This is a genomic window from Nocardia sp. NPDC056541 (assembly GCF_042794235.1).
In the GTDB taxonomy this organism is placed as follows: Bacteria; Actinomycetota; Actinomycetes; order Mycobacteriales; family Mycobacteriaceae; genus Nocardia.
Genome location: NZ_JBHTUD010000025.1, coordinates 4,561 through 60,087, shown reverse-complemented (window position 1 = coordinate 60,087; position 55,527 = coordinate 4,561). Strand labels below are relative to the sequence as shown.

Annotated in this window: 58 protein-coding genes and 1 tRNA gene (1 of these 59 only partly in view); 35 read left to right on the top strand and 24 right to left on the bottom strand. The window is 68.6% G+C overall.

Annotated features, from left to right (window positions below):
• Positions 1-655: the 3' portion of a carboxylating nicotinate-nucleotide diphosphorylase gene (gene nadC / locus ACFQ9R_RS31130; RefSeq protein ID WP_378995760.1), read on the top strand. Its footprint begins 206 nt before the window's first position; only the last 655 of its 861 coding nucleotides appear in the window; its start codon lies beyond the left edge, outside the window; its stop codon occupies positions 653-655.
• A 55-nt stretch (positions 656-710) separates the two neighbouring features.
• On the opposite strand, the gene ACFQ9R_RS31125 is transcribed toward nadC, so the two are convergent.
• The 6 genes from ACFQ9R_RS31125 to ACFQ9R_RS31100 all read right to left on the bottom strand — a co-directional run bounded on the left by ACFQ9R_RS31125 (position 711) and on the right by ACFQ9R_RS31100 (position 3,698).
• Complete coding sequence (locus ACFQ9R_RS31125; RefSeq protein WP_378995758.1) at positions 711-923, bottom strand: hypothetical protein; 213 nt, start codon at positions 921-923, stop codon at positions 711-713.
• A 24-nt stretch (positions 924-947) separates the two neighbouring features.
• Positions 948-1,271 carry a hypothetical protein gene (locus ACFQ9R_RS31120; protein WP_378995757.1) on the bottom strand — a complete coding sequence of 108 codons (324 nt, stop codon included), beginning with the start codon at positions 1,269-1,271 and terminating at the stop codon, positions 948-950.
• Complete coding sequence (locus ACFQ9R_RS31115) at positions 1,268-1,468, bottom strand: helix-turn-helix domain-containing protein (protein WP_378995756.1); 201 nt, start codon at positions 1,466-1,468, stop codon at positions 1,268-1,270. The genes ACFQ9R_RS31120 and ACFQ9R_RS31115 overlap by 4 nt, the downstream gene beginning before the upstream one ends.
• 43 nt (positions 1,469-1,511) lie before the next feature.
• Complete coding sequence (locus ACFQ9R_RS31110; protein WP_378995754.1) at positions 1,512-2,690, bottom strand: winged helix DNA-binding domain-containing protein; 1,179 nt, start codon at positions 2,688-2,690, stop codon at positions 1,512-1,514.
• A gap of 93 nt (positions 2,691-2,783) precedes the next feature.
• Complete coding sequence (locus tag ACFQ9R_RS31105) at positions 2,784-3,317, bottom strand: hypothetical protein (protein WP_378995752.1); 534 nt, start codon at positions 3,315-3,317, stop codon at positions 2,784-2,786.
• A 48-nt stretch (positions 3,318-3,365) separates the two neighbouring features.
• Positions 3,366-3,698 carry an ArsR/SmtB family transcription factor gene (locus ACFQ9R_RS31100; RefSeq protein WP_378995750.1) on the bottom strand — a complete coding sequence of 111 codons (333 nt, stop codon included), beginning with the start codon at positions 3,696-3,698 and terminating at the stop codon, positions 3,366-3,368.
• A 98-nt stretch (positions 3,699-3,796) separates the two neighbouring features.
• On the opposite strand from ACFQ9R_RS31100, the gene ACFQ9R_RS31095 reads away from it, so the two are divergent.
• The 12 genes from ACFQ9R_RS31095 (at position 3,797) to hisH (ending at position 19,865) form a co-directional block, all read left to right on the top strand.
• Positions 3,797-5,005, top strand: coding sequence for an MFS transporter (locus ACFQ9R_RS31095; protein ID WP_378995748.1), 1,209 nt, complete (start codon positions 3,797-3,799; stop codon positions 5,003-5,005).
• Positions 5,006-5,092: 87 nt separating this feature from the next.
• Positions 5,093-7,252, top strand: coding sequence for a TRAP transporter permease (locus tag ACFQ9R_RS31090; protein ID WP_378995746.1), 2,160 nt, complete (start codon positions 5,093-5,095; stop codon positions 7,250-7,252).
• Between the two features lie 47 nt (positions 7,253-7,299).
• Complete coding sequence (locus ACFQ9R_RS31085) at positions 7,300-8,280, top strand: TAXI family TRAP transporter solute-binding subunit (protein WP_378995744.1); 981 nt, start codon at positions 7,300-7,302, stop codon at positions 8,278-8,280.
• A gap of 93 nt (positions 8,281-8,373) precedes the next feature.
• Positions 8,374-9,423: an alpha/beta hydrolase family protein gene (locus ACFQ9R_RS31080; protein WP_378995742.1), complete on the top strand. Its 1,050-nt coding sequence runs from the start codon at positions 8,374-8,376 to the stop codon at positions 9,421-9,423.
• 67 nt (positions 9,424-9,490) lie between these two features.
• Positions 9,491-10,351, top strand: coding sequence for an arylamine N-acetyltransferase (locus tag ACFQ9R_RS31075; protein WP_378995740.1), 861 nt, complete (start codon positions 9,491-9,493; stop codon positions 10,349-10,351).
• Positions 10,352-10,462: 111 nt separating this feature from the next.
• Entirely contained in the window at positions 10,463-12,511 is a 2,049-nt protein-coding gene (locus tag ACFQ9R_RS31070; RefSeq protein WP_378995738.1) for an acyltransferase family protein, read from the top strand.
• Between the two features lie 67 nt (positions 12,512-12,578).
• Positions 12,579-14,321, top strand: a complete 1,743-nt coding sequence (locus ACFQ9R_RS31065; protein ID WP_378995736.1) for a penicillin-binding transpeptidase domain-containing protein — start codon at positions 12,579-12,581, stop codon at positions 14,319-14,321.
• An 88-nt stretch (positions 14,322-14,409) separates the two neighbouring features.
• On the top strand, positions 14,410-16,008 hold the full coding sequence (locus tag ACFQ9R_RS31060) for a protein kinase (RefSeq protein ID WP_378995734.1): 1,599 nt from the start codon (positions 14,410-14,412) through the stop codon (positions 16,006-16,008).
• Positions 16,009-16,138: 130 nt separating this feature from the next.
• A complete protein-coding gene (hisD, locus tag ACFQ9R_RS31055) occupies positions 16,139-17,476 on the top strand; it encodes a histidinol dehydrogenase (protein ID WP_378995732.1) in 1,338 nt (445 codons plus the stop codon).
• Positions 17,473-18,600 (top strand): histidinol-phosphate transaminase, encoded by a 1,128-nt coding sequence (locus ACFQ9R_RS31050; protein ID WP_378995730.1) that lies wholly within the window; start codon positions 17,473-17,475, stop codon positions 18,598-18,600. Before hisD ends, ACFQ9R_RS31050 begins: the two co-directional genes overlap by 4 nt.
• Positions 18,601-18,624: 24 nt before the next feature.
• Positions 18,625-19,239 (top strand): imidazoleglycerol-phosphate dehydratase HisB, encoded by a 615-nt coding sequence (hisB, locus tag ACFQ9R_RS31045; RefSeq protein WP_328661055.1) that lies wholly within the window; start codon positions 18,625-18,627, stop codon positions 19,237-19,239.
• A complete protein-coding gene (gene hisH, locus ACFQ9R_RS31040) occupies positions 19,236-19,865 on the top strand; it encodes an imidazole glycerol phosphate synthase subunit HisH (RefSeq protein ID WP_378995727.1) in 630 nt (209 codons plus the stop codon). The genes hisB and hisH overlap by 4 nt, the downstream gene beginning before the upstream one ends.
• Before the next feature lie 38 nt (positions 19,866-19,903).
• On the opposite strand, the gene ACFQ9R_RS31035 is transcribed toward hisH, so the two are convergent.
• Genes ACFQ9R_RS31035 through ACFQ9R_RS31025 form a run of 3 tightly spaced genes read right to left on the bottom strand, consistent with a single transcriptional unit; the run spans position 19,904 to position 23,012 of the window.
• Positions 19,904-20,878: an alpha/beta fold hydrolase gene (locus ACFQ9R_RS31035; RefSeq protein ID WP_378995725.1), complete on the bottom strand. Its 975-nt coding sequence runs from the start codon at positions 20,876-20,878 to the stop codon at positions 19,904-19,906.
• Between the two features lie 54 nt (positions 20,879-20,932).
• Entirely contained in the window at positions 20,933-21,724 is a 792-nt protein-coding gene (locus ACFQ9R_RS31030; RefSeq protein WP_378995722.1) for a helix-turn-helix domain-containing protein, read from the bottom strand.
• A 46-nt stretch (positions 21,725-21,770) separates the two neighbouring features.
• Positions 21,771-23,012, bottom strand: a complete 1,242-nt coding sequence (locus tag ACFQ9R_RS31025; protein ID WP_378995720.1) for a DUF2786 domain-containing protein — start codon at positions 23,010-23,012, stop codon at positions 21,771-21,773.
• Between the two features lie 234 nt (positions 23,013-23,246).
• Here ACFQ9R_RS31025 and ACFQ9R_RS31020 point away from each other — a divergent pair, with 234 nt between their 5' ends.
• Positions 23,247-23,849 (top strand): maleylpyruvate isomerase family mycothiol-dependent enzyme, encoded by a 603-nt coding sequence (locus tag ACFQ9R_RS31020; protein WP_378995718.1) that lies wholly within the window; start codon positions 23,247-23,249, stop codon positions 23,847-23,849.
• A gap of 80 nt (positions 23,850-23,929) precedes the next feature.
• On the opposite strand, the gene ACFQ9R_RS31015 is transcribed toward ACFQ9R_RS31020, so the two are convergent.
• A complete protein-coding gene (locus ACFQ9R_RS31015) occupies positions 23,930-24,835 on the bottom strand; it encodes an RNA polymerase sigma-70 factor (protein WP_378995716.1) in 906 nt (301 codons plus the stop codon).
• 166 nt (positions 24,836-25,001) lie between these two features.
• On the opposite strand from ACFQ9R_RS31015, the gene ACFQ9R_RS31010 reads away from it, so the two are divergent.
• The 5 genes from ACFQ9R_RS31010 to ACFQ9R_RS30990 all read left to right on the top strand — a co-directional run bounded on the left by ACFQ9R_RS31010 (position 25,002) and on the right by ACFQ9R_RS30990 (position 29,124).
• The gene (locus ACFQ9R_RS31010) at positions 25,002-25,487 is read left to right on the top strand and encodes a carboxymuconolactone decarboxylase family protein (RefSeq protein WP_378995714.1); all 486 of its coding nucleotides are present in this window, start codon (positions 25,002-25,004) and stop codon (positions 25,485-25,487) included.
• Between the two features lie 143 nt (positions 25,488-25,630).
• Entirely contained in the window at positions 25,631-26,362 is a 732-nt protein-coding gene (priA, locus tag ACFQ9R_RS31005; RefSeq protein WP_378637223.1) for a bifunctional 1-(5-phosphoribosyl)-5-((5-phosphoribosylamino)methylideneamino)imidazole-4-carboxamide isomerase/phosphoribosylanthranilate isomerase PriA, read from the top strand.
• Between the two features lie 8 nt (positions 26,363-26,370).
• A complete protein-coding gene (locus ACFQ9R_RS31000; RefSeq protein WP_378995711.1) occupies positions 26,371-27,192 on the top strand; it encodes an inositol monophosphatase family protein in 822 nt (273 codons plus the stop codon).
• Between the two features lie 5 nt (positions 27,193-27,197).
• Positions 27,198-28,013, top strand: a complete 816-nt coding sequence (hisF, locus tag ACFQ9R_RS30995; RefSeq protein ID WP_378995708.1) for an imidazole glycerol phosphate synthase subunit HisF — start codon at positions 27,198-27,200, stop codon at positions 28,011-28,013.
• A gap of 172 nt (positions 28,014-28,185) precedes the next feature.
• On the top strand, positions 28,186-29,124 hold the full coding sequence (locus ACFQ9R_RS30990) for a TIGR03564 family F420-dependent LLM class oxidoreductase (protein ID WP_378995706.1): 939 nt from the start codon (positions 28,186-28,188) through the stop codon (positions 29,122-29,124).
• Between the two features lie 7 nt (positions 29,125-29,131).
• Here the strand turns inward: ACFQ9R_RS30990 and ACFQ9R_RS30985 are convergent, their stop codons facing one another.
• The 7 genes from ACFQ9R_RS30985 to ACFQ9R_RS30955 form a co-directional block, all read right to left on the bottom strand.
• Entirely contained in the window at positions 29,132-30,289 is a 1,158-nt protein-coding gene (locus ACFQ9R_RS30985) for an acyl-CoA dehydrogenase family protein (protein ID WP_378995704.1), read from the bottom strand.
• Positions 30,290-30,373: 84 nt separating this feature from the next.
• Entirely contained in the window at positions 30,374-31,120 is a 747-nt protein-coding gene (locus tag ACFQ9R_RS30980) for a hypothetical protein (RefSeq protein WP_378995702.1), read from the bottom strand.
• A 77-nt stretch (positions 31,121-31,197) separates the two neighbouring features.
• Positions 31,198-32,454, bottom strand: coding sequence for an ABC transporter substrate-binding protein (locus tag ACFQ9R_RS30975; protein WP_378995700.1), 1,257 nt, complete (start codon positions 32,452-32,454; stop codon positions 31,198-31,200).
• Positions 32,444-33,496 carry a branched-chain amino acid ABC transporter permease gene (locus tag ACFQ9R_RS30970; RefSeq protein ID WP_378995697.1) on the bottom strand — a complete coding sequence of 351 codons (1,053 nt, stop codon included), beginning with the start codon at positions 33,494-33,496 and terminating at the stop codon, positions 32,444-32,446. Before ACFQ9R_RS30970 ends, ACFQ9R_RS30975 begins: the two co-directional genes overlap by 11 nt.
• A complete protein-coding gene (locus tag ACFQ9R_RS30965) occupies positions 33,493-34,371 on the bottom strand; it encodes a branched-chain amino acid ABC transporter permease (protein WP_378995695.1) in 879 nt (292 codons plus the stop codon). Before ACFQ9R_RS30965 ends, ACFQ9R_RS30970 begins: the two co-directional genes overlap by 4 nt.
• Positions 34,368-35,117 (bottom strand): ABC transporter ATP-binding protein, encoded by a 750-nt coding sequence (locus tag ACFQ9R_RS30960; protein WP_378995693.1) that lies wholly within the window; start codon positions 35,115-35,117, stop codon positions 34,368-34,370. The genes ACFQ9R_RS30965 and ACFQ9R_RS30960 overlap by 4 nt, the downstream gene beginning before the upstream one ends.
• Positions 35,114-35,872, bottom strand: coding sequence for an ABC transporter ATP-binding protein (locus ACFQ9R_RS30955; RefSeq protein WP_378995689.1), 759 nt, complete (start codon positions 35,870-35,872; stop codon positions 35,114-35,116). The genes ACFQ9R_RS30960 and ACFQ9R_RS30955 overlap by 4 nt, the downstream gene beginning before the upstream one ends.
• Before the next feature lie 177 nt (positions 35,873-36,049).
• Here ACFQ9R_RS30955 and ACFQ9R_RS30950 point away from each other — a divergent pair, with 177 nt between their 5' ends.
• Together ACFQ9R_RS30950 and hisI are read left to right on the top strand one after the other, a co-directional pair.
• Positions 36,050-37,303: a PucR family transcriptional regulator gene (locus ACFQ9R_RS30950; protein WP_378995687.1), complete on the top strand. Its 1,254-nt coding sequence runs from the start codon at positions 36,050-36,052 to the stop codon at positions 37,301-37,303.
• A complete protein-coding gene (gene hisI, locus ACFQ9R_RS30945) occupies positions 37,300-37,644 on the top strand; it encodes a phosphoribosyl-AMP cyclohydrolase (RefSeq protein ID WP_378995685.1) in 345 nt (114 codons plus the stop codon). Before ACFQ9R_RS30950 ends, hisI begins: the two co-directional genes overlap by 4 nt.
• Here the strand turns inward: hisI and ACFQ9R_RS30940 are convergent.
• From ACFQ9R_RS30940 to ACFQ9R_RS30925, 4 genes are all read right to left on the bottom strand, one after another.
• Positions 37,641-38,108 carry a MarR family winged helix-turn-helix transcriptional regulator gene (locus ACFQ9R_RS30940; protein ID WP_378995683.1) on the bottom strand — a complete coding sequence of 156 codons (468 nt, stop codon included), beginning with the start codon at positions 38,106-38,108 and terminating at the stop codon, positions 37,641-37,643. The two genes, hisI and ACFQ9R_RS30940, sit on opposite strands and share 4 nt — an antisense overlap.
• 144 nt (positions 38,109-38,252) lie before the next feature.
• Positions 38,253-38,825 (bottom strand): permease, encoded by a 573-nt coding sequence (locus ACFQ9R_RS30935; protein ID WP_378995681.1) that lies wholly within the window; start codon positions 38,823-38,825, stop codon positions 38,253-38,255.
• A gap of 67 nt (positions 38,826-38,892) precedes the next feature.
• Entirely contained in the window at positions 38,893-39,363 is a 471-nt protein-coding gene (locus tag ACFQ9R_RS30930; RefSeq protein ID WP_378995679.1) for a peroxiredoxin, read from the bottom strand.
• Positions 39,364-39,435: 72 nt separating this feature from the next.
• A complete protein-coding gene (locus ACFQ9R_RS30925) occupies positions 39,436-39,714 on the bottom strand; it encodes a hypothetical protein (RefSeq protein ID WP_378995677.1) in 279 nt (92 codons plus the stop codon).
• Positions 39,715-39,847: 133 nt separating this feature from the next.
• Between ACFQ9R_RS30925 and ACFQ9R_RS30920 the strand changes: the two genes are divergently transcribed.
• The 11 genes from ACFQ9R_RS30920 to ACFQ9R_RS30870 all read left to right on the top strand — a co-directional run bounded on the left by ACFQ9R_RS30920 (position 39,848) and on the right by ACFQ9R_RS30870 (position 51,197).
• Positions 39,848-41,386: an anthranilate synthase component I gene (locus ACFQ9R_RS30920; RefSeq protein ID WP_378995675.1), complete on the top strand. Its 1,539-nt coding sequence runs from the start codon at positions 39,848-39,850 to the stop codon at positions 41,384-41,386.
• A complete protein-coding gene (locus tag ACFQ9R_RS30915) occupies positions 41,383-42,180 on the top strand; it encodes a TIGR02234 family membrane protein (protein WP_378995673.1) in 798 nt (265 codons plus the stop codon). The genes ACFQ9R_RS30920 and ACFQ9R_RS30915 overlap by 4 nt, the downstream gene beginning before the upstream one ends.
• Positions 42,181-42,304: 124 nt before the next feature.
• Entirely contained in the window at positions 42,305-43,126 is an 822-nt protein-coding gene (gene trpC, locus ACFQ9R_RS30910) for an indole-3-glycerol phosphate synthase TrpC (protein ID WP_056824640.1), read from the top strand.
• The gene (gene trpB, locus ACFQ9R_RS30905) at positions 43,123-44,388 is read left to right on the top strand and encodes a tryptophan synthase subunit beta (RefSeq protein ID WP_378637181.1); all 1,266 of its coding nucleotides are present in this window, start codon (positions 43,123-43,125) and stop codon (positions 44,386-44,388) included. The genes trpC and trpB overlap by 4 nt, the downstream gene beginning before the upstream one ends.
• The gene (gene trpA / locus ACFQ9R_RS30900; RefSeq protein ID WP_378637179.1) at positions 44,385-45,185 is read left to right on the top strand and encodes a tryptophan synthase subunit alpha; all 801 of its coding nucleotides are present in this window, start codon (positions 44,385-44,387) and stop codon (positions 45,183-45,185) included. The genes trpB and trpA overlap by 4 nt, the downstream gene beginning before the upstream one ends.
• A 121-nt stretch (positions 45,186-45,306) precedes the next feature.
• Positions 45,307-46,380: a prolipoprotein diacylglyceryl transferase gene (lgt, locus tag ACFQ9R_RS30895; RefSeq protein WP_378995671.1), complete on the top strand. Its 1,074-nt coding sequence runs from the start codon at positions 45,307-45,309 to the stop codon at positions 46,378-46,380.
• A gap of 224 nt (positions 46,381-46,604) precedes the next feature.
• The gene (locus tag ACFQ9R_RS30890) at positions 46,605-47,135 is read left to right on the top strand and encodes an NINE protein (protein ID WP_378995669.1); all 531 of its coding nucleotides are present in this window, start codon (positions 46,605-46,607) and stop codon (positions 47,133-47,135) included.
• A gap of 172 nt (positions 47,136-47,307) precedes the next feature.
• Positions 47,308-48,060, top strand: coding sequence for an amino acid ABC transporter substrate-binding protein (locus ACFQ9R_RS30885; RefSeq protein WP_378995804.1), 753 nt, complete (start codon positions 47,308-47,310; stop codon positions 48,058-48,060).
• A gap of 3 nt (positions 48,061-48,063) precedes the next feature.
• Positions 48,064-48,735 carry an amino acid ABC transporter permease gene (locus ACFQ9R_RS30880; protein WP_378995666.1) on the top strand — a complete coding sequence of 224 codons (672 nt, stop codon included), beginning with the start codon at positions 48,064-48,066 and terminating at the stop codon, positions 48,733-48,735.
• A 144-nt stretch (positions 48,736-48,879) separates the two neighbouring features.
• Positions 48,880-50,298 carry a pyruvate kinase gene (gene pyk / locus ACFQ9R_RS30875; RefSeq protein ID WP_378995802.1) on the top strand — a complete coding sequence of 473 codons (1,419 nt, stop codon included), beginning with the start codon at positions 48,880-48,882 and terminating at the stop codon, positions 50,296-50,298.
• 2 nt (positions 50,299-50,300) lie between these two features.
• Positions 50,301-51,197, top strand: coding sequence for an acyl-CoA thioesterase (locus ACFQ9R_RS30870; RefSeq protein ID WP_378995663.1), 897 nt, complete (start codon positions 50,301-50,303; stop codon positions 51,195-51,197).
• Between the two features lie 42 nt (positions 51,198-51,239).
• Here the strand turns inward: ACFQ9R_RS30870 and ACFQ9R_RS30865 are convergent, their stop codons facing one another.
• The 3 genes from ACFQ9R_RS30865 to ACFQ9R_RS30855 form a co-directional block, all read right to left on the bottom strand.
• Entirely contained in the window at positions 51,240-51,623 is a 384-nt protein-coding gene (locus ACFQ9R_RS30865) for a hypothetical protein (RefSeq protein WP_378995661.1), read from the bottom strand.
• 134 nt (positions 51,624-51,757) lie between these two features.
• The gene (locus tag ACFQ9R_RS30860; protein WP_378995659.1) at positions 51,758-52,381 is read right to left on the bottom strand and encodes a low molecular weight phosphatase family protein; all 624 of its coding nucleotides are present in this window, start codon (positions 52,379-52,381) and stop codon (positions 51,758-51,760) included.
• A gap of 185 nt (positions 52,382-52,566) precedes the next feature.
• Entirely contained in the window at positions 52,567-53,076 is a 510-nt protein-coding gene (locus ACFQ9R_RS30855; protein ID WP_378995656.1) for a monooxygenase family protein, read from the bottom strand.
• 111 nt (positions 53,077-53,187) lie between these two features.
• Here ACFQ9R_RS30855 and ACFQ9R_RS30850 point away from each other — a divergent pair.
• From ACFQ9R_RS30850 to ACFQ9R_RS30840, 3 genes are all read left to right on the top strand, one after another.
• Positions 53,188-53,274 (top strand) — tRNA-Leu (locus ACFQ9R_RS30850).
• Positions 53,275-53,439: 165 nt separating this feature from the next.
• Positions 53,440-54,051 carry an ANTAR domain-containing response regulator gene (locus tag ACFQ9R_RS30845; protein WP_056824610.1) on the top strand — a complete coding sequence of 204 codons (612 nt, stop codon included), beginning with the start codon at positions 53,440-53,442 and terminating at the stop codon, positions 54,049-54,051.
• A 272-nt stretch (positions 54,052-54,323) separates the two neighbouring features.
• Complete coding sequence (locus tag ACFQ9R_RS30840) at positions 54,324-55,481, top strand: branched-chain amino acid ABC transporter substrate-binding protein (protein WP_378995653.1); 1,158 nt, start codon at positions 54,324-54,326, stop codon at positions 55,479-55,481.
• Positions 55,482-55,527 lie beyond the last annotated feature (46 nt).

The following is a 55,527-nucleotide window of genomic DNA, read 5'->3' as shown; positions in this document are numbered from 1 at the left end:
CGCGGGCACCTACGAGATCACCGCGCGGGTCGCCGACGGCACCCGGGTGGAGCCCGGCACCTCGGTGCTGAGCATCGTCGCCCCCACTCGCGGCCTGCTCACCGCCGAACGAACCATGCTCAACCTGGTGTGCCACCTGTCGGGCATCGCCACCGCCACCGCCGCCTGGGTCGACGCCGTCGACGGCACCGGATGCGAGATCCGCGACAGCCGCAAGACGCTGCCCGGCCTGCGCGCTCTGCAGAAGTACGCGGTCCGCGTCGGCGGCGGCGTCAACCACCGCATGGGGCTGGGCGATGCCGCCCTCATCAAGGACAACCACGTGGTGGCCGCCGGTTCGGTCGTCAACGCCCTGCGCGCGGTCCGCGCACTGGCACCCGACATCGCGTGCGAGGTAGAGGTCGACAGCCTCGAACAACTCGACGCTGTCCTCGCCGAAAACGTCGAACTCGTCCTGCTGGACAACTTTCCCCTCTGGCAGACCCAGGCCGCCGTCCAGCGCCGCGATGCCGCGGCCCCCGCGACGAAACTCGAGTCCTCCGGCGGACTTTCACTCGACCAAGCCGCCGAATACGCGGGCACCGGCGTCGACTACCTCGCCATCGGCGCCCTCACCCACTCGGTCCGCGTACTCGATCTCGGCCTGGACATGTGAGGTCATCTCGAAGCGACGCAGACCTGCGGACCGGCTCTCGTGGTCGGTCGACAGCTCAGGTCTGTGCCCAGGGGCTGCGGTCGGCAGCCGTATGCCACCAAGCCGGTGGTGACGGGTGTGTCGGCTGCGCATCCGGTTGGTCGGGATGCAGGCCCAGGGGGCGCAGGGCCGCGCTACGGATGGCGATACCGACCGCGCAACCGACGCGACCGTCGGCATGCCGGGCTCGCATGAGGTCGACGCGGATGTCGTCGTCGGCGAAGGGCATCCAGTCGATTCCGCGGTCGCGCAGTCAACCGCGCATGGCGCTGATCGGTCGCGGCGCGCTCTCGGTGGCCTCGTAGGTCATCAGCCGAATCCATTCGGGCTCTTCAGCATTCACCTGACCATTGTGACGGACTCGCCGGGCGAAATGTGGCGGCGGGACAGACCCAGATCCGCCGGTGATCGGTTCGGTGCCGAGTGGCAATGTCGAAGCGATGGGATCACCAGAATATTCAGGCACGTAACGAAATTCGGTGCCACCATCGGCGGTCCTGCCGAGCGCGGCAGCGAGACGACCGGACTTGTAGACGTCCGCGCTGCTGACCCTGCGCAACGCGCCGAAATCCGTCACGGCGTCACCGTCAGCGTTAGTCCCAGTGCGCCGGCCACTGCTGTGACCGTTCCGATGCTGGTCGAACCCCGACCGTGTTCGATGTCGCGAATCGTGCGCGTGGACGTAGCCGCCACTTCGGCAAGCTCCTCCTGAGTCAGGTGGTGGCGGCGGCGCTCCGTTCGGATCTTTCCGCCGATGTCTTTCAGTACATCCATGAACACACCTCCGATCGGCAGAATATTGCCGAAATTGTTGCCGTTAGGCGGTGAGTTCGCGTTGTAAGGGGGTCCGGAAGCGGGGGATGGCGCGGATGTCGCCGAACCAGGTTGTGGTGCGGTCTGTTTCGGCGTCGATCAGCTTCTGGGTGTGGGGGTCCACGTCTTCGAGGAGGCGGGTGACCACTTCGCCGTCGGGGCGTTGGGCCCAGCCGCCTACTATGCGGCCGTCGGCCCAGATGGAGGGGCCGATATTGCCGTTGGTGTCGAAGAGGGCGGGGGCGTGGGGGCCGAGGAACCAGTCCCGGGATTGCCAGCCCATGGGGGTGGGGTCCAGGGCGGGGAGCAGGGCTGCCCAGGGTTCGGGGGTGGGGACGGGGGTGAGGTCGTCGGCGAGGATCAGGCCGGGGGTGCCGTCGAGGTCTACATCGACTGTGTCGACTTCGGCCAGGGCCTTCCGGACTTCACCGAGGGTCCAGCCGGTCCACCATTTCAGGTCGGTGATCGGGGCCGGGCCGAAGGCGTACAACCACTGCCGTACCAGTTCGACGCGAGCCTCGGCGGCGGACAGCGGTGAAAACCCCTGGGGTAGCCAGGTTTCCACGGGGGCCCAGGTGTACTGGCTGCTGGTCCAGCTGCCGTTCGGGCGGCCGCGCACTATCCGGCCCTCCGCGCCGAGCACCACCAGTACCCAGGTGGTGATGCTCGTCGGTTTGGAATAGGACTTTCCGGGGGCGGTGTCGATCTGGGTGCGCAGCCGTGGCACATCTTTGCTCAGCTGGACACCGGTCGCCGCGCCACGGGTCAGCAGCGCCGCGTGCGTCTCGGCTTCGACCTCGGCCAGCCACGTCGAGATGTCACCGTCGACGACGCCCGCCTGCTCGATGAAGCGGCCGTAGGTGCGGCGTTGCTTGTGGGCCAGCGCATCGCAGGTGGATGCCTGCAGAACCGGGAGCAACTCGGTCGGCGCGACGAACATCGTGCGGCGCATGGCCAGCATGCGAAGCAGGGCCCGGTCGTCGTAGAGCGCCTTCTCGACATCGGCGGGAGTGAGATCGATGCCCCGAGCACCGACCGACAGGTACACCGTCGCCGGATCGGTGGCATGCAGAACCACCATCGAACGGGCGATGTCCACGGGGTCGGTCGAACGCGCCGACGGCGCGAGGCGATGCCTGGTGGCCACTCGGGCGCGACGCTGCGCGGTATCGATCGAGAGCATGAGCGGATCGTAGGCGGGGGCACCGACAATCGCGGGGCAAGCCCGGTTCCGTGGGGCAGTGACAGCCGAAGCGGGTTACGTCGGCGGTGGTGCTCAGGCGAGACCGTCGAGGAACGCCGCGGCCTCGCGCCGGGAACCCAGCCGGACGAAGGTGAGATCCCGGAATGCCGGATCATGCTGTGCCGCAAGGTAGCTCGCCCGGTTCTTCGCATGGGTCGTCCAGGCCCACATGATCACCGATCGTGCCGGGTCGAGCGAGATCATCTCGCGCCAGCGCTCCCGGTTGCCGTTCCACAGCTCGCGCCCGGTCAGCGCCCGGCCCACCGTCCGGCCGACGATCTGGCGCATGACCAGCGACCGGGGCAGATCGAACCAGGCCACCGTATCGGCACGTCGCCACACCAGATCGCCGAGTTTGCCCCGGTAGTTGCCGTCGACCACCCAGGCATCCCCGGCGATCCGCTCGGCGACCGCGGCCTGGAATTCGGGCGCGGCCATCGGTGTCCAGTTCGGCTGATGGTGGATCGAGTCGAGCTCGATGTGCGGGATGTCGAGCCGGTGCGAGATCTGGCGGGCCAGCGTGCTCTTGCCCGATCCCGAAGTCCCCACCACCACGATTCGTCGCATCACGGCCACCACGACATTATCCACGCCGGTTCGGCCTGGAACCACGGGTTATTCGGCCCGCCACGCGCGGACGAGGTCGAGGAGGCCGGGGAATCGGGCGTCGAGGTCGGCTACCCGGACCTGGCTGCGGCGTTCGAGGCCGTAGCGGTGCTGACGGGTGATGCCCGCTTCGCGGAGGGCGCGGAAGTGGTGGGTGAGGGTCGACTTGGGGCGGTCGATGCCGAACCAGCCGCAGGGGCGGTCGAGGTCGGGGGATTCGGTGAGCAGCTTCTGCACGATGCCGAGGCGGAGCGGATCGCTGAGTGCGCCGAGGACGACATCGAGGCGCAGGTCGGCGCGCGGTGGCTCGGGAAGTCGTTCGGCTTCGGTCGTTGCCTGCATGGGACACCTTCAGGTCGGGGCTTGTACGAATCTTATCGTACTGAGTATGTTCGACTCCTGTCGTACTGGTACGAGATAAGTCGAACTAAGGAGTGGGCATGACGATCCGGGCAGCGGCGCCACGGGTGCGCGATGGGGCGATCTGGGCGGCAGCGTGGCCGGTTCTCGCGGTGTTCGTGCTCTCGAACGCCGCCACGCCGCTCTACGTCGTGTGGCAGCGGGAGATGGGATTCTCCTCGGGCACGCTCACCCTCGTCTTCGCCTGCTACATCGCGGGATTGCTCGGGGCGCTGACCGTCGCCGGCGTGGTCTCCGATCGGGTGGGGCGTAAGCCGGTGCTGCTACCCGCGATCGTGCTGGCGATGGTGGCCTGCGTGCTGTTCGCCTGCGCCGGTTCGGTTCTCGTGCTCGCGCTGGCGCGATTGCTCACCGGCGTCGCGGTGGGCTGTGCGGTCTCGGCGGGGATGGCGGCGGTGACCGATATCGCGGGCCGAGAGCGCTCGGCGAAAGGCGCGTTGGCGGCTTCGGTGGCCATGGTGCTGGGCGCCGGTCTCGGTCCGCTGCTGGCCGGGGTCTTGTCGGAGGCCGCGCCCGGTGCGACCGTGACCGTGTTCGTGGTCGAAATCGCGCTACTGGCAGTGGCTTTCGTCGTGGTGTCGCGGCTGGATCTGCCGAGCGGGGTGGGCGGGCGCGGTCCGTGGATCCGAGTGCCCGCGGTCCCGGCGCGGGGCAGGACGGCGGTGCTGCTCGGGATTGTCGCCTTCGCCCCCGGCATCACGGCCACGTCCTTCGTCCTGTCGCTGGGCCCGTCGGTTCTCGGGATGCTCGGATCGGCGAATCGGGTCGTGGCGGGTGCGCTGGCCTTCGTGATGTTCCTGGCCGCGACGGGGATCCAGTTCGCGGTGCGGCGCAGGAGTATTCGCGTGATCCTGCTCGCCAGCTCGGTGGCGACGGTGGGGAGTGCGGTCGCGCTGATCGGCGCGGTCGCGACGGCGGCGGTGCCGGTGTTCGGTATCGCCGCGGTGCTGGCCGGGATGGGGCAGGGGCTCGGGCAACTCGGCGGTTTGACGGCGATCGGATCGGCGGTGCCGCCGGATCGGCTGGCCGAGGCCAACGCCGCGCAGAACGTGGGCGGTTATCTCCCCGCCGCGGTGTTGCCGCTGGCGACCGGTTTTCTCGGCGATGCGGCGGGGTTGGCCACGGCCACCACGGTATTCGCGATCGCTGTCGCGGGCGCCGCCGCAGCGGGCGCCGCCTTCGCGCTGCGCCGAGGTGCGGAAGTGGATCGTGGGACCACACAGCGGTGAGCGCCACCCGCGTAGTGTCCATTTTGTACAGACTGCCCGGTTGTCGATTTCGTCACCGGCCGTGAATCTCGTTGCTATCGTCCGCTCATGAACGCAGCGCCACCGGTTGTCACTGCGGCTGAGCTGGGGGTGGACGACGAGGAGCGGCCGGCGCGGGTGCTCTCCGGATTCCCCGGTCGGCTGGTCGGCGGCGTCGCGCTCGGGCTCGCGCTGCTGTCGGTGTGGCAGGTGTTTCGGCCGCTGGCGCAGGGCAGCCAGTACTACCTGGTCATCTTTCTGGCTGTCGCGCTGCCGCTGGTGTACCTGAGCTATCGGTCGTGGTGGGGTCCGCTCGATCGGGCCGACGGACCCTCCGTGCTCGACTGGGTACTGGCGGCGATCACCCTGGTGGTGTGTCTGTATCCGGTGCTGCCGATTCGAATCGGTGACGCGGGTGGGGGATACGACGCGTTTCTCGATCGGCAAGGGATGCTCGCGCCGCTCGATGTCGTGATGGGCGGGTTGCTGCTGGTGCTCGTGCTCGAGGCGTGCAGACGCACCACCGGGGTGATCCTGCCGGTGGTGTGTCTGGTGTTCCTCGGGTACGGGTACTACGGCGGTCTGCTGCCGCAGGACTGGTCGATCGCGCACGCGGGCCTCGACGTCGATCAGATCGTCGACGCGCTGTACAACTCCGGCAGCGGCTTCTACGGCACGCCCCTCGACGTCGCCGCCAGTTACATCGTGTTGTTCACGCTCTACGGAGCGGTACTCGAATTCTCCGGTGCGGCACGGTTCTTCGTCGATCTGTCGGTGTCACTGTTCCGGCGCTCGCACAGCGCGGCAGGGCGCACGGCAGTGGCGTCGGGATTCCTGCTCGGGACCGTCTCGGGCTCGGGAACCGCGACCGCGGTGAGCACCGGCGCGGTGACCTGGCCGATTCTGCGCAAGGCCGGTTACCGGCCCGAACAGGCGGGTGGGATGCTCGCGGCGGCGGGCGTCGGTGCGATTCTGTCGCCGCCCACGCTGGGAGTGGCGGCATTCATCGTCGCCGAATATCTCGACGTGTCGTATGTGACGGTGCTGGGGTGGGCCCTGATCCCGACGCTGCTGTACTACCTGGGCATCCTGCTGTCGGTCGAGATCGACGCCCGCCGGATCCACGCGGACGGGCGGGCGCCCGTAGATCTGGCCGACGGTCCGCTGCCGACGCCGTGGTGGAAGTTGCTGGGGCGCTTCGGGTATCACTTCTCGTCGCTGATCGTGATCGTCGTGCTCTTGCTGGCCGACGTGAGCGCGACCCGCGCGGTGGTGTACGCGACGGCGCTCGCGCTGCTGCTCGCGATCCCGGACCGGATGCTGCGCAGTGCCGCGGCGACCGATGCGGCCTCGGCCACCGATCTCACGAAAACGCCCGCTGAACAGAGCACGACGGAATCAGTTGAGGGCGGCTCGGTGCGAGCGGAGGGGCACCGCTGGTCACGCAAGAGCGTGGGGCAGTTCGTGATCGAAGCCTTGCGCTCGCTGTCGTACGGGATGCGCTCGGCGCTGCCGGTGGTCGCGGTGTGTGCGGCGGCGGGCGTGATCACCGCGATGACCACCAAGACCGGCCTCGGTGCGCAACTGGCCGCGCTGCTGGTCAAGGCCGGATCGGCGCTGTCGGACGATCCCGCCGTCGTGCTGGCGACCACCGCGGTGCTGGCGGCGATCGCGTTGTCGCTGCTGGGTCTGGCGGTCCCGGTGACGGCGTCGTTCGTCATCGGCTGGGTGATCATCGGGCCCGCGCTGCTCGACCTGCACGTCGCCGCACCCGCCGCCGCCATGTTCGTCTTCTACTTCTCGGTGCTCTCGGAGGTGACGCCGCCGACCGCGCTGGCCGCCGTCGGCGCGGCCGCGGTGACCGGGGCGAAGGCGATGCCGACGATGTGGCACGCCCTGCGGTACGCGCTGCCCGCGTTCCTGGTGCCGCTGATGTTCGTGCTCACCGACTCCGGGGAGCATCTGCTCGGCCGCGGTGCCGTGCTCGACGTGCTGTGGGTCAGCGCGGCGGCCTGCGTCGGCGTCGCGGCCTTGGCGGCGGCGACCGGCGGGTGGCTGTTCGGAATCGGCGCGATCGGCCCGATCCCGCGCGTCATCGCCGCCGGCGCGGGACTGATTCTGCTGTACCCGAATCCGGTCGCCACCGGGCTCGGACTCGGGGTGCTGGTCGTCGCCGTGCTGGCGGGCCTTCTCGACCGGGCGAACAGAACATCCACGGACACACCGTGATCCGCGGGAATCGGCAGGCGGCCTGGCCGTCGACGGAAGGGGACCTGATGGTCAGAACAATTGTCGCGGTGGTCGCGGCCGCCGCATTACTCACCGGCTGCGGTGGCCGGCAGGACACCCCGACCGCCGACGCGGGCGGCGAGGTGACCTGTGCAGTGAAGCAGGACACCAGGATCGGCATCGCCACCGGAAACGCGACCGGCGTGTACTTCGCGCTCGGCAACGCCTACGCCGAGCAGATCTCCGCCGCCACCGGCGGGACCGTGAAGGCCACCGCGGCCGAGACCGGCGCCTCCGTACAGAACATCCAGCAGGTGGTCGGCGGCACCTATCAGGTCGGCTTCTCGCTCGCCGACTCCGCGGCCGACGCGGTCGCGGGCACGGGCAGCTTCACCAGCGCGCAGCCGATCCGCGCACTGGCCCGGCTCTACGACAACTACACCCAGGTCATCGTGCGCACCGACGCCGGCATCAACTCCCTCGCCGACCTGCGCGGCAAACGGGTCTCCACCGGCTCACCCAAATCGGGAACCGAGGTGATCGCCCAGCGCGTGCTGCAAGCCGCGGGGCTCAACCCCGACAGCGACGTCGCCGCCCAGCGCCTCGACCTGACCAAGACCGTCGACGGTCTCAAGGACGGCTCCATCGACGCGATGTTCTGGTCCGGTGGCCTGCCGACACCGGGCATCACCGACCTGTTCACCACCGCCGAGGACAAGGTCCGCTTCCTCGACATCACCGGTGTGCTGCCGAAACTGAAGCAGATCAACCCGGTCTACGAGACGGGCTCGATCCCGGCCGCCACCTATGGGCTGCCCGCCGACGCGCCGACCATCGTGGTGCCCAACCTGCTCGTGGTGCGCGACGATCTCGACGCGAACCTGGCCTGCGTGCTGACCAAGACGCTGCTGGATCGCAAACCTCAACTGGAACAGGCGAATCCGGCCGCCAAGGGAATCGACGCCGACACCGCGAGCAAGACGGCGCCGGTGTTGTTGCATCGCGGGTCGGAGGTCGCGCTGCGCTGACGTCACCACGAACGGATCCACGCCGACACGTGGGTTCCGGCGGTCCCCGCAACCCCTGCACTGTGGGGGCCGCGGGGACCGTGCCGTGTCGGCGTGGGAACGCGCGACGATGTGCTGGACCCCCGTCCGCCGGTGGCGGACAATCGCGACATGAAGCGGGTCGGGGTCGTCGTGGCGGTGTGCGCGCTGCTGGTCGCGATATCGGCCGCGGCCGGACCCGCCCCGCACGGGCAACCGCCGTGCGCACCGGGTGTCGATCTGCGACAGGTCGCGATCACCGTGGACGGCGAGCGTGCGACCGGGCGCGTATACGAGCCGTTTCGCTGTGTTCCCGGCGATATCGCGGCCACGAAGCTGGTGGTCGCGGTGCACGGGCACGGTGGGTCGTCGGCCGATTTCGCCCCGTATATGTCCGCGCTCGCGCGCACGGGCGGGTCGCCGATTCTGCTCATGGATCTGCGCAGCGCCGACGGACCGTGGCGCACCGGCGACTGGAACCTGTGGACGGGCTGGCACGACCTGGTGGCGGCCACGCAGTGGTATCGCGGCGAGCATCCCGCTATCGCGTCCACCGTGCTGTGGGGGTGGAGTCAGGGCGGCATCACCAGCGGGCTCGCGGTGGCACACGGGCCGCCCGGGCTGTTCGACTACTGGGTCGACAACTACGGCCCCTCCGACGATTTCACGATGTGGGCGGCCGGTGGCTCGGTGGATCCCGCACTGCCCCGCCAGATCGAACGTGACGCGGGCGGCTGCGCGCCGATGATCTGCCCGCTCGCCTACATCGAGCGTTCGCCCGCGCTGCTCGCCGACCGGCTGACCATGCGCCGGACCTTCCTGATCCACGGCACCGCCGACGCCATCGTGCCCTTCGCGACCAGTGTGGAACTGCGCGCGGCGCTGACCGCGGCAGGGAAACCGTTCTCCTTCTACACCGTGGTCAGCGGGCGTGACCTGACCGGCGCCATCGTCGCGGGTGATCACTCGGTCGGACCCGCGCTGTTCGAGGGCGGATGTGTGGTGTTGCGCCTGCTCGCGGGAACCGAGCCGCTCGCGCCGCAGGTCATCGACTATGTCGTCGATGTCGAGCACGGTTCGGTCACCGCGCCCCCGGCCCCCGCGGGCGCGAAGTGCGCGGCCTGAGACACGCGGGAACAAGGTTCGGCGAACCACGGTTGTGCGAGAAGACACCGACCGGAGCGAGGATGCGATGACCGACGTAGTGCCCGACGATCACGGCTGGCAGGGTGCCGAGCTCGATCTGGACGCCTATCTGTCCAGGATCGGCTACGACGGGCCGCGCACGGCATCGGTCGACACCTTGCGCGCCTTGGTGCGCGCCCACACGACCACCATCCCGTTCGAGAATCTGGAGATCATCCTCGGCCGCGGCATCCCGCTGGATCTGAACTCCTTGCAGGACAAGCTGATCCGTCGCAGCCGCGGCGGCTACTGCTACGAGAATGTGGGGATCTTCGCCGCCGCGCTCGAACGGTTCGGGTTCGGTGTCGCGGGACTCAGCGGCCGGGTCACCTACGGTGTGGCCGACACCGGCGCCCTGCGGCCGGCGACCCATGCCCTGCTGCGCGTGACCACGCCCGACGACGATCGCGTCTGGATCTGCGATGTCGGTTTCGGTTTCGGCCCCTTGGCGCCGTTCGAACTGGTCGACAGCAACGGCGAATTCGCGCTCGGCGACTGGCGCTACCGGCTGGAACGCCGGGCCGGTGACCTGTGGGTGCTGTTCCAGTTCAGCCGCGACGGCTGGATCGACCGCTACACCTTCACCGAGAACCCGCAGTTCCGTATCGACTACGCGGTCGGCAACCACTTCGTGTCGACCTCGCCACGTTCGCCGTTCACCACGCGACCCTTCCTCCAGCGATTCCTGCCCGGCGTCCACCACGTGCTCGATGACCTGACGCTGAGCTCGGAATACCCCGACGGCACTGCCACTTCGCGTGATCTCGATCCCACCGAGCTGCCCAAGGTGCTGGCGGAAGTCTTCGACATCGACCTCGGCGAAGACGACGCCGCCACTGTGACGACCACGCCCTGGCGAACCGGATAGCACCCTCCCCACACGGCACGGCGGTTTGCTTCCTGGGTGGCGCTACGGCAAATTGATGGTTACTTGCCGGGAAACAATTCCTTTGTGGGGGCCGATTCTGTGGGGTCGTTGGTGCCGAATGTTCGGACCGCATCGCCGGGTGCGGCGGTCCGTGGCACCGTCGAACGCCGCCGGGATCTGGACGGTCTGCGCGGGATAGCGATCGCGCTCGTGGTGGCGTTCCATGTGTGGGCCGGCCGCGTATCCGGCGGTGTCGATGTCTTTCTGGTGCTGTCGGGGTTCTTCTTCACCGGGGCCGTGGTGCGCGGGGTGGAGCGGCGCGGCGGGGTGTCCGCGGCAGAGACCGCGCGACGGACCGCGCGCAGGTTGATGCCGTCGTTGGTGGTGGTGTTAGCGGCGATTCTGCTCGCGACGGTGGTGTTGCGCCCGTACACCCAGCTGGGCGAAGCCGCCGCGCAGACGTTGGCGTCGATGTTCTACGGCCAGAACTGGTATCTGGCCACCGCCGAGCTCGACTATCTCTCGCCCGATCCGTCGGTGAGCCCGCTCCAGCACCTGTGGTCGATGTCGGTACAGGGGCAGTTCTACCTGGCGATCTTCGTACTGCTGGCGGGGTGGGCCTGGTTGCGCAGGCGCGGTTCGGCCGGGCGGCTCACCTTGCTGATCGTGCTGGCCGGGCTGGCGTCACTGTCGTTCTGGTACGCGGCGTCGGGCACCGCGCAGCACCAGGCCTGGACATATTACGACAGCGTCGCGCGCGGCTGGGAGCTACTGGCCGGGGCGATGCTGGCCGTCGCGGCGCCCTGGCTGCGGATACCGAACCGGCTGCGGGGGCTCGCGGCCGCGCTCGGTCTGGCCATGGTGCTGTCGTGTGGGCCGCTGTTCGACGGCGCGAATCAGTTTCCCGGCGTCGCGGCGCTGTGGCCGGTGGCGGCCGCCTGCCTGGTGATCGCCTCCGGGTTCGGCGTGGCCGCGCGGTCGTGGCCGAACCGCCTGCTGGGCGGACGGTTCTGCACCGAACTCGGCGCGCTGGCCTACCCGCTGTACCTGTGGCACTGGCCGATCCTGATCTTCTACCTCGGCGAGACCGGGCGGGCGAATGCCGGCATCGTCGACGGTGTGGTGGTGATCGGCGCCTCGCTCGTCCTGGCCTACGCGACCACGCGTCTGATCGAGTCGCCCTTGCGCATGCCACCGCGCGGCCAGGAGGTCGAGAACCGCAGGCTGACCGGGGCACTGGTCACCGGCACCGCGGTCGCGGTGTTGATCGCCTCGCTGGGATGGCAGGTGGTGCTGGTGGCCAACCCGGCCGTGCCGCCGCAGGCGCTGGACACCCACCGCTATCCGGGCGCCGCCGCGTTGCTCTCCGGTGCCGAATACTCACCGGAACCCATGCGGCCCACCGTCTTCGAAGGACAGGCCGACACTCCGCCGCCGACCACCGACGGCTGCATCACCCCCAACCGGGAAGTTCGCGTCTGTACCTACGGCGACCCCACCGCCGCGCGCTCGATCGCGCTGGTCGGTGGGTCGCACTCCGAGCACTGGCTGCCCGCGCTGGAACCACTCGCCCTCGAGCACGGGTTCCGGGTGGTCTCCTACCTCAAGGAAGGCTGTCCGGTCGTCCTCGCCGATCAGCCGTCCTACGCCGAGTGGCCCTTCCCCGAGTGTCACGAATGGTCGGTCGAGGTGCTCGACCGGCTGGCCGCCGACCCCCCGAACTGGGTGCTGACCCTGTCCACCCGCTACCGCCAGAACGGCACGGGCGACGAGGTGCCCAACGAATACCTCGAAGTATGGACGGCGTTGCAGGACCGTGGCCTCAACGTGCTCGCCCTGCGTGACACGCCTCGATTACGCCGCGACGGCGTCCTCTACCGCGCCACCGACTGCCTCGCCCACCGCGGCGACCCCGACAGCTGCGGGCTCGATCGCGCCGATGTGCTCGACCCCCGCGATCCCGCCCAGGAGCCGGCGGCCGGCTACCCGAACGTCCATCCGCTCGACCTGTCCGACGCGGTCTGCCGACCGCAGCGCTGCCGGGTGGTCGAGGGCAATGTGCTCATCTATCGCGACGAGCACCACCTGACCGCCAGCTACGCCCGCTCGCTCGCCCCTGAACTCGGCCGCCAGATCGGGGCGATCACCGGCTGGTGGTAGCGGACGGGCTCGTCACAGCAGAAACGACAACCCCACCGGTACCACGGATCGAGCTAGTCTCGGACTCGTGCGCACACCACGGAAGGCATCGGTCCTGCTCGTCGCGCTCGCTGCGCTGCCCCTCGCGTGCTCCTCCGGACCCGACCAGCCCCAGACCGTCGCCGAGTCCTTCGCCGCCGCGCTCACCAGCGCAGACGCATCCGCCGCCGCCGCACTCACCGACGCACCGGAGCAGGCCCTGCCGGTCCTCACCGCGCTGTTCGAGAACCTCGGCAAGAACGACACGGTCCGGGTGTCGTCCACCGACGACAAGTCCTTCACGCTGGAATCCACCTGGAAATTCGGCCCCGACGGCCGCAACGTGTGGACCTACTCGAGCGCCGGAACCACCACCGGCGACGACGAGTGGAAGATCGCCTGGCAGCCGACCACCGTCGCGCCCGGCCTCGACCTCGGCGCGCTCAGCTACAGCCCGGTTGCGGCGAAACCGGCGCGGGTACTCGACGCCTCCGGCGGCGACCTGATGACCCAGCAGGTGGTGACGCTGGTGAACGTCGCGCCCGACGCCGACCTGCCCGCCGCCGCCGCGCTGCTCGCGCCGCAGGGCGTCACCGAGACCACGCTGCGGACGGATCTCGCCGCGGCACAGGGTAAACCGATCACCGCCGTGGCACTGCGTGATGCCGACATCGCACCGGTGCAGCAGGCGCTGACGGGCGTGCGCGGGGTGACGCTCGCGCCACAGACCCGGTTGCTCACCGTCGACAAGACTCTCGCCGGACCCACCATCGGGGGATTGGCCGAGATCTGGCAGGAACAGGCCGACACCGCCGCGGGCTGGGCGATCCGCGCGCAGACCGCCGAGGGCACCCAGCGCATCGCCGGACCCGACGCGAAGCCCACCGCCGACATCGCCAGCACCCTCGACATCGATCTACAGCACGCCGCCGAGGACGCACTGACCCCGATCGCCACTCCGGCCGCCATCGTCGCGCTGCGCCCCTCGACCGGGGAGGTGCTGGCCGTCGCCCAGAACGCGCCCGCCGACGCCCAGGGCCCGATCGCGCTCACCGGGCTCTACCCGCCGGGCTCCACGTTCAAGACCGTCACGGTCTCGGCGGCACTGCAAGCAGGCGGGGTCACGCCCGACACCGTGCTGCCGTGTCCCGGCCGCGCCACCATCGAGGGCCGCACGATTCCCAACGACAACGGCTTCGACCTGGGTATGGTGCCCCTGCACACCGCGTTCGCACGCTCGTGCAACACCACGATGGCCGAGCTGGGAGTGAAATTGCCTGCCGACGGACTCACCGCGGCGGCCCAGCAGCTGGGTCTCGGGGTGGACTATGTGACACCCGGCTTGACGACTGTCACAGGGAAAGTTCCACCCGCCGAAAGTCCGGCGCAACGGGTCGAATCGAGCATCGGACAGGGCACGGTGACGGCGTCGCCGTTCGGAATGGCGCTCGTCGCGGCCGCCCTCGCGCACGGTTCCGCGCCGGCTCCGAGCATCATCCGCGGCCGTCCCGGCACTCCCGACCGGCCTTCGGCGCCGGTGCCCGCGACGGTGACGTCGCAGCTAGAGACCATGATGGGGGAGACGGTGAGTGCGGGTACGGCCACCGCCCTGCGTGACATCCCCGGCCTGCTCGGCAAGACCGGTACCGCCGAGTACCTCGACGACACCCACGCCCACGGCTGGTTCGTCGGCATCGACGGTGACCGGGCGTTCGCGGTGTTCGTCGCGGACGCCGGAAGCTCCGGACCGGCGGTCGAGGCAGCGGGACGGATGCTACGTGTGACACCATGAGTCGTCTTTCCCCCCGCAGGCGAGCAATCCCCCCGCTGCCGCACGCGGTCATCACCCAGCCAGCTACACTCGGCGGCGGACCATACCCATGGTCAATACGCGGGATGTCACAATTTCGAGAAGGTTCGGAGTAGGCGCCATCGATACCGGTCAGAAGATCGCGGAGCATTACCGCCTGGTCGAGCGTATTGGTAGCGGCGGCACAGGCGTTGTATGGCGTGCTGTCGACGAACGCCTCCAACGCTCCGTGGCAGTGAAGCAGATCCACATCAAACCCAGCTTGCCCGAGGGCGAGCGGGATGTGTTGCGCCAGCGCGCGATTCGGGAAGCCCGCAACGCGGCACGCTTCCAGCACCCCAATGCCATCGTCGTATTCGACATCACCGAGCACAACGGTGATCCGTGCCTGGTGATGGAGTACCTCAAGTCGGTCAGCCTCGCGGGTGAGCTGGGCCAGAAGGGCCCGCTGCCGCTGCTCGAGGTCGCCCGCATCGGGGAGAAGGTCGCCTCCTCCCTGATCGCCGCCCACCAGGCCGGCCTGGTACACCGCGACGTGAAACCGGGCAATATCCTGCTCGGCGACCACGGTGAGGTGAAGATCACCGACTTCGGCATCTCCCGCGCGGCCGGCGACGTGACGCTCACCGAGACCGGGCTGATCTGCGGCACCGCCGCCTATCTGGCACCCGAGGTCGCGCGCGGCTCCGATCCGACCCCTGCCGCCGACGTATTCGCCCTCGGCGCAACGCTCTTCCACGCGCTGGAAGGTGAACCCCCCTACGGTGCCAACGCCAACCCGCTCGCGGTGCTCTATGCCGCCGCCAACGGGCAGGTACGCGAGCCCCACAACGCGGGCCCGGCCACCGACTTCCTGCTCGATCTGCTCAGCCCGGACCCCCTCGACCGTCCGACGATGACCGAGGCCCGCGACGCGCTGGCCGCGTTCGCCGAGGACGAGAACGCGGTGCCCGCCGGATTCGTCCCCGCCAGTGAGGCTTTCAACCGCCGTAACGCCGCGGCCACCACCCAGGTGATCCGGCAGTCCGGTCGCCGGGCCTCCCACGCGGGCGCGTCCACCGCCACGACCCGTCAGATTCGCTCGAACCCGCGTCCGCAGGTCCGTCAGGACACCGCGGCGCATCCGCACACCCAGGCTCAGCCGATGCCCGCCCCGCGCAAGCAGGCGGGCAAGGGCCGTGCGGTGCTGATCGGGTCCGCGGTGGGTGCGGTGGTCGCGGCCGTCGCCGTGGCGTTCAGTGCCTTCAACAGCTCCGACTCGGATTCGCCGCAGGTGCAGGCCGGTCCGCAGACCTCGGCGCAGTCGTCTGCGGCACCGAAGCCCAGCGCGGCGGTTCCGCCGCTCGGGCAGGCCAGCAATGTCGGCACCGTCGATATCGGATCGGCGGGTCTGCTGGTCGAGAACTTCTTCAGTGATCCGGCCGGTTCGTGGTCGCTGCTCACCCCTGCCGCACAGCAGGTCTACGGCAGCGAGTCCGCGTTCCGCGAGTACTGGAACGCCCGCACCGTCGACACCTTCGCCAGCATCACCGCGGTCAGCGGCAACAACGCCGACGGCTCCACGAATATGCGCCTGGCCAGCATCACCATCAACGGCTCGACCAAGGCCATGGTCATGCGCGTGGTGAGCTCCGGCGGCAGTCTGCGCATCGACGGGGATACCCGCTAGCTGGTGTTCGCGACGGATCCGCCGGTCGGGTCCGTCGCCTCGGTGGGATGTGGGTGGAAAAGCGATGGCGGCCGACCATTAGGCTGGTAGCTGACCTGAGCCCCAGCACAGAACAGGACCGTACCCCGATATGACTTCCCGCATCGAGCTCGCCCGCGTCGATCTGCGCGGTCGTACTCCTTCCGCTGCCGAGCTGCGCACCGCGCTGCCGCGCGGAGGGGTCGACGTGGACTCGGTGCTGCATCATGTGCGGCCGGTCGTCGAGGACATTCGGGACCGGGGCGCCGAGGCGGCGCTGGACTACAGCGAGAAGTTCGACGGCGTGCGGCCCGCCGTGGTGCGGGTACCGGCCGGCGAGCTGACCAAGGCGCTCGCCGAGCTGGACCCGGCGGTGCGCGCCGCACTCGAGGTGGCGATCGAGCGGACCAGGAAGGTGCACGCCGATCAGCGGCGCACCGACACGGTGACCGAGGTCGTGCCCGGTGGCACCGTCACCGAGAAGTGGCTGCCGGTGGAGCGGGTCGGGCTGTACGTGCCCGGCGGCAACGCCGTGTACCCGTCGTCGGTCGTCATGAACGTGGTGCCCGCGCAGGCCGCCGGTGTCGAGTCGCTGGTGGTGGCCTCGCCGCCGCAGGCGCAGTTCGGTGGGCTGCCGCACCCGACGATCATGGCGGCCGCCGCGCTGCTCGGCGTCGAGGAGGTGTGGGCGGTCGGCGGTGCGCAGGCGGTGGCGCTGCTGTCCTACGGCGGTGTCGATACCGACGGCGGGGCGCTCGAACCGGTCGACCTGATCACCGGGCCCGGCAATATCTACGTCACCGCGGCCAAGCGGCTGTGTCGTGGGCTGGTCGGCATCGATGCCGAGGCGGGCCCCACCGAGATCGCCGTGCTGGCCGACGCCACGGCCGATCCGGTGCACGTGGCCGCCGACCTGATCAGCCAGGCCGAGCACGATGTGCTCGCCGCCAGTGTGCTGGTCACCGATTCTCCCGCGCTGGCCGACGCGGTCGACGCTGCCGTGAACGCTCAGCTCGCCGTGGTCAAACACCACGATCGCGTGCGGGAAGCGTTGAGCGGCAAGCAGTCCGGGATCGTGCTCGTCGACAACATCGCGCAGGGTCTGCGGGTGGTCGACGCCTATGCCGCCGAGCACCTCGAGATCCAGACCGTGGCCGCCGCCGCTGTCGCCGCGCGGGTGCGCAGTGCCGGTGCGATCTTCGTCGGCCCGTGGGCGCCCGTCAGCCTGGGTGACTACTGCGCGGGTTCGAACCACGTGCTGCCGACCGCGGGGTGTGCGCGGCACTCCTCGGGACTGAGCGTGCAGACGTTCCTGCGTGGCATCCACATCGTGGAGTACACCGAGGCGGCGCTGAAGGATGTCGCCGGACACGTTGTCGCCCTGGCCAACGCGGAGGATCTGCCCGCGCACGGTCAGGCCGTGCAGGCGCGTTTCGAGGCGCTGTCATGAGTACTCCCACCGTGCCCGGCGCTTCGGCGACCCTGGACCAGCTACCGCTGCGCGACAACCTGCGGGGCAAATCGCCTTATGGCGCACCGCAATTGACGGTGCCGGTGCAGCTCAATACCAACGAGAACCCGCACCCGCCCAGCAAGGCGCTGATCGACGATGTCGCCGAGTCGGTGCGCGCCGCCGCCGCCGATCTGCACCGGTACCCGGATCGCGACGCTGTCGCGCTGCGCCACGACCTGGCCGAGTATCTGACCCGTCAGACCGGTGTCGCCGTCGACACCGCGAATGTGTGGGCGGCCAACGGCTCCAACGAGATCCTGCAGCAGCTGTTGCAGGCGTTCGGCGGACCGGGCCGCAGCGCGCTGGGTTTCGTGCCCTCGTACTCGATGCACCCGATCATCTCGGAGGGCATCGACACCGAGTGGGTCGAGGCCAAGCGCAGTGGTGACTTCTCGCTCGACATCGACTACGCGGTGGCCCAGATCGCCGAACGCCGACCCGACGTGGTGTTCGTGACGAGCCCGAACAACCCGACCGGGCACAGCATCCCGATCGCCGAGCTCGAGCGGATTCTCGAGGTCGCGCCCGGCATCGTCGTGGTCGACGAGGCGTACGGCGAGTTCTCCGCGGCGCCCAGCGCGATCACCTTGATCGACCGGTTCCCGACCAAGCTCGTTGTCACCCGCACCATGAGCAAGGCGTTCGCGTTCGCGGGTGGGCGCCTGGGCTACCTGGCCGCCTCGCCCGCGGTGATCGACGCGATTCTGCTGGTGCGCTTGCCGTATCACCTGTCGGTGGTCACCCAGGCCGCCGCGCGCGCGGCATTGCGTCACGCTGACGAAACCCTCGGTAGCGTCGCGGAATTGGCGGCTCAGCGTGATCGGGTCGCCGCCGCACTCGCCTCGCTCGAATTCGACGTGATCCCCAGCGACGCCAACTTCGTGCTGTTCGGCCGGTTCACCGACGCGGGCGCCGCGTGGCAGCACTACCTCGACGCGGGTGTGCTGATCCGCGATGTCGGCATCCCCGGGTACCTGCGCGCCACCATCGGCCTCGCCGCCGAGAACGACGAATTCCTGCGCGTGAGCCGCGATATCGCGGGCACCGACCTTACTCACTGAATCCACCTGTGGAGGAACACAATCATGAGCAGAACAGCGCGGGTGGAACGCGTCACCAAAGAGTCCTCGATTCTGGTGGAGCTGAACCTCGACGGCACCGGGCAGACCGAGATCGCCACCGGGGTGCCGTTCTACGACCACATGCTGACCGCGCTCGGCGCGCACGCCGGGTTCGACCTGGTGGTACGGGCCGAGGGTGACATCGAGATCGAAGCGCACCACACGGTCGAGGACACCGCGATCGTGCTGGGACAGGCGCTCGGGCAGGCGCTGGGCGACAAGAAGGGGATCCGCCGCTTCGGCGACGCGTTCATCCCGATGGACGAGACCCTCGCGCACGCCGCCGTCGACGTGTCCGGCCGGCCGTACTGCGTGTTCACCGGCGAGCCCGAACACCTCGTGCACACCATCATCCCGAGCGCGGGCCCCGGCGCGTCGTACTCGACGGTGCTCAACAAGCACGTCTTCGAGTCGATCGCGCAGAACGCCCGCATCGCGCTGCACGTGCGGGTGCTCTACGGCCGCGACCAGCACCACATCACCGAGGCCGAGTTCAAGGCTGTCGCGCGGGCTCTGCGCGCCGCCGTGGAAATCGACCCCCGGGTCAGTGGTGTGCCGTCCACGAAGGGTGTGCTGTGAAATCCGTTGTGCTGCTGGACTACGGCTCCGGCAATCTGCACTCCGCCGAACGCGCGCTGGTGCGTGCCGGTGCGCAGGTGGAGGTCACGGCCGACCCCACCGCCGCCTTGGCCGCCGACGGCCTCGTCGTCCCCGGCGTCGGTGCGTACGCCGCCTGTATGGCCGGGCTGCTGTCGGTGCGCGGTGATCGCATGATCGGCCAGCGCCTCGCCGGTGGACGTCCCGTGCTCGGCATCTGCGTCGGCATGCAGATCATGTTCGACCGCGGCGTCGAGTTCGGTGTCGAGACCGAAGGCTGCGGCGAATGGCCCGGCACCGTCGCGGGACTGGACGCTCCCGTCCTTCCGCACATGGGCTGGAATACAGTCAAGGCACCAGCCGACAGCACGCTGTTCGCCGGTATGGACGCCGACACCCGCTTCTACTTCGTCCACTCCTACGCGGCGCAGCAGTGGGAACTCCCGGACAACGAGCACATCGCACCCGCGAAGCTCACCTGGGCCGAGCACGGCGTCCCCTTCCTGGCCGCCGTCGAGAACGGACCGCTCTCGGCCACCCAGTTCCACCCGGAGAAGTCCGGCGACGCGGGTGCGCAACTGCTGCGCAACTGGATCGGCTCGCTGTAGTCCGGCCACCTCGGCTGACTGTCGTGCGGCAACCGTGGCTAGGCGCGGTGGCGCTCTCGTTCGGTTCCGGCGGTCAGCGGCTCGTCTGACAGGAACGCGCGGACCGGTGCCGCGCAGCGGACCGCGTCGTCGAACCACGGGCCGTGACCGCCGGGGACGACGACGAGTCGCGCGCCGGGGATCTTCGTCAGCGATGGTCGAGCCTGGTCAGGGGAGCTGAAAACGTCGTGCTCGCCCCAGACGAACAGCAGCGGCGTGGTGATCCGAGCCAGTTCGTCATCGGTCAGGACGTTGTCGGGGCGCGCGATACGTCCCCGCATCAGGCGACACAGCAGCGCGCGGTAGGACGCGGCCTGTCCGGGCAGTCGCAGCGGTAGCCGGTGCAGATCGAGCATGTCGTCGGACATGGCACGAGATGCTGTCGCCCCGAGCGCCTCGGTGAGGGCGAAGCGGGCGACGAACCGCGGGGACGGCAGTCGCATCAGCCTTTCATCGACAGGGCCGCGGAGCGGAGAGGTCAGTGACTCCATCTCGGCAATGCCGCGCATGTCGGGGAAGGCGGTGGCGGGGGTGGCGACAATCGCTGCTCGCGTGAGCCGTTTCGGTGCGTCCAGCGTGGCCCAGAGGGTGAACAAGCCGCCGAGGGAGCTGCCGACGAACGCGGCTCGATCCACGCCGAGCGCATCCAGTGTTCCGGTGAGCACACCCGTGGCCAGCTCGCGGACGGTACTTCCTTGCCAAGCGAAAGGGGGTGCGAGACTGTGACCCGGCAGGTCGACGAGGATATGCCGGAAGCCGGGCAGGTGGGCGATCAGCGGTGCCATGCCCATGGCGGGTGCCGAGATGCCGTTGATGTGGACGACGGGTTCGCCGGATCCGGCGGTCAGGACGCGGACCTGTACCGCGGGATCGCGCAGCGTGAACAGGTGCTCGCTGATCGTGAGTCCGTAGGCGTCGGCGACGCGCTGTTCGGCGGCGCGGATCCGGCGTTGCAGACCTCGGGAATTGCTCATGCACTCACTGTGGGGTGCGCCAGGGTGCGCTGTCTTGAACGAATGTTCCGGCGGTCAGAGCGCCGTGAGCGCACCCGGTGTGACACCGGCGAAGGCCGACACGTCGCGATGTAGGTGTGATTGATCCGAATAACCGCATGCCACAGCGGCATTCGCGGGTGAATGGCCGGTCGTCAGCAGGTCGAACGCGTGCCGGAACCGGGTGAGCATCGCGGCGCGTTTCGGTGTCACGCCGACCTGGTCGGTGAACCTCGACCACAGCCGTTTGCGGCTCCAGCCGGTGAGTTCGGTCAGCTCCCGTACCCGCACGCCGCCGTTGCCGGCGACGATGCGGTCCCACGCTGCGGCGACCTCCGGGTCGGCCGTCCTGGTCGATTCACGCAGGGTGAGAAACCGGGACGTCAGCGCGAATCGTTCTGCCCACGTCGCTGTTTCGGCCAGCTGTTCGCGCAGCAGTGGCGCCGCTGGACCCCAGACCTCGTCGAGGCCGATCATCGCGCCGCTCAGGGCGGCCGGCGCGACCCCGAGCAGGCGGTAGGCGGCGATCGGCGACATTCGCACCTCGACACATTCGACACGCGCCGCGTGCACACGGCGAACCCCCGGGTCGAGCCCGGCGACCAGGCCGTCGAACGTGAACTGCTGATCGGGGCCTTCGACACTGAGCCCACAGTCGCCGAACTGGATCACCACAGTGACTTCCGGTCGCGGGAAGATCCGCAGATCGCACCCCGCGGACACTCGATCGCGGAATCCTTCCATCACGACATCGGTGGCTGCCGCTCCGGTCGAGCGCGCCAACTCCCAGCCGTCGTCCAGCTCGTGTTCGGACATGATGGGCCGCACACATCGAGCGTACGGACGTCGTGACGATCGTGGGGCCTGTCGGTGATCAGGGGTTGTCGAAGTGGGCTCGGTCGGCGGCTTCGGTGCCTGCGGTCCAGCCTTCGGCGCTGCGGATGGTGATGCCTCGGGTACGGGCGGTGGGGAAGTAGGTGGCGAAGGCTTTGTCCACTCGTTGTCGGTGGGTGGCCAGGACGGGGAGTAGGTGAGTGGGGTCGGGGGAGTCGGCGATGGTTGCTCGGGCGGCCTCGGCGAGGCGTTCGCCGACTCGCGTGGCATAGGCGGTGAGGTAGGCCTTGCGGTAGTGGCGGGAGCGGGATTCCTCGGTGGTGGCGTTGTCGATCATGGTGCGGGTGGCTTGGACGAGCAGGGAGGTGGACAGGATCTCCACGGCATCGAGGTCGGGGTCGTCGCCGACGATCGTGACGAAACCCCAGTCGGCGACGAAGATCGCGCGGCAGCGGTTGGCTCGGGTCACCATGTCGATGAGCAGGGCTTTGGCGTCGGTGTAGGGGGTTTCCAGCCAGATGCGGCGGGCGGCGGGCAGGTCGGGGTCGGTGCGCTGGGTGTCGAGCAGGGCGCGGTCGATCGCGTACTTGGTCATGAGTTCTTGCGCCTTGGCGGACAGCGTTTCCGCTTCCTCGGCGAAGGACGTCGATTCGGCCTTGGCGAGAAGGCCACGGACTCGGCCGAGGGTCTTCTCGTCGACATGGTGGTGCGTGACGGTCTGCCTGCGGGTGCCGGGCAGTGCGACGATCTGCTCGAGTTTCGGGAGTTGGACGAGCAGGGCCAGGGCGGTCAGGGCTGAGGTGAGGGCCTCTTCGCGGGTGAGAAGCGCGCGGTCGGCCCACTGATCGAGGTGGGGTTGCCCGGACGTCCACCAGACCGTGGCGCTCAGCTCGTCCAGTTGCGACTGCCAGATCCCGTCGACGGACTCGGCGGGGAAATCGGACCGGTGCTCGGCCATCAGATCGGTCAGGTAGCTCACCGCGAACTCGTCCACCCGTCTGCGCGCTGCCTCATGAACATCGCGGGGCAACCAGCCGAACTCGAAGGCGCGGGCGATGATTCGCTCAGCGGCGAGCTGAACTCCGGCGCCCAGCCCGGCGCCCGCGACGTGTTCGGCGAATCGCCCGATCGCGTTCGTGTCGCCCTGGGCGGCGAGGAAGGCCACGGTCGCGATCGCGTCGGCCACCTGCGACCGGTCGCCCGACAACGCGGCATCGATCGGAAGTCCGGGAGCGGCTGCCGGTTTACGGCCTGTCCGGCGCCGACGATTCTGCTTGGCCAAGGGTTGCGCCGATCCTGTTCGTGGAGGTGCTACCCGTCACGGGGGGTAGGCAGTGTTCGCGGCGTCCATTGTCGCGCATCGCTCCCGCGCGGCCGCGTCGTCATCGGGCCCGCGTCGAATCGTCGAAGGCAGCTCGGTTGTTCCCTGCCGATCCTGGGTTCGTAATCGCTACTCGCCCAAGGGAACTGCTGAAAGAGGGTGTCGGAAGTCGGTCGGTGAGCTTAGGCTGGCGGGATGAGTTATCGGGGGATGGTTCTCGACGAACGAGCCGAACTGGTCGACCTGCTGCGGGGGTTGAGCGAGCAGGAATGGGAGACGCCGTCGCTGTGCGCGGGGTGGCGGGTTCGTGACGTCGTCGGGCACCTGTTGCAGGACACCCTGAGCCCGCTGGGCTACGCGGCCGTCGTGGTGAAGAGCCGGGGCTCGGTCAGCCGCACCAATAACGCGCTCGCGCAGTCGTTCTCGGAGCTGACGACCGCGCAGCTGGTGGACAAGCTCGAGACCGAGTCGGGTCGCCTGTCGAAGTACTCGCCCCGGTTGATGCTCTCCGACCTCGTCGTCCACCACCAGGACATCCGCCGTCCCCTCGGCCGCCCACGGACGATCCCCGCGGACCGTCTCATCGCGGTCCTGAACTACCCCGACCCCTTCGCCTTCCCGGCCAGGTACGCCAAGGGTCTGCGTTTCGTCGCCACCGACGTCGACTGGTCCTCCGGCGACGGCCCGGAAGTGCGCGGCCCCGGCGAGGCCATCGCCCTGGCCGTGGTCGGCCGCACGGCCGCGCTCGCCGACCTCACCGGCGGCGGACTCCCCGAACTCCGCCGCCGCCTCGGCTGACTACTTCAGCAGTGGGGAATCGAGTTCGCGCGAGCCGACGGCCCCCACCTAGGTCAGTTCGTCGGCGCAGGTCGGCCGGGTCAGCGTCGCAGCGTGGTCGCGGTATCCGTCCGCGACAGTTTGTCGGGATTGCGGACCGAGTAGAGGCCGGTGACGAGGCCGTCGTCGACGCGCACCGCGAAGACCGTGTCGATCACGCCGTCGAGTCGCAGGATCAGGGCCGGGTGGCCGTTGAGCTGTGCCGATTCGACAGTCATCGCCGCGCCGATCCTCGGCACACTGGCGGTGAGCAAGGCGGCGACCAGGTCGGCCCCGACGATGGGCGACAGCGCGGCCTGCTTGATTCCGCCGCCGTCGCCGAGGAACACGACATCCGGTGCGAGCAGGTCGAGCAGATTCTGGAGATCGCCGGTCTCGATCGCCCGCTGGAATGCCGCGAGCGCATCGCGGGATTCGCTCGCCGACACGATGCCGCGCGGTCGGCGGGCTGCGACGTGGGCGCGCGCCCGGTATGCCAGCTGGCGGACGGCGGCCGGGCTCTTGTCGACGGCCTCGGCGATCTCGTCGTAGTCCAGATCGAATACTTCGCGCAGCACGAACACCGCCCTTTCGATCGGCGTCAGCGTCTCCAGGACGAGCAGCATCGCCATCGAGACGCTCTCGGCCAACTCGACGTCCTCGGCGATGTCAGGCGTGGTCAGCAGCGGTTCGGGCAGCCAGGGGCCGACATAGGACTCCCGGCGCCGACCCAGCGTGCGCAACCGATCGAGTGACCGGCGGGTCGTGATCCTGACCAGATACGCGCGCCGGTCGCGCACCGCGTCGAGATCGACGCCCACCCACCGCAGCCAGGTCTCCTGGAGCACGTCCTCGGCGTCGGCGGCCGAGCCGAGCATCTCGTAAGCGACCGTGAACAGCAGATTGCGATGGGCGACGAACACCTCCGTCGCCGGGTCCTTCGCTGTGCCCTCGGGCTGCGGCGCCATGGGTCACTCCCTTTCCACTCGGATGTATCGCCCATCAGACGCCGGCCGACGCCGTCGCGTAACACCGATCCGCAGTGGCGTGGATCACGTCGACGAGCTGTTACGGAGGTCCGGTCGCCGCCGTCTCATGGTCGTTCGATTCAGCACCAGCAGTGAGGAACACGTCATGGAACCCCGATTCAACCTTTTCGGCACCGAGGTCGGCGCCACGTTCGGCAAGCGGTTCGGCAACGCCAGCCTGGCACTGATCCGGTCGACCCTGCCGAAAGCCACCCAGGACCTGGTGATGCTGCGCGTCAGCCAGATCAACGGCTGCGGCTACTGCACCGACGCGCACAGCAAGGATCTGGCCCACTCCGGGCAGTCCGCGACGCGGATCAATCTCGTTGCCGCCTGGCGTGAGTCGACCGTGTTCACCGACGCCGAACGGGCGGCGCTGGCGCTGGCCGAGGAAGGGACCCGCGTCGCCGACGCCGCGCAGGGCGTATCCGACGAGACCTGGACCCAGGTGCGCGAGCACTACGACGACGAGCAGCTCGCCGCCTTGGTCGCCGTGGTGGCCCAGATCAACGCCGCCAACCGGCTCGGTGTCATCCTGCGCCAGCAGGGCGGTGCCTACGAGCCCGGCGCGTTCGACGCCGCGGCAGGCTGAGCGAATCGTGGCAGGCCCGGGTCCCCGGATCCGGGCCGACCCGCTCGACGCGCCGAGCGGTTGTGCGCGGGGTTCGCGTGACACGGGCCTCACCGGCGCGGACCGTTGCGGGAGCGGCGGCACAGACCTACTAGTCTGAATGCGTGAGTCTTGTGCTGTTGCCCGCTGTCGATGTCGCCAATGGTGAGGCCGTGCGCCTTGTGCAAGGGGAGGCCGGTAGCGAAACGAGCTATGGGTCGCCTCGAGACGCGGCGTTGGCGTGGCAGCAAGCGGGGGCCGAGTGGGTGCATCTGGTCGATCTCGACGCGGCCTTCGGCAAGGGGAGCAATCGCGAACTGATCGCTCAGGTCGTCGGTGAACTCGACGTGAAGGTCGAGCTGTCCGGTGGTATCCGCGACGACGATTCGCTGAAGGCGGCGCTGGCCACCGGGTGCGCGCGGGTGAACATCGGCACCGCGGCGATCGAGAATCCGCAGTGGTGCGCGCGAGTGCTCGGCGAGTACGGCGACCGGATCGCGGTGGGACTCGACGTCAAGCAGATCGACGGCCAGTGGCGGTTGCGCGGTCGCGGCTGGGTGACCGACGGCGGCGACCTGTGGGAGGTGCTCGAACGCCTCGAGCGTGACGGGTGCGCGCGCTATGTGGTCACCGACGTCTCCAAGGACGGCACGCTGACCGGCCCCAACCTCGAGCTGCTGAGCGAGGTCGCCAACGCCGCCGAGGCACCGGTGGTCGCCTCCGGCGGCATCTCGGTGCTCGACGACCTCGTCGCCATCGCCGGCCTGGCCGACGACGGTGTGGAGGGCGCGATCATCGGCAAGGCGTTGTACGCGGGCCGCTTCACGCTGCCCGAAGCTCTGGCCGCGGTGCGCTGACACCGCCGATGACCGCCGCGCCGAGCACCGCCGAACTGACCGACCTGCTGACCGTCGCCACCCAGATCCTGGACGGCGTGGTCCCGCGTTTCGTCGAAGGACTCGGCGCGCCGAGCGCGGTGACCAAGGGCCGCAACGACTTCGCCACCGAACTCGATCTCGAGCTGGAACGCACCATCTCCGCCGAACTCCAGCAGCGGACCGGCATCGCGGTGCACGGCGAGGAATTCGGCGGACCGGCGCTCACCTCGGGCACGGCCTGGGTGCTCGATCCGATCGACGGCACCTTCAACTACTCCTCGGGCCACCCGATGTCGGGCACCCTGCTGGCTCTGGTGCACGAAGGCGAGCCGGTGATCGGCCTGACCTGGCTGCCCATGCTGGGTCGCCGCTACGCCGCGGTGACCGGTGGACCGTTGTACCTCGACGGTGTGGCATTGCCACCGCTGGAACCGGGCAAGCTCGCCGACTCCATGATCGGATTCGGCGCTTTCAACCTCGACTCGGCGGGTCGCATCCCCGGCCAGTTCCGGTTCGACCTGCTCGGTGCACTGAGCCGGTTGTCCTCGCGGGTGCGGATGCACGGCGCCACCGGCATCGACCTGGCGTTCACCGCCTCGGGGGTGCTCGGCGGCGCGGTCGTGTTCGGGCACCATCCGTGGGACAACGCGGCCGGGGTCGCGCTGGTGCGCGCCGCGGGTGGCGTGGTCACCGACCTCGCGGGCGCGCCGTGGACGATCACGTCCGGTTCGGTGCTGGCCGCCGCACCGGGCGTGCACGAAGAACTGCTGGAAATGATTTGCACCGTCAGCGAAGAAGAACGAGGGTGAACCCCATGACACCGCGCACCGACGAACGACCCGGCACCACCGCGCCGAGTACCTTGGCGGTCCGCGTGATCCCGTGTCTGGATGTCGACGCGGGTCGCGTGGTCAAGGGCGTCAACTTCCAGAACCTGCGCGACGCGGGCGATCCGGTGGAACTGGCCGCGACCTACGACGCTCAGGGCGCCGACGAACTGACCTTCCTCGACGTCACCGCCTCCACCGGTGACCGCGGCACCATGCTCGACGTGGTGACCCGCACCGCCGAACAGATCTTCATCCCGCTCACCGTCGGCGGTGGGGTACGCACGGTCGAGGATGTCGACCGGCTGCTGCGCGCCGGCGCGGACAAGGTATCGGTGAACACCGCCGCCATCGCACGCCCCGAGGTGCTGTTCGAGATGTCGCAACGCTTCGGCGCCCAGTGCATCGTGCTCTCGGTCGACGCGCGCACCGTGCCCGACGGTCAGCCCGACACCCCGTCCGGCTGGGAGGTCACCACCCACGGCGGCAAGCGTGGCACCGGCATCGACGCTGTCGAATGGGCCGTCCGCGGCGCCGAACTCGGTGTGGGCGAGATCCTGCTGAACTCGATGGACGCCGACGGCACCAAGGCCGGTTTCGACCTGCCGATGATCACTGCCGTGCGCGCCGCGGTGCGCGTTCCGGTGATCGCCAGCGGCGGCGCGGGCGCGGTCGACCACTTCCCACCCGCTGTCCACGCCGGCGCCGACGCGGTCCTCGCCGCGAGCGTCTTCCACTTCGGCGACCTCACCATCGGCCAGGTGAAGAACGCGATGCGCGCGGACGGCATCACCGTCCGCTGACACCGGTTGCGGTGGCCAGCCGAATTCACCTGGCGCCGAACGAATTCGGCGTCACAGCACGATGATCCGACGGAACGCATCGACCGAGCGTCAACGGTGAGCTGGTCGCAGGCATTGGAATCATCGTGCGTGGATCGCGATGATCTCCGTTGCCGCCGACGTTGATGCGGGGATGAGCATCGGAATCGCGTTGTCCCCGTTCGTCCTCGACAACTCCGCCAACGCCGTGGACACGGCCGTCGACCTGGGCGGAGTCGCCGCCGAGGTCGGGCTGAGTTCGGTGTGGTTGGGACAGGCCTTCAGTAGTGACGCGATCGTGTTGGCGGCGTTGATCGGTCGGGCGGTGCCCGGGATCGAAGTGGGGACGTCGGTCGTTCCGGTGCCGGGCAGGCATCCGCTGCTGGTGGCCGGTCAGGCGCAGACCGCGCAGGCGGCGACCGGTGGACGGTTCGTGCTGGGGTTGGGGCTCGGCGCTCGGTCGCTGTCCGAACGCGCGTTCGGTGGGCCGTTCGACCGGCCCGGCCTCCGGCTGCGTGAATTCCTCACGGCGCTGCGGTCGATTCTCGACACCGGTGCGGTGGACTTCCGCGGTGAGACGGTGACCGCCGCCAGTCCGATGCCCGCGGCGGTGGCGGGTGCCGACCCGACGGTGCCGGTACTGGTCGCGGCCATGGGGCCGCAGGCGCTGCGAGCCACCGGCGAACTGGCCGACGGCACGTTGCCCTTCCTGGTCGGTCCCGAGGCGCTGGCCGAACACATCGTCGCGCCGTTGACCGCCGCCGCGACGGCCGCGGGCAGGCCGCACCCCCGCATCGTGGCGATGGTGCCCGGCGTCGTGACCGCCGACGTCGCCGCGGCCCGGAGCATCGCCGAGACGAAAACCGCCTTCTACGACACGATTCCGTCGTATCAGCGAGTGGTCGCGCTGTCGGGCGCCCAGCGGGCCGCCGAACTCGTGGTGATCGGCGACGAGGAGACGGTCGCCGACCGCGTGGCCGACTACTTCGCCGCGGGCGCCACCGATGTGGTGTTCTCCCAGACCGACCTCACCACACCCGAGGACCAGCAGCGCACCTGGCGGCTGCTCGGTGAGCTCAATCGCGCCCGCTGATCTGGCGTCACAACCCCATCTCGGCGGCGATGATCGTGCGCAGCACTTCGCTGGTGCCACCCACGATCCGATCGATGCGGTGGTCGGCGTAGAGGCGGGCGATGGGGGAGTCCGCGAGATAGCCGACCCCGCCGTGCAATTGGAGGCAGCGGTCGATCACCCGCCCGGCCGACTCGGTGCAGAACAGCTTCGCCGATGCCGCGTCGGCGGGGGTCAGGTCGCCGCGGTCGTGGGCGGCGAGCGCGCGGTCGACCACCGCCTCGATCGCGTCGACCTCGGCCCGGCAGGCGGCCAGCTCGAACGTGGTGTTCTGGAAGCTCGCCACCGAGTGGGTGAACGCGGTGCGCTCGGCGGTGAAGCGGCGCGCGAAACGCACCGCGGCCCTGGCCTGCGCGTGGGCGCCGACGGCGATGGTGAGCCGTTCGCGTGGCAGCTGTGCGGCGAGATGGTCGTCGCCACGGTGCGCGGCACCGAGCCGATCGGTCACCGGCACCCGCACATCGGTGAAGGTGAGTTGAACTATGTCGCAGACCTTTCGGCCGAGAGTGTCGAGGGCGCGCCCGACGCGGTAGCCGGGGGCGGCGCTGTCGACGACCAGCAGGGACAGGCCGTAGGTGGGGTCGTCCGCGCTCGGGGGCGCGGTACGCGCGCACACGATGACGCGGTCGGCGTGCACGCCCCCGATGACGTAGGTCTTCGAACCGTTGAGCAGGTATTCGCTGCCGTCCAGCGACAGGGGCGCGGTGGTACGCATGCCCGACGGCTCCGTGCCGGTGCCCGGTTCGGCGACCGCGAGCGCGAACATCGTTTCGCCGGTGACGAATCCGGGCAACCAGCGCTGCCGCTGTGCGGCGGTCGCCAGGTCGTTGATCAGGGGCAGACAGCGGGACACATGGGCGCTGGAGCCGCCGAAAGACACCGCGGCGCGCGCGATCTCCTCGGTGAGCACCGCCCGGTACCGGAACGAGTCCAGGCCGCGTCCGCCGTGTTCGACGGGCACCTCCATGCCGAGGATCCCGAGTTCGCCCAGCCGGTAATAGAATTCGCGCGGCACCAGCCCGTCGTCGTACCACTTGCCGAAACTCGGCACGACCTCGGCATCGATGAACGCGCGCATCGCCGCGCGGAAGGCGCGGTGCTCGGCATCGAAAACTGTTCTGCGCATGGGGAATCCTTACCGGCCGGAAACGGCCACGAGCCGGCCCGCCCGACGCGGTGATCGGGTGGGCCGGCGAGACGGCGGTGCGTACTACTTCGGCGGTGTGGGGACCGCGGGGTCCTTGCAGTAGGCGCCGAGTTCGGCCGGGCACGGCGCGAGAATGGTCGAGAAGTACTGGTAGGCCGAGAACAGCGCCAGCGGACCGCCGACGGTGACCAGACCGATCATCGTGCCGACCGCACCGAGCGTGGCCGCGCCGAGCACGCAACCGGCCACGGTGGCGCCGACCCACGGCACCAGCAGCACGATCACCGGGCTGGCGATGGTGGCGCCCGCGGCACCGCCGACCAGGCAACCGATGCCACCGCCGACCACCGCGCCGACGATGGCCGCCACGGCGCCACCGACGCCGAGGCGCTGGCTGAGGACCCCGAGCGCCGCCTGATCGCGCGGGGTGAAGGACTCGGCGATCTGCTGCGCGGCCACGTCCTGGGTGATCAGGTTCGTCGCCGGGGCCACCGGAGTGCCGCCCTCCTTGGACGGGGTCAGGGTCGCGGTACCGCCGTCGACGGTGGCGGCGATCGGGAACACCTTGTCGTCCATGCGGTAGGTCAGCGGCAGGGCGGCGACCGGGGTGTCGGCGGCGGTGGTGAGCACCAGCTGGCCGTCGACGACCTGCAGTTTGCCGTCGGTGGACAGCACCGCGGAGTCACCCTGCCTGCTCACCTCGTAGCGCACCTCGGTCTGTGGTGCGGGATCGGCGTTGCCGGTCCCGGTACTGACACACAGGGCCAATGCGGTCATCGCCGCCGTGGCCAGAGTGGTTGACATCTTCATCTGTGATCCTCATCGATCGGGGTACTTCGGACGAGCCGCGCACGCTGGGACGCGCTGCGCAACGAGGGAGGGGGTGACTACTTGCCCGCGGTGTCGATCAGACCGCCGTCGGTGAGCGACCAGTGCTCGCCGACGAAGGTCTGGATGCCGACCGCTTCGAGCGGATAGCCGTCGTTCGCACCGGTTTTCATCGCGATGCCGGGCAGCATCAGGTCGGCGGAGACGTTGTCCAGCGAGCGCATCGCGTCGCGCAGGCCCTCGCGGGTCGGGCACTTCGCCGCGTCCATGGTCTTGCGGAAGCTCTCGGCCATCGTCCAGCCGGCCATCGCGTGCTGGTTCTCGGGATCGGCGCCGGGGGCGTACTGCGTCAGCTTGGACCGGTAGGTCTGCATGCCCGCGTCCGTGGCCCAGCGCGGATCGGCGGCGTCCTTGAGGAACGCCGCGGTCACCGTGCCCTGGACGTTGGGCAGCCCCACCGGGCGCAGGGTGGCCATGGTGTTGGAGACCACGGCGAGTACGTGCAACGGATTCCAGTCAGCGTTGCGCACGTCGGCGGCCAGCGCCTGCGAGGCGAACTTCGGGGTCGAGAAGTTCAGCAGCACATCGGCTTTGGAGTTGGCGAGGTTGCGCACCTGGGCATCGACGGTGGGGTCGGTGACCTCGAAGCTCTGTTCGGCGATCACCTTCACCCCGCTGCCCGCGACGCCCTCGGTGAACGCCGCGAGGAGGTCCTTGCCGAAGTCGTCGTTCTGGTAGAGCACCGCCACGGTGGCGTTGGGCCGCTGCGCTTTCACGTACTGCGCGTAGGCCAGCCCCTCGGTGCGGTAGCTGGGCTGCCAGCCGATGGTCCACGGGTGCTCGGTGCCGGCACCGAATTTGTTCGCCCCGGTGGCGACGAAGACCTGGGGCACCTTGCGCTGGTTGAGGTAGTCGGTGACCGCCGAAGAGGTTGCCGTGCCGAGGGTTTGGAAGACCGCGAACACCTGGTCCTGTTCGACCAGGCGACGGGTCTCTTCGACCGTCTTCGGCGGCTGGTAGCCGTCGTCGCGGACGATGTACTCGACCTTGCGTCCATCGATGCCGCCCTGCTCGGCGTTGATGTAGTCGAAGTAGGCCTTGGCGCCCTTGGGGACCTCGCTGTAGGCCGAGGCCGGACCCGACAGCGGGTACGCCCCGCCGAGTTTGATGGTGCTGTCGGTGATACCGGTGGTCTGTTGGCCCTGGCAGTCGCCTTGACCGACGGAGCCGGTCTCCTCGCCACGACCACCACACGCGGTGAGGGTCGCGAGAAGCGCGGCCGTCACACCGATGGAGCGGATTGCCCTAGTGCGCATGAGTTTTCCCTTTCCGGACACGATGTCCGAGCCATTGCGTCCACTGGGTGGCCAGGCCGGCCAAACCCTTCGGCGCGAGGTACATGACCGCGATGATCAGCAGTCCGAAGATGACGCCGGGTGCGGCCTGGTTGACGTCCTGGGCGAAACTGGGCACGAACATCACGAACAGTCCGCCCAGCAGCGGGCCCCAGGTGGTGCCGAGCCCGCCGACGACCAGTCCGGCCAGCAGCGTGATCGACAGCGTCAGCGCGAAGGAGTCGGGCGAGACGAACGCGATCACCCAGGTGTAGACACAGCCGGCCACACCGGCCAGCAGCGCGCTCCAGGCGAAGGCGAGCGTCTTGTAGTGCGCCAGGTTCACCCCGAGCACCTCGGCGGCGATCTCGTTGTCGCGCATCGCGTGCAGGGCCCGCCCGACTCGCGAGCGCAGCATTCCGGCGACCAGCACGAAGCCGATCACGGTGGTGGCCAGTGCCAGGAAATACAGCCACTGGTCCTCGGCGAGGCCGGTCCACGCGGGCGGCACCGGCTTGTCGACAACGAGTCCCATCGAGCCGCCGGTCAGGTCGTCGAACCGCTTGAGCAGGGGGACCAGGAAGATCGCGATGGCCAGGGTGACCAGCGCCAGGTACAGCCCGCGCAGTCGCAACGCCGGGACGCCGAGGGCGAAACCGAGGACGAAGGTGATGGCCGCGGCGATCGGGATGGTCGCGAAATACGGTACGTCCCAGCGCTGCATCGCGATCGCGGCGGTGTAGGCGCCGACCGCGAAGAACGCACCGTGGCCCAATGAGATCTGGCCGGTGTGACCGACCAGCAGGTTCAGCCCGAGCAGGGTGACCGCGTAGATCATCGCCATGGCCAGCTGGAAGGTGTGGAACGGCACCAGCTGGAACGGGGCCGCGCAGGCGAGCAGCAGTAGCGCTGCCGTCGCGAGCAGTGGCCACCGGATGGCACTGATACGAGCTGAGACGGAATTATTCTGTGGGACAGACAGTTTCGTGGTCACTGGCTTTTCGGTGAGTTTCACTTCGCTCATACTCTTTCCACCGCCGCGTGTCCGAACAGACCTTGCGGGCGCAGCAAGAGCACGCCCAGGATGATCACCAGCGGCACGCCGATCTTGAGTTCGGTGCCGATCGCGTCGACGTAAGCGCCGGTGAGGGTTTCGGCGACGCCGACGATCAGACCGCCCGCCACCGCGCCGCCGGGGGAGTCGAACCCGCCCAGCGTCGCCGCCGCGAAGGCGTAGATGAGGACTCCGCCCATCATGTTGGGTTCGAGGAACAGCAGCGGCGCCGACAGCACGCCTGACACCGCCCCGACCAGCGCGGCCAGTCCCCAGCCGAGCGCGAGCACGGTGCCGACCCGGATACCGACGAGTTTGGCCGACTGCGGGTTACACGCCACCGCACGCATGGCGAGCCCGATCCTGGTGTAGCGGAACAGCAGATACAGCAGCGCCATGACCACGCCGACGACGAGCAGGACGCCGAGACTGCCGTAGCCCACACTCAGCCCGCCACCACGCAGAGCCCCCTCCGGGAAGGGATTCGGGAACGATTTGGTCTGATACGACCAGATCCAGCCCGCGGTGGCGTGGATGGTGAAGAACAGTCCGACGGTGACGATCACCAGGGTGATCTCGGGCGCGCCCTCGACCGGCCGGATCACCACTCGTTCGATCAGCATGCCGCCGGCGAACGAAATGGCGAGAGTGAGGATCAGCGCCGCCCAGAACGGCATGATCTGGCTCAGCTGCCAGGCCAGGAACGCCGAGAACATGGCCAGCTCACCCTGGGCGAAATTGACGATCCCGGTGAATCGGTAGATGAGCACCAGTGCCAGCGCGAGACCCGCGTAGATCGCGCCCGCGGACAGACCCTCGACGAGTTGCTGCAGGAATTCGATCACGGCTTCACCTGGATTCCCAGGTAGGAGCGGGTGACCTGTTCATCGGCCCTGATCTGCTCGGCGGTGCCCGACAAGACGATGCGCCCGGTTTCCAGGACGTGCGCCTGCTGGGCGACACCGAGCGCCAGGTGGGCGTTCTGTTCGACGACGATCACCGTGGTGCGTTCCTCCTCGTTGATGGTGGCGACGATCCCGAACAACTCCTGGGTGACCAGCGGTGAGAGGCCGAGCGAGGGTTCGTCGAGCAGCAGCATGCGTGGCCGCAGCATCAGCGCCCGGCCGATGGCGAGCATCTGCTGCTGGCCGCCGGACAGGCCGCCCGCGGCGTCGCGTTGTTTGTCGCGCAGGATCGGGAAGTAGTCGTAGACGCGGCGCAGGTCGGTTTCGACGGCGGCGCGGTCACGGCGGGGGTAGGCGCCCAGGCGCAGGTTCTCTTCGACGGTGAGCGGGGCGAAGGTGCCGCGCCCCTCGGGAACATGGGCCACGCCGAGGCGCGCCATCGATTCCGGTGCGCGACCCGATACTTCGTCACCGTCGAGGAGCAGGCTGCCGCGAACCTTGATCATCCCGCACAGGGCGCGCAGCAGGGTGGTCTTGCCGGCGCCGTTGGGGCCGAGGATCGCGCACACGGTGCCCTGCCGGACCGAGAAGCTGACGCCGTGCAGGACTTTCGCCGCACCGTAACCGGCATGCAGATCGGTGACCGTCAAGAACGCGTCGTCGGCCGTCGGCCAGTGCTCGCTCATGCCGAAGCCCCCAGATAGGCGCGAATGACGGCCGGATCCTGCTGTACCGCTTCGGGTTCGCCCTCGGCGATCACCTGGCCGAACTCGAGGCAGATCACCCGATCGCAGGTGCCCATCACGAAACCCATGTGGTGTTCGACGACGATCACGGTCAGCGCGAGGTCGGCTTGCAGGGTGCGCAGGCGGTGGGCGAATTCGTCGACTTCTCCGTGGCTCAAGCCGTTCACGGGTTCGTCGAGCAGCAGCAGTTGTGGCCGCACCGCCAGCGCTCTGGCGAGTTCGATGCGTTTGAGGGTGCCGAAAGGCAGACCGGAAGCCGGGTGGTCGGCGACCGCGGTCAGGTCGAGGCGCTCGAGCAGTTCATCGGCTTCGGCGCGCAGCAGCTTTTCCTCCCTGCGGATCTTCGGCAACCGCAGTCCGGCTGATACGAAGCCCGCGCAGGCTCGGTGGTGCGCACCCACGAGGATGTTCTCGCGCACCGAGAGACGGGGGAACAGGCCCAGGTTCTGGAAAGTGCGGGCGATGCCGAGCGCGGCCAGCGCGTCGGGCCGCACCGTGGACAGATCGGTGTCGAGGTAACGCATGGTGCCCGACGTCAGCCGGTTGCGCCGGGTCATGCAGTTGAACAGGGTGGTCTTGCCTGCGCCGTTGGGTCCGATCAGGCCGACCATTTCGCCGGAAGCGACCGTGAACCCGACGTCCTGTAAAGCGGTGATACCGCCGAAGCGCACCGTCAGGTTGGTTATCTCGAGCATGCGACGAACACTAAGACCGCAGGTCGGAGCCCACATCGGACGTTGTGGACCAAGAACTCGACCGGTGCTCGTCCGCTGCGGACAGTGTGACGTGGTTGACACTGTGAGCGCGCGCATGCACACTCCCGGAACATGTCAGCTGGATCACGTTTATCCGTTTCGACCGAGTCTGATCAGGTGCGGGCCGAGCGTCACCGGATAGCGGGTGCGGCGTACGACCACGCCGATGAGATCGCCGACGACGTGATGGCCAAGATCCGCGCCGAGCTGCCCGGCTACGCCACCGCGGGCCCCGGTCTGCTCGACGATGTGCACGATCAGCTCGCCCGGCTGAGCCGCACCGGGCTCGGCGCCTTGCTCGAGCACCGACGTGTCTGCCCGTCCGACGTCGCCTACGCGCGGCAGGCGGCGGCGCGACGGGCCCGCACCGGGCTGCCGCTGGTCGACTACATCGCGGCGTTTCGCCTCGGCCAGCGTGCCATCTGGAAAACGCTGCTCGCGCACGCGGGCGATTCCGAGGCAGGTCAGGCGGCCGTGCTGTCGCTGGCGGGGCCGCTGGCCCGCTACACCGATCTGATCAGCACCCAGGCCACCGACGCGTATCTGGAGTTCCAGCAGTACGTGGCCGCCGAATCCGGGCGCGACTCGCAGGCGCTGATGGACGCGCTGCTCGACGGTGCGCTGCCGGCGAGCGGTCCGCACCTGTCGGTGGCCACCGCGCACGGAATCGGGGCCGAACGCACCGCGCCGGTGGTGGTGATCACCGCGGTCGTGCTCGATCGGGCGGAACGCAACGAGGATTCGTCCGAAAGACTCGGTCAGGCAAGGCAATTGGTGTCCGCGGCGATGGCTCGGTGCACGGTCAACGGATTGCGGACGCTGTCGGTGGTCCGCGGATCCGAGATCATCGCCGTGCCCGCGCTCGGTGCGGGCGACGCCGCCGACGGATTGTGCGAGCGGCTGCGCGTGATGCGTGACGAGCTGGGCGCCGAGGGCCTCACGTTGGCCGTCGGGGTGAGCACCGCGGTCACCGAGGTCGCCCAGATTCCACGTGCCTACCGGCAGGCGCAGGCCGCGCTCGAACTCCTGCCCGAAGGCGGCGGGGTACTCGCGTTACCGCAGCTCACGCCGTTCAAATATCTGCTCCTGCGCGCCGATGACACCACCCGTCAGCTGGTGGACCCCCGCATCGGGAGCGCACTGGCCGAGGACCGCGTTCGTGGCGGGACATTGGCCGAGACGATCCGCGCGTTCGCCGCCGCCGACATGAACCTGCGCGAAGCCGCCGACACCCTCCACATCCACCTCAATACGGCCAAGTACCGGCTCGGCCGGATCCAGGAACTCACCGGTCGCAATGTCCGCAGCGTGAACGACCTGGTGGAACTGCTGGTGGCCATCGAACTGGCTGCTGTTATAAACGAGGCATGAGCCTCGACCCCGCCATCGCCGCCCGCCTCAAGCGCACCGAGGACGGACTGATCGCCGCGATCGCACAGGAAAAGGCCACCGGCGACGTGCTGATGATGGCCTGGATGGACGACGAGGCGCTGGCCCGCACGCTGGAAACCCGCAAGGCGACCTACTATTCGCGTTCGCGTCAGCAGTACTGGGTCAAGGGCGAGACCTCCGGGCACACCCAGTACGTGCACGAGGTGCGCCTGGATTGCGACGGCGACACGCTGCTGCTGATCGTCGATCAGGAGGGCGCGGCCTGCCACACCGGCACTCACACCTGCTTCGACACCGACGTACTGCTCGCCATCGGCTAGTCGCCGTCTTCGACGAGGATCCGGTTCAGCCGGTCGGACAGGGATTCCCCGAGTACCGCGAGTTGCGCGGTCTGCTGATCGGTGAGACCGTCCAGAACGAGCCTGCGTACGGCGTCCACGTAGCCGGGGGCCGCCTCGATCACCTTCTCGAAACCGGCGTCGGTGAGAACCGCGTACACCCCGCGTCGGCCCGCGGTGGTGTCGCGGCGCACCCAGCCGATGCGTTCCAGCTTCGAGACCACATGCGAGAGTCGCGATAGCGACGCATTTGCCTTGTGGGCGAGATCACTCAGTTGCAGCCGGTGTCCCGCCTCCTCGGAGAGCAGGCTGAGTACCCGGAACTCGAAATGGGTGAGGCCGGACTCGCGCTGCAACCGGGTGTCCAGTGCGCCGGGAATCCGGGTCATGAGCGCGACGATCGCCTGCCATGCGCGTTGTTCGACGGGGTCGAGCCACTGAGTCATCGCCGGTACTGCCTCGCGGCCGGACGGCGGACATGGTGGAGTGAGGCGCGCACACGAAAGAGTTTGCCACGACGTCGCTGTGGCGTCCGGGAGTTGGCGGTGGTCGTGAGGTCACTCACATCACCGCGGGGGTGTGGGTGAGGGCTACCGATCGCCGGTCATCGGCGGCGTAGCGGGCGCCGGTTCCTGCGCCGCGGCCTTGGCGGCCTTGTGACGGCTGAATCCGCGCTTGCCCATCAGCGCGATCACCAGCGCGAACACCACCGCCGCGATGATGGCGCCGACCAGGCAGGCGCCGCGGAACGCCGGCGCGTCGACGTCCAGAATTCGCTGACCCGCGTGTGCGGCATTGTTGCCGCCGAGCACGATCGTCAACGTCATCAGATTCGGCAGCGAGCAGGCCAGCGCGACGATCACCGCCGCGCCCGCCATGAACTTGCCGCCCTTGCGCTTCCACACCCGCACCGCGAATATCAGCAGCAACAGCGGCAGCAAGGTGAACACGAAGCCGTACACCAGCCCCCACCAGATGCCCGAGCTGAAACTGCCGTGCACGGTGTTGGCCAGCCGCTGTGCCCACCACCGGGGGATGAACGAGGACAGGATGAAGTAGGCGGCCACCAGCACCACCACCGTGGCGAGGGTCATGATCGCCCGGTTACGCCATACGACGGCCGTGGGCTTCTGACCGCTCGACTGCACCTCGCCGGTTGTCATCTGCCCAGCGTAAATGCGTCGAGGTCGCCGGGCGCCGATCCGCCGCCCGGCGATTCGCCGACCGGAACTACTCGGGAGTGATGCTGCGCTTGCGCAGGAAGGCCAGCGCTTCGTCGGCATGCACGGCCGCCCGCAGCTCACCGGTGACGATCTCGAGAATCGTGCGGTCGGTGTCGATGATGAAGGTGTGTCGCTTGACCGGGGCGAGTTTGCCGAGCAGTCCACGCTTCACGCCGAACGCGGCGGCGACCGCGCCGTCGCTGTCGGACAGCACCGGGTAGTCGAGGCGCTGCTTGGTGGCGAAACCGGCCTGCACCTCGGTGCTGTCGGTGCTGATACCGACACACGAGGCGCCCAGCGCGGCGAACTCGCCGCTCAGATCACGGAAGTGGCAGGCCTCGGCGGTGCACACCGGAGTGTTGGCGGCGGGGTAGAAGAAGAGCACCACCGGGCCGTCGGCGAGCAAGCCGTCGAGCGAGCGGAGCTGGGCGGACTGATCGGGGAGCTCGAATTGCGGAGCGCGCTGGCCTGGCTGCATGCCCAGACAGTAACGACCGGCGGCCGAGTAAGGAAGATCCCCGTTCGCGTCCACGAACGGGGATCTGGGGTCCTATTGCCCGAGCAGTGCCGCGATGTCGGGATTGCGGATCTGCATCACGTCGAGGATGCCGTGCGCGCGCAAGAGTGGTTCCAGCTCGCGGATGCGATCGCTGTGCCCGGCGTACTCGTCGGGGAAATTCTTCTTGTCGAGGTCCTGGATGGCCTTGGCGTAGGTGACGAACGAATTGATCGCGCTCGTCGCCACCGCCTGCTGGCCGGGACCGAAGTGCTGCTGCGACGGGACGGCCAGCCGGCCGTCCTGTGCGCCCTGCTGCGAGGGGTACACCATTGCTCCTCTCGGAAAGGGGATTACCGCATGCGACATGGAACGCGCGCGAGTGTAGTGATGCCGGTCACCGCCCGATTCGGCGCGGGGTCGGGTCCGCGCGCGTCGGCGACGGCACGCCTGGGATGATGGGCCCATGCAGGGCGCGTCGACACCAACCACCACGACCCGCGAACAGTTCCGGCTGCTCGCCGCCGAGCACCGGGTCGTCCCGGTGACCCGAAAGGTGCTGGCGGACTCCGAAACTCCGCTCTCGGCCTACTCCAAACTGGCCGGCGACCGGCCGGGCACCTTCCTGTTCGAATCCGCGGAGAACGGGCGCTCGTGGTCGCGCTGGTCGTTCATCGGCGCGGGCAGCCCGTCGGCACTGACCGTGGTCGACGGCGAAGCCGCCTGGCTCGGCACGGTGCCCGTCGACGCACCCACCGGCGGTGACCCGCTGCGCGTGCTGCACGACACCCTCGAACTGCTGCGCACCGAACGGCTGCCCGGGCTGCCGCCGCTCACCGGCGGCATGGTCGGCTTCCTCGGCTACGACGCGGTGCGCCGGATCGAACGTCTGCCCGAGCTCGCCACCGACGATCTGCGGCTGCCCGAACTGGTCCTCATGCTGGCCACCGATCTGGCCGCGTTCGACCACCACGAAGGCGCGATCACCCTCATCGCCAACGCGGTGAACTGGGACGGCACCGACTCCCGGGTCGACGAGGCCTACGACGACGCGCTCGCCCGGCTCGACCGGATGACCGCCGCGCTGGCCACCCCCGCGCCCTCCACGGTATCGATCTTCGACCAGCCCGAACCGCAGTTCCTGCGCAGGCGCACCACCGAGGAATTCGGTACCGGCGTGCGCCGCCTGATCAAGGAGATCGAGGCGGGCGAGGCGTTCCAGGTCGTGCTCTCGCAGCGCTTCGAAATGGACTACACCGGGTCCCCGCTGGCGGTCTACCGCATGCTGCGGGCCTCGAACCCGAGTCCGTACATGTATCTGATGCACATCCCCGACGGCGAGGGCGGCACCGCGTTCTCGATCGTCGGCTCCAGTCCCGAATCGCTGGTCACCGTGAAAGACGGCGTGGCCACGACACACCCGATCGCGGGTACCCGCTGGCGTGGCGAGAGCGCCGAGGACGACATCCTGCTCGAGAAGGACCTGCTGGCCGACGAGAAGGAGAACGCCGAGCACCTGATGCTCGTCGACCTCGGTCGCAACGATCTGGGCCGGGTCTGCCGTCCCGGCACGGTGAAGGTGACCCAGTACCGCCACGTCGAGCGGTATAGCCACGTGATGCACCTGGTCTCGACAGTGTCCGGGCAGCTCGCCGAGGGCAAGATCGCACTCGACGCGGTGCGTGCCTGCTTCCCCGCCGGCACGTTGTCGGGTGCGCCGAAGGTACGGGCGATGGAACTGATCGAGGAGCTGGAACCGACCCGGCGCGGCGTCTACGGCGGCGTGGTCGGCTACCTCGACTTCGCCGGCGACGCCGACACCGCCATCGCCATCCGCACCGCCCTGCTCAAGGACGGCACCGCCTACGTCCAGGCGGGCGCGGGCGTGGTCGCCGACTCCGATCCGGTCTACGAGGACACCGAGGCCCGCAACAAGGCCATGGCGGTGCTCAAGGCGATCGCGGCGGCGCAGACCCTGCGCACCTACGAAGGCGGGGACCTGTGACGGCCACGCCCGGAGCAGACCACACCGATTCCGTCGACCCGGCGGACTCCTCGAACGACGGCCCGAACTCGTCCGCCGCACGTCCCGCCGACGCGGCGAGCGTGCAGGCCGACCATTCCGCCAGAGCCACGGCGGCGAAGCCGATCGTGCCGGTTGTGTTGCTCGCGCTGGCGGCAGCGGGGCTGTGGGCGTCTTCGCGGATGACGTGGGTGACGGTGTACTCGGCCGACGGCCTCACCGAACCGCGCACCGACGACCTCAACGGTGGTGTGTGGTTCGGCGCGCTCACCCCGCTCGCGCTGGTGCTGGTCGCCTCGATCGCGGCGGTGTTCGCGGTCAAGGGTGTGCTGCGGCAGTTGCTCGGGGTAGTGATCTCGGTCGTGGCCGCGGCCGCCGCGGTGCCGGGGTTCGCGCTGGCCGTCGGCGCGGGCAGGACCGCCGACCGGGCGGGCACGCTGGCCGAGCTGCCGGTGCGCGCGGTGGTCAGCTCCGCCGACACCCACCTGGGTCCCGCGATCCTGTCGATCGTCGCGGCGAGCCTGGCACTGGCCGCGGGCATCCTGCTCACCCGGCGCACCGGCGAACGCACCGAGGAGGTCTCCGACCGATACGACAACCCGGTGTTCCGCAAGGCCGACGCCAGCGCCGCGGTGAGCAAGCAGAACGCGGAGACCGGATCCGCGGCGCCGCTGTCGGACCGGGTGCTGTGGGACGCGCTCGACGCGGGCACCGACCCGACCGATACCCCGGACACTCCCGGTGCCGACCGCGGTCCGGCCGGGGAGAACAAGTGACCGGCAGCACCCCCGCCGCAGTGACACGCGCGGCGGGCATTTATTCTTTACCAGCATCGGTGAGACAGCGCCCGAGGGGACTCTCGGGCGAGAAGTGCGTCTCCCCAGAAAGGATTCGAGCCAGATGACGGTACTCGACTCGATTCTCGACGGGGTCCGAGCGGATGTTGCCGCTCGCGAAGCCCTCCTCGATTTTCAAGCGATCAAAGCTGCTGCCGCCGCGGTCAAGGGACCGCTGGACGCACACGCCGCGCTGCACGAGGACGGAATCGGTGTCATCGCGGAAGTGAAGCGAGCCAGCCCCTCCAAGGGCGCGCTCGCCGACATTCCCGATCCCGCCGTGCTGGCCAAGGCCTACGAAGACGGGGGCGCGCGCATCATCAGCGTGCTCACCGAGGGCCGCCGCTTCGGTGGATCGCTCGACGATCTCGACGCCGTGCGCGCTGCCGTGAACATCCCGGTGCTGCGCAAGGACTTCGTCGTCGGCCCGTACCAGATCCACGAGGCCCGTGCCCACGGCGCCGATGTGATCCTGCTGATCGTGGCCGCGCTCGAACAGGACGTGCTCGCCTCGCTGATCGACCGCACCGAATCCCTCGGCATGACCGCCCTGGTGGAGGTGCACACCGAGGAAGAGGCCGATCGCGCCCTCGAAGCCGGTGCGACGGTGATCGGCATCAACGCGCGCAACCTCAAGACCCTCGAGGTCGACCGCGATGTGTTCGCGCGGATCGCGCCCGGCCTGCCCTCGGAGGTCATCCGGGTGGCCGAGTCCGGCATCCGCGGCACCGCCGACCTGCTGGCCTACGCCGGTGCGGGCGCCGATGCCGTGCTCGTCGGCGAAGGCCTGGTGACCAGTGGTAACCCGCGTTCGGCCGTGTCCGAACTGGTGACCGCCGGCACGCACCCGTCCTGCCCGAAGCCGGCCCGACGGAGCATCCGGTGACGGTGCTTCCCCCGGCGAGCGCCGGTGTCGCCCAGCACTCCGAGTACGAACCCGACGCGGGCGGCCACTTCGGTGTCTACGGCGGACGGCACGTCCCCGAGGCGCTGATGGCCGTGATCGAAGAGGTCACCGCCGAGTACGACAAGATCCGCACCGATCGCGGCTTCCTCGACGAGCTCGACCGGCTGCAGCGCGACTACACCGGCCGTCCGTCGCCGGTGTTCGAATGCACCCGGCTGGCCGCGCACGCGGGTGGCGCGCGGATCTTCCTCAAGCGTGAGGACCTCAACCACACCGGCTCGCACAAGATCAACAATGTGCTCGGTCAGGCGTTGCTCGCCAAGCGGATGGGCAAGACGCGCGTCATCGCCGAGACCGGAGCGGGCCAGCACGGCGTCGCGACGGCTACCGCGTGCGCGCTGCTCGGCCTCGACTGCGTGGTCTACATGGGTGCGGTCGACACCGCCCGCCAGGCGCTCAATGTGGCTCGCATGCGGCTGCTCGGCGCCGAGGTGATCCCGGTGACCTCGGGTTCGCAGACGCTCAAGGACGCGATCAACGAGGCGTTGCGCGACTGGGTGACCCACGCCGACGACACGTTCTACTGCTTCGGCACCGCCGCCGGTCCGCACCCGTTCCCGCTGCTGGTCCGTGATTTCCAGCGCGTGATCGGCTTGGAGGCGCGCGAGCAGATCCAGCTTCCGGCGCAAGCGGGCAGGCTGCCCGACGCCGTCGTGGCCTGCGTGGGCGGCGGTTCCAACGCCATCGGCATCTTCCATGCCTTCATCCCCGATGCGGGCGTGCGCCTCGTCGGTTTCGAGGCGGCCGGTGACGGCGTCGAAACCGGGCGCCACGCCGCCACCTTCACCGGTGGCACGCCCGGTGCGTTCCAGGGCGCCTACTCGTACCTGTTGCAGGACGAAGACGGCCAGACCATCGAATCGCATTCGATCTCGGCCGGACTCGACTACCCGGGCGTGGGCCCCGAGCACGCCCACCTCAAGGACATCGGCCGCGCCGAATACCGGCCGATCACCGACACCGAGGCGATGGACGCGCTGCTGCTGCTCTCGCGCACCGAGGGCATCATCCCGGCGATCGAGTCCGCGCACGCGGTGGCGGGCGCGCTGAAGCTGGGCGTGGAGCTCGGCGAGGGCGCGGTCATCCTGGTCAACCTGTCCGGTCGTGGTGACAAGGACATGGACACGGCGGGGCGCTGGTTCGGTCTGTTCGACGACGATGCCGAGGAGCACCAACAGTGAGTCAGCAGTCGCGTCTTGCGAACACCTTCGCCGCGGCCCGCAGCGAGGGCCGGGCCGCCCTGATCGGCTATCTGCCCGCCGGTTATCCCGATCTCGCCGGCTCCATCGCCGCGTGCCGTGCACTCGTCGAATCCGGCTGTGACATCGTCGAAGTCGGCGTCGCCTACTCCGATCCCGTGATGGACGGCCCGGTCATCCAGGCCGCCGCCGAGCAGGCGCTGCGCAGCGGGGTGCGGGTCCGCGATGTGTTCTCCGTCGTCGAGGCGATCGCCGATGCCGGTGGTCAGGCCGTGGTGATGAGCTACTGGAACCCGGTGCTCAAATACGGCGTCGACACCTTCGCCCGCGATCTCGCCGCGGCCGGTGGCGCCGGCATCATCACGCCGAATCTGATCCCCGACGAGGCCGACGACTGGTTCGTCGCCTCGGCCACGCACAATCTGGATCGCATCTTCCTGGTCGCGCCGTCGTCGACCGAGGAGCGTCTGGTCAAGACCCTCGAGGCCTCCCGCGGCTTCATCTACGCGGCCTCGACCATGGGTGTGACCGGTGCCCGTGACGCGGTCTCCTCGGCCGCGCCCGCGCTGTGCTCGCGCATCCGCGCGCACTCCGACATCCCGATCGGCGTCGGCCTCGGCGTGCGCTCGGGGGCGCAGGCCGCCGAGATCGCCGCGTACGCCGACGGCGTGATCGTCGGTTCGGCGCTGGTCTCGGCCGTGCCGGAGGGTCTCGACGCGGTGCGCGCGCTGACGGCCGAACTGGCCGAGGGCGTGCGTTCGGCGACCGTTCGCTCCTAGCAGTTCGCACGATGGGCCCGGCCGCTGATCCGCGGCCGGGCCCATCGCTCGTCACCGGCCCGTCGTCCACCGTCCGGGTCGCGGCAACACGCCCGTAGGGCTCTCCACTAACGTGGGCCGGGTGAACTCAGTCCTGGCCTATATTCCGAGTCCGCCCCAGGGGGTCTGGCAACTCGGACCCTTCCCGCTGCGGGCATACGCACTGTTCATCATTCTCGGCATCGTCGTCGCCATCTGGTGGGGTGAACGCCGGTGGCGCGAGCGCGGTGGTCAGCCGGGCGCCGTGCTCGATGTCGCGATGTTCGCGGTGCCGTTCGGCCTGGTCGGCGGCCGGATCTATCACGTGGCCACCGACTGGCAGAAGTACTTCGGCGAGGGCAAGCATCCCGTCGAGGCGCTCTACATCTGGCAGGGTGGCCTCGGCATCTGGGGCGCGGTGTTCTTCGGCGCCATCGGTGCCTGGATCGGCTGCCGGATGTACAAGATCCCGCTGCCCGCGCTCGGCGACGCCGTCGCGCCCGCTGTGCTGCTCGCCCAGGCCATCGGCCGGCTCGGCAACTACTTCAACCAGGAGCTGTACGGGCGCGCCACCGAGCTCCCGTGGGGCCTGGAGATCTATGAACGGTTCGACCCGGAGACCGGCGCGCGGGACATGATGAACGGGGTGTCGACCGGGCGGGTGCTCGAAGTCGTGCAGCCGACCTTCCTGTACGAGCTCGTCTGGAACGTGCTGGTCGTCATCGGTCTGGTGCTGCTCGACAAGCGCTACAAGATCGGCCACGGACGACTGTTCGCGCTCTATGTCGCGGGCTACAGCTTCGGCCGGTTCTTCGTCGAGCTGCTGCGCAGCGACGAGGCCACCCATATCCTCGGCATCAGGATCAACTCGTTCACCTCCGCACTCGTCTTCCTCGGCGCCATGGCCTACTTCGCCTTGGCGACCAAGGGCCGCGAAACCCCGGCCCAGTTGCAGCCCGACGGTGAGCCGCGCCCCTGGCCGTGGCAGTTCTCCGCGCTGCGCGCCGCCGGTGCGGCCGACAACGCGGCGGCGACGGACTCCGAGACCGCGGCCGTCGACGTCACGAAGAAGGCGGATTCCGCTGAGGTGGACAAGGATTCGGCAGAAGCGGATGTCGTGTCCGAATCTGTCGGCGCCGCCGACGCGAAGGATGTCACCGACGCGAAGAAATCCTGATCCACGACAGTTTTCGTGGAATCGGCGGGCGTCCGGCAACATTGCGGACGCCCGCCGCGATATTCCACGGTATGGCGAGGGCAGCTCGGGGAAGCACCCGACAAGACAACGGTGGGCAGGACCGGCAACAATGACCCGTGATCGTCGCGGGCGCACCGCCGTTCGGCCGATCGCCACTGGCCGGGGGCCACGACGGGTACCCGCACGAATGATGGAGGACATGAGTGACCGACCCCTACAACCCCAATCCACAGTACGGCCCTGACCTGAGCAAGCAGCCCGACTCGGGTTCGCAGCCGCAGTACGGCCAGCCTGCCTACGGTCAGCCCTCTGATCCGTATGCCCAGCAGCCGCAGCAGCCCGGCTACGGTCAGCCGCAGTACGGTGCGCCGCAGCCGCAGTACGGTCAGCCTGCCGACCCGTACGCTCAGCAGCCGCAGCCGGGGTACGGCGCAGCGCCGTACGGGGCCATGCCGCAGGGCTACAACCCGAACGACCCGGAAGCCCCCTACGGCCGGGACATGTACGGCGTGCCGTTCTCGGACAAGCAGAAGCTGATGGCCGGTCTGTTGCAGATCTTCCTCGGCAGCTTCGGCGTCGGTCGCTTCTACCTCGGTTACACCGGTCTCGGCATCGCCCAGATCGCGGTGACCTGGCTGACCTGTGGTCTCGGCGCCATCTGGCCGCTGATCGACGGCATCATGATGCTCACCGGCAAGGTGCCCGACGCGCAGGGTCGCCCGCTGCGCGACTGATTCCTGCCCGCACGGGGATGAACGGGTGTTCTGCTACGGCGGGGCACCCGTTTCGTGTTTCCCCGCCGGTATTCCGATCACGGTGAGCGATACTCTGTGTCGGTCTGTGGCGGCGCCGTAGCGTCGCTTGGCCTGCGCGTGCCCCCTACGCGCAGCGGAGAAAGGGATGTCCGTGCGCAAATTCATTGCCGCCGCCGTACTCGCTGTGGTCGCCGCGACGGGCCTGTCGGCCTGCTCGTCCGCGTCCGACCCGAACGTGCTGAAGATCGGTACCGAGGGCACCTACGCGCCGTTCAGCTACCAGGAGGGCGGCACGCTCACCGGCTACGACGTCGAGGTCGCGCGCGCGGTCGGCGAGAAGCTCGGCAAGCAGGTGGAATTCGTGCAGACTCCCTGGGACTCGATCTTCGCCGGCCTCGAGTCCAAGCGCTTCGATCTGGTCGCCAACCAGGTCACCGTGAACCCCGAGCGCACGGCCAAGTACGCGCTGTCGCAGCCGTACACGACCTCCGAGGGCGTGATCGTCACCAAGTCCGACAACACCTCCATCACGTCGCTGGCGAGTCTGGCGGGCAAGACCACCGCGCAGTCGGCCACCAGCAACTGGAGCAAGGTCGCGTCGGGCGCGGGTGCGAAAGTCGAAGCGGTGGAAGGATTCGTGCAGGCGGTGCAGCTGCTGAAGGCCGGTCGGGTCGACGCCACCGTCAACGACACCCTCGCGGTCGGTGAGTACACCAAGAAGACCGGTGATACCGGCATCAAGATCGCCGCGCAGACCGGCGAGACCAGCAAGCAGGCCTTCGCCGCCCGCAAGGACGACACCGCGCTCATCGCCGACGTCGACAAGGCGCTGGAGCAGTTGCGCGCCGACGGCACCCTGGCTCGTCTGTCGGAGAAGTACTTCGGCACCGACGTCAGCAAATAGCGGATGGATCCGGCTACCTGGGAGCTGATCCGGCACAACCTGGTACCGATGCTGAAGGCCGCGGTGACGGTGACGTTGCCGCTCACGGCCGTCAGCTTCGTCATCGGCCTGGCCATCGCGGTCGGTGTCGCGCTGGCGAGGATGTCGACGCGGCGGGTGCTCTCGGTGCCCGCCCGCTTCTACATCTCGATCATTCGCGGCACCCCGCTGCTGGTCCAGCTGTTCATCGTGTTCTACGCGCTGCCGCAATTCGGGATCGTCATCGATCCGTTCCCGGCGGCGGTGATCGCGTTCAGCCTCAACGTCGGCGGGTACGCCGCGGAGGTGGTGCGCTCGTCGATCATGAGCGTGGCGCACGGGCAGTGGGAGGCGGCGGAATCGCTGGGCATGACCTATGTCCAGACGCTCTGGTACGTCGTGTTCCCGCAGGCCGCGCGGATCGCGGTGCCCCCGCTGTCGAACACGCTGATCTCCCTGGTCAAGGACACCTCCCTGGCCTCGACCATCCTGGTCACCGAATTGCTGCGCACCGCCCAGCTGGCCGCCGCGCCCACCTTCGACTTCTTCGCCCTCTACGGCGTCGCGGCGCTCTACTACTGGGTGATCTGCCTGATCCTCGGCTTCGGCCAGAGTCGTTTGGAAACAAGACTTTCCAGACACGTCGCCGTTCGGTGACCATTGATTTCGTGAACACATGGGTAACTCATCGGGAACGCTCGGCCCTGTTCCCGCCGAAACCGCCGGTCCGGTCGCCAGGTGACCACGACCCTCCGACCGGCCAAATTCACGGAAAGGCGGATGAGCATTAGGCTGGGGGCCGTGATGCGACGGACGAAGATTGTGTGCACCCTGGGCCCGGCCACTGCTACCCAGGATCGTATTCGTGAGCTCGTCGAAAGCGGCATGGATGTGGCCCGGCTGAACTTCAGCCACGGCGACCACGCCGACCATGCCGACAACTACAAGATGGTCCGCGCGGCCTCGGACGAGACCGGCCGCGCGGTCGGCATCCTCGCCGACCTCCAGGGCCCCAAGATTCGCCTCGGCCGGTTCGCCGACGGCAAGACCGTGTGGGCCAACGGCGAGCAGGTGCGGATCACCGTCGACGAGGTCGACGGTACCCACGACCGCGTCTCGACCACCTACAAGGAGCTCGCGCAGGACGCCAAGGCCGGTGACCGGCTGCTGGTCGACGACGGCAAGGTCGGCCTCACGGTGGAATCGGTCGAGGGCAACGACGTCGTCTGCCGGGTCACCGAGGGCGGCCCGGTGAGCAACAACAAGGGCCTGTCGCTGCCCGGCATGAACGTGTCGGTGCCCGCCCTGTCCGAGAAGGACGTCGCCGACCTCGAATTCGCCCTGGAGCTGGGCGTCGACTTCATCGCGCTGTCGTTCGTGCGGTCGCCGTCCGACATCGAACTCGTGCACGACATCATGGACCGCGTCGGCCGCCGGGTGCCGGTGATCGCCAAGCTGGAGAAGCCCGAGGCGATCGACAACCTCGAGGCGATCGTGCTGGCCTTCGACGCGGTGATGGTCGCCCGTGGCGACCTCGGCGTCGAGCTGCCCCTGGAGCAGGTGCCGCTGGTGCAGAAGCGCGCGATCCAGATGGCGCGGGAGAACGCCAAGCCGGTCATCGTCGCCACCCAGATGCTCGAATCGATGATCGAGAACTCCCGGCCCACCCGCGCGGAAGCCTCCGACGTCGCCAACGCGGTGCTCGACGGCGCCGACGCGGTGATGCTGTCGGGGGAGACCTCGGTTGGGGCGTGGCCAATCGACGCGGTGCGTACCATGGCCCGCATCGTGACCGCGGTCGAGTCCGAGACGTCGCGGGTGCCACCCCTGACCCACGTGCCGCGCACCAAGCGCGGCGTGATCTCCTACGCCGCCCGTGACATCGGCGAGCGGCTCAACGCCAAGGCGCTCGTGGCGTTCACCCAGTCCGGTGACACCGTGCGTCGGCTGGCCCGCCTGCACACCCCGCTGCCGCTGCTGGCGTTCACCCCGATGCCGGAGGTCCGCAGTCAGCTCACGCTGACCTGGGGCACCGAAACGTTCATCGTGCCCATGGTGGACACCACCGACGCGATGATCCACCAGGTGGATCAGGCGCTATTGTCGCTGGAGCGTTATCGCAAGGGTGACCTGGTGGTCATCGTTGCCGGTTCCCCTCCGGGTACCGTCGGTTCCACCAACCTGATCCACGTGCACCGCATCGGCGAAGAGGACCACTAGTAGTGAGCATTTCGATCGGCATCGAGACCACACAGGGCGAGCCGACACCCGATCTGCGGGTGTTGCTCGACCTGCTCGACCTCGAGTCGATCGGCGAGGACACCTTCTTGGGCAACCACCCCGAGAAGGTGTGGAGCCGCACCTTCGGCGGGCAGCTGGTGTCGCAGGCGATCATCGCCGCCGGACGCACGGCGGGGGATCGGCCGCTGCACGCGATCAACGCGCATTTCGTGCGCGGCGGCGATGTGAAGAAGCCGATCGAATACCACGTGCAGCGCCACCGCGACGGCCGCGCGCTCGCCAACCGGACGGTGACAGCCAGCCAGGACGGCCAGGAGCTGTTCGTCATGCTGGCCGCGTTCCAGGACTGGGGCAAGGGCCTGGAGCACGCGCACGAGGGCCCGGATGTGCCGGATCCCGAAACCCTGCCCCGGGTGGAGGAGAGCTTCGTCGGCTTCGAGGACAAGCTGGAGATGTTCATCAAGGCGCCGCATCCGATCGACATGCGCTACACCAACGATCCGTCGTGGATCCTCAAGGGCACCGGCGAGAAGCTCAATCACAACCGGGTCTGGATGCGCACCGACGGCGCGTTGCCGGACGATCAACTGCTGCACGTGGCCGCGCTGGGCTACTCCTCCGACACCACCGTGCTCGATTCGATCATCACCACGCACGGTTTGTCGTGGGGGCTGGACCGGATTCTCGCGGCGACGGTGAACCACTCGATGTGGTTCCATCGCCCGTTCCGGTTCGACGACTGGGTGCTCTACGCCACGGAGTCGCCGGTCGCGGCCGGTTCGCGTGGTTTGGCGACGGGCCGGTTCTATTCGCGCACAGGCGAATTGATCGCCACGACCGTGCAGGAAGGCGTCATCCGGCACTTCCCGGCCCGCTGAGCGCCGCGGTGTGGCCCCGCTGAGGTCATCCGGCCGGAGAGCTCAACGCAGTTCGTGGTCGAGTTCGGGTGCGACGACGTCGGTGCGCTGATGGGCGCGCAAGGTGAAGGGCACACCGTGCGCGTGATGCGGTGGGGCCGCTCCGTACACGGCCAGCGCCAGCCCACGCTCGAGGTCGGCGATGTCGGCGTCGGTGAGATCGGCCGGATCGCCGACCAGGCTCAGCGCGATCTCGTAGGTGCTCTCCGTGCTCGGCTCGAGGCAGGGATAGCTACCGCGCCACTGTGATTCGAGTTCGTGATGCACCGGGTCGCCCGGGTCGACGGGCATGGTGAACCGCCATGCGTAGACGTCACGCTCGTGCACGTGGTCGTCGAGAACCGTCCGGACACTGGCGACGATGCGGTCGAGGATCTCCGGCGTCACATACACATGGAGCGAAACATCCGAAATGCGTTTCGGCAAGTCTGTAGTCCCGTCGTGTGTCGAACCTGCAAGGGGTAACCACCCACGTCCGCGCCGAAGTCTAATCCCTGCGCGCCGTGGCGAACAGCCCTAGCTCAGCGTCTGCGTTGCGCGGCGAGAAAGGCCGACAGTGGGGCGCCGGGTCCACTGGGAGCTATCACCAGGCCGGGCCGATCGGTGTCGCCGGCCCGTTTCGTCTGCTCGTGGGGGGCGAGCGCGCCCAGCACGGGAAACAGCAATTCGGCGATTCGATCGCCGACCTCGAGGAACGCTGCGGGCGAGAGGCCGATCGGGTCGGCGATGTTCTCGCGGCCCACATAGGCCAGGTTGTTGCGCGCGTGGTGCAGTGCGGCAATGGATTTCGCACCGGTGACCTTGGCGATGCGATGGGCCTCGGCGAGGGTGAAGGTGCGCGGGGCGGTGCCGAAGGCCAGTTCGCCGACCTGGTCGCGTAAGGAATCGGTCATCGTCAGCACCAGATCGGCACGATCGACCATCTCGGGCTTGAGCTTTCGGGCCTTGAAGCCGGCGGTGTCCCCGCCGAGGCCCTGGATGGTCTCGGCGGCCATCGGATCGGGCGGAAAGCCGACCAGGGCCCTGGTGCCCGCGCTCTCCGCGGTGAGGCCGGGTAGAGCGTGCTCCGTCGCGAACGCCCGGGTGAGCCGTTCGGCGATCACCGACCGGCAGACATTGGAGTTGCAGACGAAGAGCACGTGCATACCGACACCGTAATCGGGTCGATTGTCACGGAGTAGGCCGGAATTGTAACCATCACAAGCGCGGTACTACTTATTCACCTTTCGGTTGAACGCCGTACATCATTCACGATGCGCAAATCTGTTGTGTGTGACCGTGATACCCGCGAGATAGGGGGAAGAAACCTCGCGGTGATATGTGTCGGTTGTCACTCTTTTCGGTCGTAATAATTCGATTCGGAAATGACCGGCGGCACGGCCGGTGGAGTGCCGTGCACGCGGCCCCTGGTGGAGAACATCGGCCCGCGCGCGGGGACGACCGGCGCGAACGCCGCCAGCCCCGTCGAGGTCGACATGTCGTCGTAGACCGCGTCGATGCCGCCACGGCGGAAGTAGGCCTCGTGCCAGAAGCCGGTGCCGCCGGAATCGCGCAGGAATTCGCCCCACCACTGCCGGTGCGGTTCCGATCGCGTCCAGCGCTCGAGCGAATCCAGATCGCGCCAGTACTGCCGGGCGCCCCAATGCGGTGGAAACATCGACCACACGATGTCCTCGTGCAGCAGCAAACCGTCGGGCCGGTCGGCATGTGAGCGATACAACTTCGGGCCGACGCCGAGCAGCCGCAGCATCCCGCGCGGGGTGCGGACACGCATGCCGAGCAGGATCATCACCAGGTCGGGGTAGGCATTCAGGTCGACCGTAGTTCTGTGCACGCGCATGATCGCAGCCCTTCCAAGGTGCTCTTTCGAGGTACTACGGGGCAGGTCGACGTCCGGTTCGACCGGCGGTTCGCTTCCCGGCGCGCCGAGACGCTATAGTGACCGCGGTGCGCCGGGTTGGCGGAACTGGCAGACGCGACGGTCTCAAAAACCGTTGTCCGGAAGGACGTGTGGGTTCGAGTCCCACACTCGGCACCACGGCGGAAGCGCGGCGTACGTAGCCGCGCTCCGCGGGGGAGTATCCGGCGCAGGGTGTGCGCGATCTCATCGCAGGCGCATTCTCTGCGCGGAAGCAAAAGGTACTCTTTACATCGCCAGTCGTGGTGTGATCGACAGGCATCGGAATCCAGAGGGGTCGAACCTATGAGCACGAATGCAGCCGGCGCCACGCGTGAGGCCGCGGCCAAGCGGGTCGTCGTCGCCGAGGATGAGGCCTTGATCCGGATGGATCTCGTCGAGATGCTCAAGGAAGAGGGCTACGACGTCGTCGGCGAAGCGGGCGACGGACAGCAGGCTGTGGAGCTCGCCGAGGAACTGCGCCCCGATCTGGTCATCATGGACGTGAAGATGCCGCGCCGTGACGGTATCGACGCGGCCGCCGAGATCGCGTCGAAACGTGTTGCGCCCGTGGTGATCCTGACCGCGTTCAGTCAGCGCGATCTGGTGGAGCGTGCGCGGGACGCGGGTGCGATGGCCTATCTCGTGAAGCCGTTCACCAAATCCGACCTGGTCCCCGCGATCGAACTGGCGGCCAGTCGTTTTCACGAAATCACGGCGCTGGAAACCGAAGTCGCGAATCTCTCGGACCGTTTGGAGACGCGCAAACTGGTCGAGCGGGCCAAGGGTGTGCTCATGCAGACCCAGGGGCTCTCGGAGCCGCAGGCGTTCAAATGGATTCAGCGCACGGCGATGGATCGCCGCACGACGATGAAGGCGGTCGCCGAAGTCGTGCTGGAGAACCTCACCCCGCAGTGACGCGGTTCGGCTCTTACCGCCGCGTGGGCCGAAAGCAGAAAATGTTTACGTAAGCGAAACAATAATGTGAACTATTGCTGGACAACCGACCTCCGACATGATGCGAATGTGATGCGGATCTAACAAAGCGGCGATATGTTCTCTGCGGGCTGAACGTGGTCGGCCCCCTCGGTGAACCCGGGGAGCACAGGACATAGAGGTGAGACGTGCTCAGTTCGACATGGCGCAGTCGGTCGACGCGGGGAGTTCTGGTAATCGGAGCTGCCGCGTCGTTGGTGTTGTCCGGATGCAGTGACAAGTCGTCGGATGGCGGCGGTGGCGGCAACACCGATCTCTCCATCCAGTCGGTTGTTCAGCTCGATACCCAGGGTAAGGCCGTCGCGACGACCGACGCCGGTGCGGCCGCGGACCCCGCAGGCGACGGCAAGGCCAAGTGCGCGCCCCTGACCCTCGGCATGGCGGGCCCGCTGACCGGCGGCAATGCCGCCCTCGGCATCAACATCATCATGGGAGTGAAGCTGGCGCTCGACCAGCACAACAAGGCCAACCCGGACTGTCAGGTCTCGGTGAAGCAGTTCGACACCGAGGGCAAGCCGCAGATCGCCAGCCAGGTGGTTCCGACGATCGTCGCCGACCCGAACATCGTGGCGCTGGTCGGCCCGACCTTCTCGGGTGAGACCAAGGCGACCGGCCAGATCCTCAGCGAGGCGGGCATGCCCACGCTGACGGCGTCGGCCACCAACCCCACGCTCACCCAGAACGGCTGGAAGACCTTCTTCCGCGGCCTCGGCAACGACGACTCGCAGGGTCCGGCCGTGGCCAACTACCTGACCGGTGAGAAGGGCTTCAAGAAGATCTGCGTCGTGCAGGACAACACCGACTACGGTGCCGGCCTGGCGAAGGCCTTCATCACCGCCGCGGGTCCCGCGGCCGACGCCTCCTGCGCCACGAGCGTCAAGGAAGGTGACAAGGACTTCTCGGCAGCGGTCTCGAAGCTGTCCGCGGCCAAGCCCGACGCCATCTTCTACGCCGGTTACTACGCCGAGGCGGCACCGTTCGTGCAGCAGCTGCGTTCCGGTGGCGTGACCGCGGCCTTCGTTTCCGCCGACGGCACCAACGATCCCGAGTTCGTCCGGCAGGCCGGTTCCTCGTCCAAGGACGCGCTGCTGTCGTGCCCGTGCAGCCCCGCGCCGGAGAAGTTCTCCGCCGATTACAAGGCGCTCAACGGCCAGGCGCCCGGCGTCTACTCCGTCGAGGGCTACGACCTGACCACGATCCTGCTCAAGGGAATCGATGCCGGCAAGGTCACCCGCGCCGAGCTGGTCGACTACGTCCGTAACTACAACGGCACCGGCGTCGCCCGCCAGTACAAGTGGGGCGAGACCGGCGAGCTGGCCAACATCCAGATCTGGATGTACCAGGTCAAGTAGTTCAGATGATGTGTGCAGCGGTGCGCGTGGCAGTGATGCCACGCGC

Coding starts and splice junctions, on each gene's coding strand:
- ACFQ9R_RS31125 (WP_378995758.1), bottom strand. CDS start 923: ATGCCCTTCGCCGACGACGACATCCGCGTCGACCTCATGCGAGCCCGG.
- ACFQ9R_RS31115 (WP_378995756.1), bottom strand. CDS start 1,468: ATGGATGTACTGAAAGACATCGGCGGAAAGATCCGAACGGAGCGCCGC.
- ACFQ9R_RS31110 (WP_378995754.1), bottom strand. CDS start 2,690: ATGCTCTCGATCGATACCGCGCAGCGTCGCGCCCGAGTGGCCACCAGG.
- ACFQ9R_RS31105 (WP_378995752.1), bottom strand. CDS start 3,317: ATGCGACGAATCGTGGTGGTGGGGACTTCGGGATCGGGCAAGAGCACG.
- ACFQ9R_RS31100 (WP_378995750.1), bottom strand. CDS start 3,698: ATGCAGGCAACGACCGAAGCCGAACGACTTCCCGAGCCACCGCGCGCC.
- ACFQ9R_RS31095 (WP_378995748.1), top strand. CDS start 3,797: ATGACGATCCGGGCAGCGGCGCCACGGGTGCGCGATGGGGCGATCTGG.
- ACFQ9R_RS31090 (WP_378995746.1), top strand. CDS start 5,093: ATGAACGCAGCGCCACCGGTTGTCACTGCGGCTGAGCTGGGGGTGGAC.
- ACFQ9R_RS31085 (WP_378995744.1), top strand. CDS start 7,300: ATGGTCAGAACAATTGTCGCGGTGGTCGCGGCCGCCGCATTACTCACC.
- ACFQ9R_RS31075 (WP_378995740.1), top strand. CDS start 9,491: ATGACCGACGTAGTGCCCGACGATCACGGCTGGCAGGGTGCCGAGCTC.
- ACFQ9R_RS31060 (WP_378995734.1), top strand. CDS start 14,410: ATGGTCAATACGCGGGATGTCACAATTTCGAGAAGGTTCGGAGTAGGC.
- hisD (WP_378995732.1), top strand. CDS start 16,139: ATGACTTCCCGCATCGAGCTCGCCCGCGTCGATCTGCGCGGTCGTACT.
- ACFQ9R_RS31050 (WP_378995730.1), top strand. CDS start 17,473: ATGAGTACTCCCACCGTGCCCGGCGCTTCGGCGACCCTGGACCAGCTA.
- hisB (WP_328661055.1), top strand. CDS start 18,625: ATGAGCAGAACAGCGCGGGTGGAACGCGTCACCAAAGAGTCCTCGATT.
- ACFQ9R_RS31035 (WP_378995725.1), bottom strand. CDS start 20,878: ATGAGCAATTCCCGAGGTCTGCAACGCCGGATCCGCGCCGCCGAACAG.
- ACFQ9R_RS31020 (WP_378995718.1), top strand. CDS start 23,247: ATGAGTTATCGGGGGATGGTTCTCGACGAACGAGCCGAACTGGTCGAC.
- ACFQ9R_RS31015 (WP_378995716.1), bottom strand. CDS start 24,835: ATGGCGCCGCAGCCCGAGGGCACAGCGAAGGACCCGGCGACGGAGGTG.
- ACFQ9R_RS31010 (WP_378995714.1), top strand. CDS start 25,002: ATGGAACCCCGATTCAACCTTTTCGGCACCGAGGTCGGCGCCACGTTC.
- ACFQ9R_RS31000 (WP_378995711.1), top strand. CDS start 26,371: ATGACCGCCGCGCCGAGCACCGCCGAACTGACCGACCTGCTGACCGTC.
- hisF (WP_378995708.1), top strand. CDS start 27,198: ATGACACCGCGCACCGACGAACGACCCGGCACCACCGCGCCGAGTACC.
- ACFQ9R_RS30990 (WP_378995706.1), top strand. CDS start 28,186: ATGAGCATCGGAATCGCGTTGTCCCCGTTCGTCCTCGACAACTCCGCC.
- ACFQ9R_RS30985 (WP_378995704.1), bottom strand. CDS start 30,289: ATGCGCAGAACAGTTTTCGATGCCGAGCACCGCGCCTTCCGCGCGGCG.
- ACFQ9R_RS30980 (WP_378995702.1), bottom strand. CDS start 31,120: ATGAAGATGTCAACCACTCTGGCCACGGCGGCGATGACCGCATTGGCC.
- ACFQ9R_RS30975 (WP_378995700.1), bottom strand. CDS start 32,454: ATGCGCACTAGGGCAATCCGCTCCATCGGTGTGACGGCCGCGCTTCTC.
- ACFQ9R_RS30970 (WP_378995697.1), bottom strand. CDS start 33,496: ATGAGCGAAGTGAAACTCACCGAAAAGCCAGTGACCACGAAACTGTCT.
- ACFQ9R_RS30960 (WP_378995693.1), bottom strand. CDS start 35,117: ATGAGCGAGCACTGGCCGACGGCCGACGACGCGTTCTTGACGGTCACC.
- ACFQ9R_RS30955 (WP_378995689.1), bottom strand. CDS start 35,872: ATGCTCGAGATAACCAACCTGACGGTGCGCTTCGGCGGTATCACCGCT.
- hisI (WP_378995685.1), top strand. CDS start 37,300: ATGAGCCTCGACCCCGCCATCGCCGCCCGCCTCAAGCGCACCGAGGAC.
- ACFQ9R_RS30940 (WP_378995683.1), bottom strand. CDS start 38,108: ATGACTCAGTGGCTCGACCCCGTCGAACAACGCGCATGGCAGGCGATC.
- ACFQ9R_RS30935 (WP_378995681.1), bottom strand. CDS start 38,825: ATGACAACCGGCGAGGTGCAGTCGAGCGGTCAGAAGCCCACGGCCGTC.
- ACFQ9R_RS30930 (WP_378995679.1), bottom strand. CDS start 39,363: ATGCAGCCAGGCCAGCGCGCTCCGCAATTCGAGCTCCCCGATCAGTCC.
- ACFQ9R_RS30925 (WP_378995677.1), bottom strand. CDS start 39,714: ATGGTGTACCCCTCGCAGCAGGGCGCACAGGACGGCCGGCTGGCCGTC.
- ACFQ9R_RS30920 (WP_378995675.1), top strand. CDS start 39,848: ATGCAGGGCGCGTCGACACCAACCACCACGACCCGCGAACAGTTCCGG.
- trpC (WP_056824640.1), top strand. CDS start 42,305: ATGACGGTACTCGACTCGATTCTCGACGGGGTCCGAGCGGATGTTGCC.
- ACFQ9R_RS30880 (WP_378995666.1), top strand. CDS start 48,064: ATGGATCCGGCTACCTGGGAGCTGATCCGGCACAACCTGGTACCGATG.
- ACFQ9R_RS30860 (WP_378995659.1), bottom strand. CDS start 52,381: ATGCACGTGCTCTTCGTCTGCAACTCCAATGTCTGCCGGTCGGTGATC.
- ACFQ9R_RS30855 (WP_378995656.1), bottom strand. CDS start 53,076: ATGCGCGTGCACAGAACTACGGTCGACCTGAATGCCTACCCCGACCTG.
- ACFQ9R_RS30845 (WP_056824610.1), top strand. CDS start 53,440: ATGAGCACGAATGCAGCCGGCGCCACGCGTGAGGCCGCGGCCAAGCGG.